Raw genomic sequence first — 55,315 nt, forward strand, 5'->3', positions numbered from 1 at the left:
ATATTTATCTTTTATTAAATTTCATTCACTATAAGGCGATTTTAGATAACGAATTTGTTTTATCTACTTGTGTCTTTCTCTGCCACAGGGCAAAGTGTGGTTAACAAGTCGCCGCCAGTCGCCCTTTATCGGGGCATAACACGGCGACAAACACCGCATAACATAAACAGAGAGGAAGATTATGTGTTCAATTTTTGGAGCGCTTGACATCAAAACCGACGCGCAACAATTGCGGGAAGTCGCGTTAAAAATGTCGAAGACCATGCGTCACCGTGGCCCAGACTGGTCAGGGATTTATTCGTCTGAAAAAGCGATTCTCGTCCATGAGCGCCTTGCGATTGTCGATCTTAACAGTGGGGCACAACCACTTTATAACCAAAACCAAACTCAAGCCCTCGCAGTCAACGGTGAGATCTACAATCACAAAGAGCTCCGCGCTGAGTTTGCCCCCGACTACCCGTTTCAAACCGAGTCTGACTGCGAAATTATTCTCGCCCTATATCAAGAGAAAGGCCCAGAGTTACTCGATTACCTCAACGGTATCTTTGCCTTTATTTTGTATGATGAGGAGCAAGATGCGTATTTAATTGGTCGTGATCATATTGGCATTATCCCGCTTTATCATGGCCACGATGAGCACGGCAACTATTACGTCGCGTCTGAGATGAAGGCGCTAGCCCCTATTTGTAAAACCATTAGTGAGTTCCCTCCGGGTCACTTTTTATGGAGCAAGCAAGGCGAGCCCGTCCGCTATTACAAACGCGCATGGATGGAATACGATGGCGTAAAAAACAGCACCACGGATAAGGCGGCACTCAAAGAAGCCCTAGAGAAAGCAGTTCATCGCCAATTGATGACGGATGTGCCTTATGGTGTATTGCTATCCGGCGGGTTGGACTCATCGGTGATTTCCGCAGTGACCAAGCAGTATGCCGCCAACCGCATCGAGGATGACGACCAAAGCCAAGCATGGTGGCCACGTTTGCACTCGTTTGCTATCGGCCTGGAAGGGGCGCCGGATTTGAAGGCCGCCAAAGAGGTCGCTGACCACCTTGGCACCGTTCACCACGAGTTTACCTATAGTATCCAAGAAGGCTTGGATGCCATCCGCGACGTGGTGTATCACATCGAGACCTATGATGTGACCACTATCCGAGCATCAACGCCTATGTATCTGATGTCACGTAAAATCCGTGCGATGGGGATTAAAATGGTGCTCTCAGGAGAAGGCGCCGATGAGGTGTTTGGCGGCTACTTATATTTCCACAAAGCGCCCAACGCTCAAGAATTTCACGAGGAAACCGTTCGCAAACTGCTTGCGCTCAACATGTTTGATTGCGCCCGCGCAAACAAATCGATGGCCGCCTGGGGCGTTGAAGCGCGTGTGCCCTTCTTGGATAAAGAGTTTTTGGAAGTGGCGATGCAAATCAAGCCAGACGATAAAATGTGCGGTGACGGCAAAATGGAAAAACACATTATTCGTGAGTGCTTCGGGGATCTGTTACCAGAGTCGGTGGCATGGCGTCAAAAAGAGCAGTTTAGCGATGGGGTCGGTTACGGCTGGATTGACACCTTAAAAGCCATTGCCGATGAAAAAGTCAGCGATCAACAGTTAGCAACCGCCGCGTTCCGTTTCCCATACAACACGCCGACGACCAAAGAAGCGTATATGTATCGTGAAATTTTCGCCGAACTCTTCCCTCTGGAAGATGCCGCGAAGTGTGTTCCTGGTGGCCCGTCGATCGCCTGCTCCAGTGCCAAAGCGATTGAGTGGGATGAATCGTTCAAAAACCAAGCTGATCCATCAGGTCGTGCGGTCCGCAACGTACACGAAAAAGCGTATCAATAAGCCCCCTCACGACCAATAATAAAAAACCGCCAACAGCAATTGGCGGTTTTTTATCGTTTAAGGCAATGAGATTAACGTTCCCAGTAAGCCTCTTCCAAACTATCTTCGCGCTCCGGCAAGCCACGTGACAAACGCGGAGAGTGCTGCGCCAGCACCTCATAGCTAACACGGTTAGCGTATTTACACACCTGAGAAAACGAAGAGTAAGTCAAAAATGGGTACTGATGTTTGCTCGAATTAGGCACGTTATCACGGTGGTAACGATTCGCTGACATATCGTGCAGCAACGCCGACAGGGCGCCGTCACCCGCACCATTGGTGTTTTTGATCCGTTCTGGTCCACCCATGTATGGCGCAATGTGCGAATAAATTTTTATCGGGTTTTCGCAATCGGCTTTGATCATTGGGCGGCTGAACTCATACATATTGAACTCAGGAATCGCACCAGGTAGCAGCGGTAGCGACGTTTCACGTTTGGCTTTGTCTTCACTGTAGCCGGCCATGTATAGGCCAATCGGGCCGGCGGTGCAAAGCACCATATCCACCCATTGTAAGGCGGCGTCGGCCGCGAGCAGAGGGTCACTTTCCCCCGTGAGCGCTTCGCCCTCATCTTCGTTCATCGCCACCACACTGACGTGTTCAGCCAGAAAATCACGCCACCATTGTGGATTTTGCTCAATCACATACTTGGTACCCAGCGTCATCACCACGGGTACGTTATGCTTTTTGGCATACTCGATGGCACGCATGGTCGCGTCCGGCATCGGATCACCGTCTTTGCAGCGAACCAAATAAGCGGTCAAAACCAAGGCTGACGCGTGCTCAAAGATATGTTCCGGAATCGACTCAGGACGCAGCTGGTTCATCAAGCCTTCGTTGATAGCAAAGGTACGCTCACCGCAATCGCCAATCAGCGCGTAACAACGGCCAATCGGGCCTTGGACAGGTTGCAGATAGTTGAGATCCATGCGGCTGGATGTGTTGCATAAATAGCGATAAGAGTAGCTGCCAATGCGAATATCCTGACTCATCACGCCAAGCAGAATCGATTGGTCGTCCGCTAAAGCGGAGTAGTTGTGCAAGGTATTGCCAATGGTACCGCCCGCAAATTCATGCGTCACCAAGTTATTGTCTTTGAGCTCTTGATACAAGGCTTCAGCCCGTTCATCGTCAATCACTAACGAGTGGCCTTTGCTCAAACCATAGCGCTCCAGGAAGTCATCACTCACTTTTGCTTCTATATCCACCAAGGTTTGGTCAATGCCAATCACATGAGGGCGCTTAAAGCCACGCTCACTGGCAGGGTTAAGCAAAGGATCCCGGGCATGAACCGGAAAGTAGTGTTTAGACTTACGTTGTCCTGGAAATTTCATGGTTCGTGTAACTAGCTAATGGAAGGGAGGCGCGAATTCTACCACAGAATTTGCGCCTGCATAGCGTTGGAGAAACGAATTTTATCTGTCTACCACCCTTGGGTATGCTCTGCCACCAGCGTCGCCATTAACTCAATATGCGCCTCATCATCGTTTAAGCATGGGATAAAACGGAAGGCTTCGCCACCCGCTTCTAAAAAGATATCCCGACACTCACCGGCAATTTCTTCCAAGGTTTCCAAGCAGTCAGAGGAAAAGGCTGGCGTCATGATATCGAGGGTTTTAACCCCTTTCGCGGGCAGCGCTTCCAAGGTTTTATCCGTGTAAGGCTTAAGCCATTCTTCACGCCCAAAGCGCGATTGGTAGCTCATCATGATCGCTTGATCGGGTAGCCCGAGTTCCGCCTGCAACAATGCTGTGGTTTGTTCACAGTGTTGCGGGTACGGATCGCCGTTATCGGCAAAGCGTTGCGGGATCCCATGGTATGAACACAGTAAGAGATCGCCCTTGCCGTGTTTATCCCAGTGACGTCTCACGGAGTCTGCCAATGCGGATTGATACGCTGGATGATCGTGATAGTGATGCACAAAGCGAAGCTCAGGCAGCAAGGGGCGTCCTTTGAGGGATTTGGCAACTTTATCAAATACCGCGGCGGTGGTGGTCGCAGAGTATTGCGGATACAAGGGCAAAACCATGACCTTTTCACAGCCTTGTTGCTGCAGTTTCTCTATACCATCCGTAATCGACGGGGAACCATAGGTCATGCCTAGGGCAACGGGTAATCCCGACTTGTTGGCTAAGGCATCACGTTGGCGTGTGGCGTATACCATCAGCGGTGAGCCCTCGTCCATCCAAACACTTTGGTAGAGCTTCGCCACCTTGGGAGAGCGTACCGGGAGAATCACACCATGCAGCAGTGGGCACCACAACCAACGCGTTAAATCGACCACCCGATGATCATGCAGAAATTCAGATAAAAAGCGCTTTACAGAAGAAGAAGTAGGCGCATCTGGGGTTCCCAGGTTGACCAGAAGTACGCCAACTTGGTTATGCTTTTCGGTCATGTTTGTTGTCCTTGGCTTTGGCTCGGCCACGAGCCCAGTATTTTTGTTGTACCTTTCCAATTTAACGTATCTGATTAAATTGTTTGGAGAATGACGCATAGCTTGCCACAAAAAAACCGGAGCGACTAATCGTCAGCTCCGGTTTCTACTATTAGCAATACCGATGACAACCTGTGTCAGCACGTAAACGCGCGACACCTTAAGCCGGTTTAGCCGAGTACCTTTTGGATCTCTACGCTCACCTGCTCCACGGCTTGTGTACCATCGAAGGTCACAAACTGGGTGTTGCCAGCATCCGCTTCTTTTTTGTAGTAAGCAATCAGAGGTGCGGTTTGGTTATGATACACATTCAACCGTGCGCGCACTGTCTCTTCTTTATCGTCATCACGTACCACTAGCTCCTCGCCAGTCACGTCGTCTTTTCCTTCCACTTTYGGTGGGTTGTAAACAACGTGATAAGTACGGCCTGAAGCAAGGTGAGCACGGCGACCACTCATACGCTCAACAATTACGTCATCCGGAACGTCGAATTCGAGTACGTAATCGATCGCAACACCGATCTCTTTCAGTCCATCAGCTTGAGGAATGGTGCGTGGGAACCCATCTAGCAAGAAGCCGCTGGCACAATCATCTTGCGAGATACGCTCTTTAACCAAGCCAAGAATGATGTCATCAGACACCAATTCGCCAGCATCAATAACCGCTTTGGCTTTTAAACCAAGCTCAGTGCCCGCTTTAATCGCGGCGCGCAGCATGTCACCCGTAGAAATCTGCGGAATCCCGTATTTTTCCATGATGAACTGCGCTTGCGTCCCTTTACCCGCGCCCGGTGCACCCAACAGAATGATGCGCATAGTGATCCCCTTTATGATTATTTAGGTTTCGTTAAACTGCGTCTATATTCGCAAAGACACGAAACATACACGCTTAACTAAACGCTATCAAGCCCGGCAATCCGGCCGGGCTTGTTCGATAGTCATTCAGTATGTGGTCTCGACAATCGCCTGTCGATTATACCTTAGTCAGAAGCTGGTTGACCGAGGCCAAGAAGTCTGACGGATCGTCCATGCTGCCTTTCTCTGCCAGCATCGCTTGACCCAGCAGCATTTCTACCCAGGTACCGAATTTTTGCTCATCGCTCTCATCCGCCATGCGCTTAACCAGATCGTGCTCTGGGTTCAGTTCAAAGATGTACTTCACATCAGGCGCTTGCTGACCTGCCGCCTCAAGAAGCTTCGCCATTTGCGTGCCCATCTCAAACTGATCAGTCACCACCACCGCCGGCGTGTCTGAGAGTTTAAAGGTGGTACGTACATCTTTAACGCGCTCACCTAGGTGCGATTTTACTCGCTCAATCACAGACGCAAAGGCTTTTTCGGTTTCTTCACGCTCTGCTTTTGCTTCTTCATCATCGAATTGGCTCAGATCGAGGTCTGCCTTGGTGATTGCCTGGAACGACTTACCATCAAACTCGGTCAGGTAGCTCATCAACCACTCATCGATGCGGTCATACATCAAGATAACTTCGATGCCTTTGGCTTTAAACTGCTCCAAGTGCGGGCTGTGCTTGGCCGCATTGTAGCTATCCGCGGTGATATAGTAGATCTTGTCTTGCTCTTCTTTCATGCGCGACACGTAGTCGGCCAAGGAGACGGTCTGCTCAGCGCTGTCTTCATGCGTTGAGGCAAAGCGCAGCAAGCCAGCAATTTTTTCTTTATTGCTGAAATCTTCCGCTGGCCCTTCTTTCATCACCAAGCCAAATTCACGCCAAAACGTCTGATACTTCTCCGCATCGTTTTTAGCCAGTTTTTCTAGCATCGACAACACACGCTTGGTACATGCACCGCGCAGTGACTGCGTGATCTTGTTGTCTTGCAGAATTTCACGCGAGACGTTAAGTGGTAAATCGTTAGAATCAATCAAACCACGGACAAAGCGCAAGTAGCTTGGCATGAACTGTGACGCATCATCCATGATAAAGACGCGTTGTACATAGAGTTTCAGTCCATGTTTGTGCTCGCGGTTGTAAAGGTCCCATGGGGCTTTTGACGGGATATACAGCAAGCTGGTGTAGTCGTTTTTACCTTCGACGCGGTTATGGCTCCAGGTCAGCGGTTCGGCGAAGTCATGGGACACATGTTTATAGAACTCTTTGTATTCGTCTGCCGAGATATCTGACTTAGCACGGGTCCAAAGCGCTTGCGCTTTGTTGACTTGTTCCCACTTACCTTCGCCCGTCTCGTTACCTTCCTCGTCTTTCTCTTGCGTCCACATTTCTACCGGTATACCGATATGGTCGGAGTATTTACCGATCACCTCACGGAGACGCCAATCATTGAGGAATTCTTTCTCGTCGTCTTTAAGATGCAGCGTAATTTCAGTGCCACGCTCTGCTTTGCTGATAGGCTCTAGGGTATACTCACCTTCACCGGTTGACTCCCACTGCACTGCCTCGTCGGCCGCAAGACCCGCCGCGCGAGTGCGCACGGTTACCTTGTCAGCCACAATAAAGGCAGAGTAAAAGCCGACCCCGAATTGGCCAATCAGGTTCGAGTCTTTGCTTTGATCTTCGTTAAGCTGTTTAAGAAACTCTTCTGTGCCTGATTTTGCAATGGTACCGAGGTTAGCGATGACGTCATCACGACTCATACCAATACCATTGTCTGAGACAGTTAACGTACCGGCATCACTATCAAAGGAAAGACGAACGCGCAGGTCACCGTCGCTTTCATAAAGCTCTGGCGCGGACAATGCTTTAAAGCGCAGCTTGTCAGCAGCATCTGACGCGTTTGACACCAGCTCTCGCAGGAAAATCTCTTTGTTTGAGTAGAGAGAGTGGATCATCAACTGCAGCAATTTGGAAGTATCAGAACCAAACTGATGTTTTTCTGGGGTTTTCACGCTCATGTCAATCTACCTAACACTATGAGGATTAATGGCGACGTGGACTCGATGCCCACGTTTCAATGAATTCGTTACTCAGTCTCCTTGGATATAGGGATCCGGTACCACGCTTTCAAGGCCTAAGTGGTCAAATATAAGCCAGTTAGTGTTAAGGTGCCGACACTCGAGGTATATCACACAGGCTGAGGCTATAAACCATAGAAAAAGAAAAGCCTAACCAGAGGCTAGGCTTTGCAAGTCAGTAGCGTGATTGACATCGCTGCTTTGACGGTTGGTGTTGCCACATTGTCTTTCGGCCCCTCGCGGAGGAAGACAATGTCACAACCGGTAGGTGCGGTCTCTTGGGCACGGCAGGCGCGTCTAGCGATACTTCAACTGTTGGCGACCGATAATCGAATGAGACAGTGTCGTACCGTCGACCAGTTCAAGCTCGCCGCCCATGGGCACGCCATGTGCGATACGGCTGGCACCCACTTGGTGCTCTTGACAAAGCTCAGCGATGTATTGCGCCGTGGCCTCGCCTTCCACTGTTGGATTGGTCGCCAAAATAAGCTCTTGAATCGGTTCGTGCTGCAAACGCTTTTCTAGCACATCAAGGCCAATGTCTGCCGGACCAATGCCATCAAGCGGTGACAGATGCCCCATCAAGACAAAATACCGCCCAGCGTACTGCCCGGTCGCCTCGACGGCCGCAATGTCTGCTGGGCTTTCAACCACACAGATCAACCCGGTTTCTTGGCGTTTCGGGTTATCGCAAATCGCACACACGTCTTGCTCGGTAAAGGTTCGACATTGGCTGCAGTGGCCAATGTCTGTCATTGCCGTGCTCAGCGCTTGCGCGAGAGCCAGTCCACCTTGGCGATTTCGTTGCAATAGGTGGTAGGCCATCCGCTGCGCTGATTTAGGGCCCACCCCGGGCAAACAACGCAGCGAGTCCATCAGTTGTTCAAGTAACTGGCTGGTGCGCATAGATTAAAATGGCATTTTCATGCCTGGTGGTAACTGCATACCGCCTGTCACGTCCGCCATTTTCTCTTTTTGTTGCTCCTCAACACGACGGGCAGCATCGTTGAATGCGGCCGCGATCAAGTCTTCCAGCATGTCTTTATCATCTTCCATCAAGCTATCGTCGATGTCGACACGACGGATGCTGTGGCTGCCTGTCATGGTGACTTTCACCATGCCTGCGCCCGCTTCGCCTGTCACTTCCATGCTGGCAATTTCTTCTTGTACTTTCTGCATGCGCTCTTGCATTTGCTGCGCCTGCTTCATCATGTTACCCATACCGCCTTTACCAAACATAATTCTCTCTCTTGGTTAGGTGTCTTAAATTGGTCGAATGCTGTCTTCCTCTAACTCCGCCGCAAAGCGTTGAAGCATAAAAGTGACATTCGGATCATTATGCAGGCTGTGTGTCGCCTGCGCTAATTTTTGTTGATAGAGCTGCTCTCGCCGCTCTAACGGTGTGATTCCCGCTTCCCCGAGCTGCACCTCTAAGGTTATGGGGGCACCCAATGCCGTCGTCAAGGCCTGAGTTAATTGCTGCTGGGCTTTTTCGGTATTCAAGTGCGATTGATCCGGGCGCAATGTGAGCTGTACGCGCTCACCTTGCTGGGACATGGCCGCGTTGAGCGCCATTTGCTTGACCAATCGCTCCACCTCCAAGCTGTCTGCCAGTGCACACCAAGGATCTTGCGCATTGGTTTCCTCCACCAGTTTGTCACGCATGGCAGGCGTTTTTTCATGCTCTAGCGCCTGCTTTATCGACTTAGGGGTCAGGGTTGGTACGACCTCAGGCGATTGTGACACAGGCTGAGTAGGACGCCATTGATAAGGCTCTGACGATACCTTACTTCCATGCGATGTTTGCTGGGGGGCTGACGTCGAATTGCCCGTTTGATGCGCCGGGGCGGACACAGGCGATGCACTCTCTGCCGCCGTCGCTACGCGATCGAGCACAGATAACGCATCAGTCTTGGCCGGTGTCCGTCCCGTCTTTTTTACCCCATCTCCCGTTTTATCAGCTTGACGTTTCATACGACTACGCAGCTGATTACGCGCCTGAATAAGGCTAGAGGCAGGCGAAGAGGCAGATGGCTCACTCGCGGGCGCTGCATCCGGCACCGAGTCATCGACCACCGGTTGGCTTTGCTCGACGACACTCGCGTCACGCGCCTCACTGCCGGACGCATCTATGCTGGGCTCCTCCGCGCCAGTCTTTGCCATCGCCTGCTGAGGCGCTGGCGCGTGGGGAGCATTGGCGTTTTGGGGGCTTTCCGGCGTATCTCGGTCATTGCGCACCGGGGTACCGCCCATGGTTCGGCTCTGTTGTGCCTCATGCTCCTGAGGCGCATCGCTTGGTGGCGCTTGGTTTGGCGACGCCACACTGGCCGATGAGACCTGCGCTTTTAATGCATTCAACGCTTGCGAGGGATCTTTTTTTACCGGCGGCTGTGGCGCAGAAGCAGGATCGTGTGTCGGCACCGCTATAGTAGCCGGTTCATACGGCACGGTTTTGACCGGCTGAAACGCCAGCATACGCAGCAAGACCATTTCTAATCCCGCCCGCCCATCAGGGGCGTAAGGCAGGTCTTGCCGTCCTTGCAGTGCCATTTGGTAACACAGCTGCACATCTTGTGGCGCAAGTCGCGAGGCCAAGGCGTGGATCCGTGCTTGCTCACCACTGTCGTCATCATGCGTCTGAGGCAGTGCTTGAGCCAACGCCACATGGTGAAGCTGACTGGCTAACTCTTTGAGTAAGCCATCCCATTCCACCCCGACGTGCGCAATCTGCGCCAGCATGTTCATCAACTCGACCGCATCATGGTTCGCCAAGGCTTCAAGGAGTAAGAGTGCGTTATCGGTACTCAGTGTCCCTAGCATCTCTGCCACTGCTTGGGTGCTAATTTGGCCATTTCCCAGCGCAATCGCCTGATCGGTCAAGCTCAAGGCGTCGCGCATACTGCCTTCCGCCGCCCGTGACAATAGCATTAACGCACGTGACTCTGCCTCAACACCTTCTTGACCTAGAATATGCTCTAGCTGCGTTTGGATCTGACTGGCGTCAAAGTGCTTTAAATGAAACTGCAAGCAACGCGATAAAATGGTGACCGGTAGCTTTTGTGGATCCGTGGTCGCCAGCAGAAACTTCACGTATTCGGGCGGCTCTTCTAACGTTTTTAACAAGGCATTAAAGCTGTGGCGCGACAGCATGTGTACCTCATCGATTAGGTACACCTTATAACGGCCACGTGCAGGCTTGTACTGGACGTTATCGAGCAGCTCGCGCGTGTCTTCTACCTTGGTACGAGAAGCGGCATCAATCTCCAGCAAGTCAACGTACCGGCCCTCGTCGATCTCACGGCAGGTTGCGCACTGTCCACATGGCGATGACGACACGCCCTGCTCACAATTAAGCCCTTTGGCAAAAATACGCGCAATAGTGGTTTTACCCACACCGCGAGTACCACTAAACAAGTATGCGTGATGCAAGCGGTCATGATCCAACGCATTGGCCAAGGCCGTCAGCACATGACTTTGACCAGCCACAGACTCAAAATTATGGGGTCGCCACTTACGTGCGAGAACTTGGTAGCTCATGTCAATTCGCTTCCTGTATGCTTATGGCTAACGCGATACCCTGCACATAACCTGGCATTAATGACCGGCAAATTCGCACAAGCTATAAACCTTGATCCCAAGCGCGGCCAGTTTTTCTTCCCCGCCGATATCCGGCAAGCTTATCACAAAGCCAGCGTGTTCTACGGTGCCACCTAAACGGCGCACCAACTTCACGGTGGCTTCTATGGTGCCGCCTGTCGCCAGCAGATCGTCAATCACCAGTACTTTATCCCCCTCACCAATCGCATCACGATGGATTTCCAGGGTATCTTCACCGTATTCCAGCTGGTAGTTTTCGCTGATCACCGCGCGTGGCAATTTACCAGGTTTGCGAACTGGCACAAATGGCAGCCCTAGCGCAAGCGCCAGAGGCGCACCGAATAAAAAGCCACGTGACTCGGTACCAATCACCTTGGTAAATCCATGATCGCGATATTGTGCCACCAAGGCATCAATCGTCGCTTGGTAGGCAACAGGGTCTTCCATTAAGCTGGTGACATCGCGAAATAAGATGCCAGGTTTGGGGTAATCTGGGATGGTTTGAATACTTTGTTTGATGACATTCAAGCTGTCGGTGCTCATGGCCAATTCTCGCCGATAAAAAACGCAAACCGCCATGTTATGAATTTTCGGCCGAGCCAGCAACAGATTCCGTTTCAGGTAGGCGGAGAAACCAGCACAAGAGCACAATTAGGCAGGTAATCAGTAACGCTTTCAGCCACATCGCCCCGACGATATAAATGGAGAAACTGAAACTTGCCACAATCATGACGGTCGCGCGTCGTTTTACTTTGCGACTAATCGCGCGCTTTTGGTACCAATCGGTCAATATGGGTCCAAACGTGGGGTGGGCGTGAAGCCAGTTAGCGATACGAGGAGAGCCTCGCATAAAGCAGCCACTGGCGAGCAGCAAAAACGGCGTGGTCGGGAGTACCGGCAAAAAGGCGCCTGCCGCGCCCAGCGCGACCCATAACCAACCTAACCCATTCCATAACCAACGCCAAGGGGCTGTCGGTGCTTGCTGCATAATCTCTACTACCTCTCGATTCGCGATGGTTGCGCTTGTTCACTCACGCTAAGTGTAGTGGCAGAGACGATGGAGGTACAGGATGGCGAATAAGGAATACGGTGCGGTAAGTGAACAAGGCGGTGATTAGCCGCCAAAAACAATGCCAAGCCAGGTGAGACTGGCAGGTAAGGTCGGGATCAGTAGTACCAGCAGAAAGCCGATGAAGTACTTAACGTTATAGGGCTCTTTAAAATCGTGTTCCATTTTGTTACTTCACTCACAACAGCATAACAACGGTGAGCGGCTACTATAGCTCAGGTCAACAGCGCTAAAAACGGACTCTTTGTAAGGTTTTAGCTGATTCCTTGATTTACATCAGGGTAACAACTTGTGTGACTGCGTCATGATAAACGTCATTTTAGCCAATCAAGCGAACTGACCATGGATACAACAACCCTTGCTCAGCTGGGGCGTGAACTTAACCGCGAACGCACTGAGCTAGTAGCAACACTAACCACGCGATTGCGTGAAGACTGGGACAAGCATTGCGAAAACCTCACCATTTCGGATCTGATTAAAGAAAGCCAAGGGGTACCTGGTGCTATCCGATGCCTCGGTGAACGTTTAGAAAAAGTCGATGCGGCTTTATGTGCCATGGATTTGGAGATTTATGGCTTGTGTGCCGATTGTGAAAGTGACATTCCACTGGATGATTTAATCAATGATGCCGCCGAGCAGCGCTGCCCACAGTGTCGCGCGTCCAATTATTATCATCACGATCCAGCCACTCGCCGAGCCACTGCGGGAGCACGTAAAACCGTGTGATCGCGAGGTCGACTTTCGCTTGTCTCACCGTGGCTTAAACGGAACGCGCCCAGCATCAGCTGGGCGCGTTTTTTATTGACTGTCTAAAGCTGTCAAGTGGGTGATACTGACTACCACGCCTCCCTCGAACACGCGCTTAATCTTGATCAATGATCCAACGACGGAACGACTTACGCTCTTGGTCACTGGCTTTGGTATACCAAAGCTTAAGCTGCGACAAGGCATCACCCTTAATTGAGGCTTGGCCTTGATCGTCCACCTCGACTAATACGTCGTTAAGGTTTTTGCTTTCACCTTGGTCGATAATAATACCGTTTTCGCGGTTGTACTCCGCCACCAGCGCTTCCATATCGGCATAGGCGCCAAACCCATCACCTTTAAGCTCGACCGCCTCTAACGGCATTACCTCGCCGTTATCAAACTCAGCCTGCCATTGTGGGTTATCATCAAAATAGCTGGTCGCTTGGGTTTTCACTCTTAGGTTGGTATCAATGTTAATGGTGGCATCGCGGCCATCAACGTCTAGCTCAAACAGATACGGACGCGAGGTAAAAATCACCTCTTTACTGCCTCGCTTTACTTCGCCATCAAAGCGCATCACCAACTGGTGGGTGCCATTAGCAAGCTCAATGGTCTGCTGCGGCGCCCAGTTTTCAAAACTGATTTCCTTACCATCAACCACCACAAACTCAATATTGGGCGCGGAGGTAATTTCCGCCGCACTAGTCACACTCGCTGCTAAGAGAGTGCTGAGCACCAAGCCCATACCTACTACTTTTTTCATCTCTACTCCAAATCGTGATAATAAAAAAGCCGCCCTAAGGCGGCTTTTGTAACCAGTGCTACATGTAGCAATAATGGTTTAAGCTCAATTAGAACTTAACTTCCATACCTGCTACGTAGCCGAAGTCTTCTTCATCACCGTCGCTGTCGCCAACTTCTGCATACACGTGTGCGTTGCTGTGCAGTGCATAAGTCACGTTGGCATAGTAACCGTTCACGTCTGAAGCGTTGTCTTCTACGTCTTTGTTGTCGTAACCAACCGCAAAGGTGGTTTTACCCATAGTGTAGTCAGCAGCGATTGACATATAATCAGTGTCTAAATCATTAGAGCCATTGTCTGTAGAGACACGCCCGACTGATGCTGCTAGACCAACATTTTCAATGCCAGCATACTCAATTTCAAAGTTGTATGCGTCAATTTCTTTATCATCAGTACGGTCTACGTTATCAGCTTTCTGATAATAAACACGCGCGTCAACGTCAGCTACACGGTAGCCTAGGCGTGCTTCATAGATGCGAGTGTCGTCGCCAGCGAGGTAGCCTTTGTCATCAACATCGTTATCGCCTAAAGAGCCATCATCAAAGCCGTCGCTCTTGTCAGTGTAGGTTGCAGCACCGTAGAAAGTACCGTTGTCGTAAACGTACTTGCCTACTTGTTGTGCATGAGTGTTGTAACCGTCACCGAAAGCATTTTCAGCAAGCTCGTAATCTTTGGTGATACCAGCGTCATCCATCAGCAACAGCTGACGACCTGCGGTGAACTGACCCCAGTCACCTTTCAAACCAACGTAAAGGACGTTGTTTTCGACGTTACCGTTACTACCAGTGATATCGCGAGTTTGTTCTTTACCGCCGTTATCAATGTCTGTAACGCTATCTGCGCTTTCGAATTCAAAATCTACTGCCGCGATTGCACTAAGAGAGTCAGATACAGCAACTTCAGTATCAAACTGAACATCACCGTCGTCTAGACGCCATTTCGCATCTTGGTTGTTACCGATTTCTTGCATATACTGAACTTCAGCGGAACCCGACGCGTCTACTTTAACGCCGTTTGCGTCATACAGGTTGATGCTTGCTGATGCTGAGCCTGCAGCCAGCAGAGCTGGTACTGCCATTGCTAGAATAGTCTTTTTCATGGTTAATCCACTGCCTTTTCTATTTAGTCATTATGAGTTCCTTCTTGGAACTCTGTTTTATGGTGACTGTCACTCTATTACCAGCAGCAAACGCTGCGAAGCACAAAATGCCAGTTCACTGAAACTTCGTGGCTAATCGTGCAGAACATTTGTAGTTCTGTCAACTCGCCGGAAGCGCATTACAATCTAGACAAAAAACGCTTAAAAACAACGATATAGTGACATTTGTTGAACTGAGATCACAGTTTAATTAACTCAACACCCGCCTTTTGATGAAAATAAACAACAAACATTAACAACATAAAACACCAAAAATTACAGAATTAGTTGCTTACATTAGAATAAAAAACTAATCAATAGCTTAAATCAGGCGTTTTGTTAATCAAACGGCAGATCAGCAAGATAGCGAAGAATGGTTCAAATTAAATTCGTGACCAAGATCTCATATCTGTAAGGAAATCTTGCAGTTCGCGATCGTTTTCACGTTTTTGCTCCGTGTTATACTGGCCGCCAACCTTTGCAACTCGGACCTGTTGATGCWCAGCCCTGCCGTAAAATCAGACATTCGCGCGTGCTACCAAACGCTACAAGACCAACTTCCCCACTTTATTCCACGCAAAGCTCAGAACTATTTGGTGGCAGAGCTCGCGAAAACCTTGGCGGGTGATTATGAGCCCAAGCGTCGGCTGCTGGTGGCCGAGGCCGGCACTGGGGTCGGTAAGTCGATGGCCTATCTGATGGGGGCGATCCCATTTGCACTCAACAACAATAAAAAAGTGGTCATTTCCACCGCGACGGTAGCGTTGCAAGAACAGCTTGCCAATAAAGATATCCCGTTTTTTCATCGCATCTGCCCCAAACCGTTTGATTTTATATTGGCCAAAGGGCGCCAACGCTATTGCTGTGCACATAAGCTAAGTGCAGTGGCAGATACCGAGAGCATTCAAGGCGCGCTCTTTACCCAAAAACCCAAGCGCAGCGAACAATTGTTGCTGAATGATCTTTACGAAGCGCTAAGTCGGGGCAAGTGGGATGGTGACAGAGACAGTTGGCCAAAACCCATTGCTGATCATCTTTGGCAAGCCATCGCCTCTGATAAGCACACTTGTCATGCCGGTTTGCCCGCCCACCGTGGTTGCCCGTTTGCTAAAGCACGTGAAGCGATGGATAAAGCGGATGTGGTGGTGGTCAATCATAGCTTGCTGCTCGCCGATCTCGAACTCGGCGGCGGGGTGATCTTGCCCGAGCCAGAGCAGTGCCTGTATATGATTGACGAGGCGCACCACCTTCCCACGGTGGCGCGTGACTTTTCAGCCGCCAGTGCCAGCCTGTTGGGTGTGATCAGCTGGCTGGAAAAGCTCAATCAAGCGACGACTAAGTTGGGAAATACCGCGGATATGACGCGCGCACACCGCTTTGTTGATAGCTTACTCGAGGCGATACAAACCCTGATCCCAGGGCTGCGCGAGGCAAAAAACATGCTCAGTCAACTGTCGCTCAACGACGACGGTTGTTATCGCTTTGCCGACGGTGAACTGCCCGAAGCCCTGATTGCGCCCAGTGAGCAGCTTAAAACCGCGAGCAAAAAAGCTCATCAAGCATTGGGAAAAATTCATGATTTGATCAATGAGCGTCTGAAAGAAAATGACATTTCGGCAAAACTGGCTGATCCGGCGCTCGCGGAAACCGCGTTTTTCCTGCAACGGTTAGAAAACCTAGAAAAGGTGTGGACCTTGATGGCTCAACCTAATTCGGAGAAAGGCGCTCCCTTGGCACGTTGGGTGCAAGCGTGTCGCGAGCGCGAAGGCGATCTTTGGGTGCATGTTTCTCCTTTGGAAGTCGGTTGGCGCCTAGATCAAATGCTCTGGTCTCGCGCCGCTGGCGTGGGCCTTTTTTCCGCCACTTTGCGTGCTCTAAATCGGTTTAGCTATTTCTGCCGTCAGGTTGGTTTGAGCGAAACCGACGGCTCGCGTTATTTAGCCTTGCCCTCACCCTTTGATTACGCCAATAAAGCGCGCCTAGTGATCCCGACGATGCCTTGTGAGCCGCAAGCCAGTGCCTTTACAGAGGCATTAAACGATAAAATACTTGAGCACCTAGAAGGTGAACGTGCCTCTTTGGTGCTCTTTGCCTCCTATTGGCAAATGAAGCAAGTGACACAAGCGATTGAACGTACCTGCAAGCAACGGGGCTGGCAGCTGCTTTGCCAAGGGAGCCAGTCGCGTACCGCGTTACTCAAAGCGCATCAACAAGCCGTTAATAATGATAAAACCAGTATCATTTTTGGCACCGGCAGTTTTTCCGAAGGTTTAGATTTACCCGGTAACTTATTGACCAACCTTATTATTACTAAAATCCCCTTTGCCGTGCCGACGTCGCCGGTTGAAGAAGCACACGCTGAATATATCGAGCGCTGTGGTGGCAATCCGTTTTTACAAATTGCCGTACCAGAAGCCAGTAAAAAGCTGGTGCAATCCGTGGGGCGACTACTGCGCAAAGAAGAGGACTCTGGTAAAGTAGTGCTCCTTGACCGGCGCATTATCACCCGCAGATATGGCCAATCTTTACTCGACTCGCTGCCGCCCTTTAAGCGCGTGATCGAATCTTAAACTGATGAGTTAACATGCTGGAACTGATTGACCTCTCTACTTTAGTTATTCTGGGGCTGACTGCGTTTGTCGCTGGATTTATTGATGCGGTGGCTGGCGGCGGCGGCATGCTCACTGTGCCTGCCCTGTTATCGCTAGGCCTGCCGCCGCATGTTGCGTTAGGCACCAATAAGCTGGCCGCGACCTTTGCTTCAAGCACCGCTGCCTTCACTTATTATAAAAAGCGCCTATTTTCTCCCTCGTTTTGGCAACATGCTTTTTGGGGCACTTTAATTGGCGCCACGGCCGGCACCCTGCTGGTGGACGTGTTAAGCACCGAGTGGCTCGAAAAAGCCATACCAATCGTGGTATTGGTGGCCGCGGTGTATACCATTTGGCACCCACACCCAAAGGGTGATAACAACCAGCTACCCGCACCTTGTCCGAAGTTGCCAATCAAACAATGGAGTCAAGGTTTATCACTTGGCTTTTACGACGGGGTAGCCGGCCCGGGAACCGGCGCGTTTTGGACGGTTTCCACCATGTCGCTCTATCGGATGAATATATTGCTATCCTCTGGGTTGGCAAAAGCGATGAACTTTACCAGCAACTTCACCTCACTGGTGGCGTTCGCACTATTAGGCCATGTGAGCTGGGCACTGGGCTTAACCATGGGTGCGTGTCTTATGCTGGGTGCCTTTATTGGCGCACACTCGGCCATCCGCTTTGGTAGCCGTTTTATTCGCCCTATTTTTATCACCGCGGTAGTTATTCTAGCGGGCAAACTTGCCGTTGATGCGTGGTTTTAGCCCTCAATAAAAGAGAACGACACCATGAAAGCGCAAATCGATGCCATGGCTCAGCATTTAGACCAACTCGCTGTTCAAGCGGCAGAGGTCGATCGGCGTCGCGGCGAAGCCAAAGCCCCTTTATTTGCCACGCCACTTTTTCACTGCAAAGGCAAGCTGTTAACGCCTTGTGTTAATGAAGCCCAAGGCTTATTGGCGGTGATGCGCCGCGACCATCAACAAGGCATGCTAACGGATGCGCGCGCGACCCATATTTGCGACACCTTGTTATCGCAAATCACCGCACTGCAACGTGAGCTTGCCACCCAACCTTTACGTAAGCAAGAACAAGCGCGGCGTGGGCCACGGCGACAGTCAATCGGTGAACTTTATCAAGACTTGGCCAAACACCAAGACTGGGAAAGGCGTCTCGCCGACAAACTCCGTGATGCCAACGCCAGTGTTGAGATGGCTTCCAGTCCGGCTATACGGCAACAGCATCAAAAGCAAGTTCTCGCGCTCGAGCAGCGTCTAGCACGATGCACCAAAGCCCGAGAGCGTATTGAAACCACCATTACTTACCGGGAAAAGCGATAACGTAAGGAGCGAATGTGCTACCACTGATATACCATCCCATTTACTCTGATTTCCCGCTTCCCGAGGGTCACCGTTATCCTCTGCAAAAGTACCGGCTGCTCTTTGAGCGCTTGCAAGCGCTTGCCTTGCCGGTTGCGTTTTATCAGCCCACCGCCGCGCAAAGAGAGATCATTGACGCGGTCCACGATCCCGCCTATGTAAGCCAATTACTCGAGGGCAACTTGCCTTTGGTTAAAATGCGTCGTATTGGGTTTCCTTGGAGTGCGTCGCTCATAAAACGCAGTTTAACCTCTCTGGGTGGCACCACCTTAACGGTGGATCAGGCATTGCGCACAGGCCTGGCGATTCACCTTACTGGCGGCTATCATCACGCCCACTATGATTTTGGCAGTGGCTTTTGCTTATTTAACGATCTAATGATTGCCGCGCGTCATGCTCTCACACAGCCGGGCATAGAGACAGTGATGATCGTCGATTGCGATGTTCACCACGGTGACGGCACGGCCGCACTGGCCTCCTCACATCCAGATATTGTGACCTTTTCCGTCCACTGTGAAAAAAATTTTCCCTCGCGCAAGCCAGCATCAACGCTTGATTTACCCCTCCCGATTGGCACCCAGGATAGCGACTACCTTGATGCCTTGTTACCTTTACTCGACCTTGCTCTGGCTCAGCATCGCCCCGACATGGTGATCTATGACGCTGGCGTCGACGTGCATAAAGACGATGCGTTGGGGTATTTGTCACTTACCACTGAGGGCATTTTTCAACGCGACACAGGCGTACTATCACGGTGTGCCGCCCACCAGATCCCGGTCGCTGCGGTCATTGGAGGAGGTTATCATGACACCCATGAGCAGCTGATCCCGCTGCACGAACAACTCATCCAAGCCGCTATCACTCACTTTCCCGACTTTTCCGCCAGCCTGGAGGCATCATGACTGACTCACATTCTTCCTCGTCAAAAGCACTCGAAGAGGCGCCCGACGACGTCAAGCTCGCGGTCGATCTTATTTACTTGCTTGAAAGCCATGCGATTGATACCGACACAGCGCTCTCCGCGATCGATATGGTTAAGCATGATTTGCTGACTAAAAAAGCCGCGTCATCCAGTGATTAAGTCATCTTTATCTATCCGTTCGGGCAGCGTAGAAGTAGATTCAGTGCGATGACTCAATGGCAACATGAGGCATTGATCACATTTCGTTCAGCGCGCATGCAACCAATATTGAGTCAAAAAAATACCGGATAATATGCGAAGGCGTTGAGATGACTGCTTTAACATCAAGTAATTAGCGTCAATTCCATTACATTTTGATTACAATTTTTAGGACTGTTATTGACACCTAGCACCGCTCAAAAAACCAACATCTCAACAAACATCTAGTGTTTTGTCTCACAAATATCGGTATTATCCGGCGTGCTCCACCTAGTGTATTGCTGTGCTAAGACATCAATATCGCGGTTAACGGTGCACTCTGGCAACAGCCGAGCATGGATTCAAAATGCTGTTGCAGATCCAACATCACGCGTCATAGCAGCCAGACATTTTGGTGCTACTGCGCGTTTCGTTGCTCACCTGCATGGACGGCAGAGATCTCACATGGACAGTGGTTGTCGACCCTCGCTCTCTCACCATGAACAATAGGTTCTCGTCGCGAAAGAGCAAGGCGTCTCCCAACAGACAAAACAGAGTTTAATGATGGAACAACTTAAAAATCTATTTGTGTCCATAGTCGATACAGGTAACGGCCTCCTTTGGGGCAGCGTACTCATTTATCTTTTGATTGGCTTAGGTTTGTACTTCACCGTGCGATCTGGCTTTATTCAATTCCGTAACTTTGGCCACATGTTCAAACTGATGGCCAACAGCCGCGATGGCGCGTCAGGTGGTATCTCTTCTTTCCAAGCCTTTAGTACCAGTTTGGCGGCGCGCGTCGGTACCGGAAACATGGCCGGTGTGGCCGTGGCGCTCTATCTGGGTGGCCCTGGTGCGATATTCTGGATGTGGCTGACGGCATTGGTCGGTATGGCAACTAGCTTTGTCGAATCTACTTTGGCGCAAGCGTACAAAGTGAATCACAACGACAAGACCTTTCGCGGTGGCCCTGCTTACTATATCGAAAAAGGCTTAGGTCAGCGCTGGTTAGGCATTGCGTTTGCTATCTGCCTGATTATCGCCTTTGGTCTGGCGTTTAACGGTGTCCAGTCCAACTCGATTGCCGCAGCAATGAATACCGCGTTTGGCTTTGATGCCTTAGCGGTTGGCATCGGCCTTGCCTTAGTGACCGCACCTGTGATTTTTGGCGGTATGCGTTCGGTTGCGCGTGTGGCCGAGCTGATCGTACCGTTCATGGCACTGGCGTATTTGCTGGTCGCGCTTATCGTGGTCGGTATGAATATCGAACAACTGCCTGCGGTAATCTCAACCATTGTTAAAAGCGCGCTCGGGCTTGAACAAGCGGCTGGTGGTGCAATGGGTTATGCTATCGCGCAAGCGATGATGCACGGTATCAAGCGTGGTTTGTTCTCCAACGAAGCAGGTATGGGTTCGGCACCGAATGCGGCCGCTACCGCAACCACTAAACCCAATCACCCAGCGGCGCAAGGCTATGTGCAGATGCTGGGGGTTTTTGTCGACACCATCGTTATCTGTACCGCGACGGCATCGATCATCTTGATCTCCGGTATGCTTGAGCCAAATAGCGGTCTCACGGGTATTGCGCTTACCCAAGAAGCATTAGTTAGCCAAGTGGGTGACTGGGGCGCGGCCTTTATTGCCATTGCGATTCTGCTGTTTGCCTTTACCTCGATCATTGCCAACTATTCTTATGGTGAGTCAAACATCGAGTATATATTCAAGTGCCGGAAAGCCATTTTACTCTACCGTATCGCCGTGCTCGCGATGGTATTAATCGGCGCGGTGATGGATCTGCCACTGATTTGGAGCTTTGCGGACTTGTCGATGGGCATGATGGCGGTGATCAACTTGGTGGCTATCGCGCTCTTGTCGGGTGTTGCGTTTGCGCTGATGAAAGACTATGAAGATCAGCGCCGTGCGGGCAAAAAACCCACCTTTGATCGCACTAAGTTCCCGAAATTGGATAAACAAATCGATAAAGACGTTTGGTAATTCCTTGCGGGGTATACGAAAAAACCACCGAGTCATCGGTGGTTTTTTGTTACTCACTGAATGAAATCTAGATTCTCACCCATAGACGCTGCGGCGTTACACACTCAACCAATAACCAATCAGCAGGGTGAAGACAAAACACGCGCCCGAATAAAAACCTAATTCAATCTTACGCGCCGTCATGTCCTCTGCCTCTTCTGGCTTTAAGGTGATCCCCCAATACGCAAAGCCAATGGACGATGACAGCAATAGCACACCGAGACCGAACGCCAACCCTTCAACCGCATGGATCAATGTCATTTTTCCTCTCACTTTCGTCACTGACTTGTAGCACGTTGATTATACGCCCTGAGAGCCACTACGAAAACCATCAGCGAAGGGTTCATTGTCTCGCCACGAGAGCCTCTACTTTAGTCGCGAGGACCGTTCCCATGGTTAGCGCCATAGTTCACTGATGGGCGTGTCCGGTGAAAAGTCATGAGCAATTTGCGCTTGCAGCAATTCAGCGGTGGCCATCGCATCCGTCAGCGCATGGTGGCTTTGGTAAAAGGGCAAGTGATAACGATGACGACTGTCGGCTAAACGAATCGACTCAGGCGGGCGGCGTGCAATCCAATCCATGAAACTGCGTTTACCACTTCGGTGTTTGCGCGCTTCTAACTCCATGGTATCGACCATTGGGAAAATAATCCCCTCCCCCAAACGCTGTTTGAACGCGCGGTCGAGAAACTCCCGCTCAATACGGCGGTAGTGAACGACGACGACGGAGCCGGCCAACGCACTCAGTAAGGGCTCAATCACATGCGAAAAGTCAGGGGCATTGACGATATCCGAGTGGGTGATGCCATGAATCACAATCGACGACTCTGCCAACGGCCGATTAGGGTTAACAATCCAATGTTGCGCATGCTGACAACGAATACGATTCAGGGTAAAGGGCACCAAGCCAATACTAACAATCGCATCTTGTTGGCTATCAAGTCCTGTGGTTTCAAAGTCTAACGCCACAAAAGACACCTGAGAGACAGGGGTATCAGGCGATACCCAGCCTTGCTGATAAAACGCTTGCAAGGTCTCGTGCTGAACCGTCTCCCGTTTGGTTTCTAACATGGCACGCCAGTCAACGTGGTCGGCATCCTCTTTTTTTCTCAAATCGAAATGAAGCATACCCTCCCCTTAAGACCGATTCGGCTGATAACGGAATTTCAAGAATTTCTGTGCGTTGCTTAAGATCTGAAACGCATCTTTTAAGTTTCGACGTTCAAAATCAGACAGGTTCTCTGGCTCAATATTGTTATCCGGCTCACGCCCAGCCTCAATATCCAGTGCTTGATGACGAATGCGCACCATAGAAATAAACTCCATGGCATCACGTAAGTCTGGCCCGCGACCTTTCGGCAAGATCCCAGACTCGATAATATCGTCCAAGCGCTCAAAAGAGTTTTGCGAGCGTGAGTCGATCGCCAATGAATGCACCCGAATCAGATCGGCCAAAGGTGCGGTGCCACGACGTTTTAAGTTAATGGAATTGTTATGACGCCCGTCTTGCTCCATCACAAAGTCTTTGAAAAAGCCCAGTGGCGGTGTGCGATTGAGCGCATTGCGTGCCATCGCCGCCAAGAAGCGGTTGTTGCGACGAGCCCGACGACCAATAAAAGCTTTGAGTTGCTCTGCCCAGTTAGTACGGCCATGGACGCCATCAAGGTCAAAAAAGATATTGCTGTCAAGCAGCGAGCGCGGGCTGGGGTTATCAATCCAATCAGCAAAGCATTGCTCCCACTCTTTGAGCGTTTTTCGCCATTCAGGGTTGGTCGCCATAATATTGCCAGTGCAATAGGTATACCCGCAGGCATTAAGGCCATCAGAGACACGTTTAGACAAGGCTTCAAAATAGGCATTGTGCTCACTGTGCTCATAACTATCGTCCAAAATAATGGCGTTATCTTGGTCGGTAACAATCAGTTGTTCGTCGCGCGCCATCGAACCCATGGCTAAAAAGCAATACGGTACGGGTGGCTCACCGAGCTCTTCCTCGGCAAGCTCAAGCAAACGTTGCTTGAAACTACGGCCAATCACCGACAGCGCAGAGCCTATCATGTGTGAATTCGCGTCTTCGTTGACCATACGGACAAAGCAATCTTTCACCTGTTGAGACAGGATCACCAAATCATCCACAGATTGCTGGCGGAAAATACTCGCCACCAAAAACAAGCTGTTTTGCGACTCATAGCGCGCAATATCAGACAGGGCAACCACGCCAATCGGCTTACCGTGTTGGAGCACGGGCACATGATGAAGGTTTGAGCGCAAGATGGTCAGCATTGCCTCAAAGATATACGCATTGTGGTCAAGCGTGATCAGCTGTGGTGACATAATTTCTTGCACTGGCGTCTCATAAGGCAAGCCTTCCGCTAACACCCGATTACGTAGGTCACGGTCAGTAATGATCCCTAATACAGGCTTGAACCCCGTGTCAGGGTCAGGCTCATCGCCCATCACCAGAATAGAGGAAACTGTCTCTTGGGACATCACCTGAGCGGCATGCTGAACCGAGTCGGTACTTGAAATCATTACCGGATCGCGAATAATCAGTTTTTTGACCTTGGAGGTGGTCAAGTCGTTGGCTTCATTATGACTCGATACCGCTTGGCGTAACCGAGTTCGGTCTTCTACCTCAACAAAGTCAGCGAAATGCTCAAAGTCGTCAAACAAACGGTTAAACATCGCTTCAGGGATGAAATAGATCAGCGTATCTTCGATCGCTTTGGCAGGCATCCGGACGCGGTTATTCATCAAAAGGCCCATTTGACCAAAGATATCGCCTTCTGAAATACGGTTGTATAAGGTGCCATTACGGCGAAATAGCTCAACGGCACCGCTACGCAAAATGGCCAAATCGTGAATTTCATCACCGTAAGCAAAAATATCGGTACCTGCGCGGTAATAACTGATTTCAATGCTGGTTGCCACCTCAGCCACCACCTCTTCCGGCATCGCGTCAAACGGCGCGTACTGCGCAAGAAATGTCGCGATTTCAATCTGTTCAGCTTCCATAATGCTCACCTAAACCTGCATTTTATTGAAGGACGCCCAGATCGGGACGTCCGTTCTTTCGCGAGCGGCACAGCTCAAGCGCTCGCCGGATAATAAAAAAGGCAGCCCCGACGGCCTGCCTTTCCTATCTTAGCTAACAATCAAACAGTTAGCACACCTCTTTATTTTGCGCGTGGCTCCGAAGCCAAGCCTTTAAACAAAGAGACAGTCGCAACCAGCAGCACCACCGCGAATGGGAAGCCTGTTGAGACGGCCATCGCTTGCAACGCTACCAAGCCGCCGCCAAGGATCAGCGCCACCGCAACCAAGCCCTCGAATGATGCCCAGAATACCCGTTGTGAGACGGGTACATCCATTTTTCCGCCCGCCGAAATCGTATCAAGCACCAAAGAGCCTGAGTCGGATGACGTGACGAAGAAGACAATGACCAGAATAATACCAATGAACGAGGTAATCGTCGCGAGCGGCAGGCCTTCAAGCATTGCAAACAGCGTTAAAGAAAGCTCGGCATCGACAACGGCGGTGTATCCTTCGTTAACAAACTGGTCAATTGCCGTCCCCCCAAATGACGTCATCCAAAGTACACTGGCCGCGGATGGGATCAACAACACACAGGTAATGAATTCACGCACGGTTCGGCCACGCGACACCCGYGCGATAAACATCCCGACAAATGGTGACCAAGAGATCCACCATGCCCAATAGAAGGATGTCCAACCTTGAGTAAAGTTGGCATCTTCACGGCCAAATGGCATCGCCAATGCTGGCAAGTTTTCTAAATAGGCACCAAGATTGCCAAAGAAGCCGGTCAGAATCGCGAGCGTTGGGCCAACCGCAATCACAAACAGCAGCAATAAGAACGCCAGGATAAGGTTAAGCTCGGATAGGCGCTTTACCCCTTTGTCGACGCCGGCGACCACTGAGAAAATCGCCATTGCGGTGATCAACACGACCAAGATGACTTCAGTCGTTGCCCCTAACGGCGTATCAAACAAATAATGCAATCCACCCGAAGCCTGTGACGCGCCGATACCTAAAGAGGTCGCGAGGCCAAACAAGGTCGCAACAATCGCGAGCACATCAATCACATGCCCCGTCCAACCCCAAACGCGTTCACCGAACAAGGGATAGAATACCGAGCGGATAGTCAGCGGCAACCCTTTGTTATACGCAAACAGGGCAAGGCCAAGCGCCAGCACCGCGTAGATCGCCCAAGGATGCAGTCCCCAGTGAAAAATAGTCGCTGACATCCCTAAGCGACGAGCCGCGTCTGTATCCCCCGCGGCACCGCCTAACGGTGCCCAGTCAGTCCGGATACCATGGGCATTTGTCGACGTGCCATCGAGCGCGGTTTGAAAATGTGTCAGCGGCTCTGACACACCATAGAACATGAGACCAATGCCCATACCCGCGGCGAACAGCATCGCGAACCAGCCACCATAGCCAAAATCCGGCTTGGCTTCTGTGCCACCCAGCCTCACTTTACCTAACGGCGAGACAATCAATATTAAGCAAGCAATGACGAAAACATTACCTGTCGAGAGGAAAAACCAATCGAGATTTGCCGTTAACCAAGCACGTAAATCACCAAAAATCGGCCCCATTTTGTCTTGAAAGGCCAAGGTCACAAAGACAAAGGCCATGATCGCCAGCCCTGAGACCATAAATACACGGTTATGAATATCAAAACCAAACGGGCCCACTTTTAGAGCGACGTTATCCTGACCCACTTGGTAGTCAGTATCGATCGGATTCACCTGACCGTCTGGCGTCATCATATCTTCATGGCTTTTATCGCTCACACGTAAACTCCTTACTCCGTCTACTCGGCAACCTGCCATTGTTGCTGAACGCTGTCTGGGTGACACTCGATATCGAGGTAAACGTCAGCCCACAAAAAGACACAATGACAGAAAAGTCAGCAAGAATATCACACAAGCTAAATAGGTGAATAAAGGCTTGGCGAGCTTGGTCAAGGATTAACCACATCACGACTCTTCATACCAGGGGAATAGACATTAGCGGCAGAAAAGGTCTGAWAAGAAAGAGAGGAATAAAAAAGAGGCAGCGCGTAGTGCGCTGCCTCTTTCGTCATCGACGAGATTACCGATGTTTTGCTAATTAAGCACGCGGCTCTGAGGCCAAACCTTTAAACAGAGACACGGTAGCAATCAGCAACACAATGGTGAATGGGAAGCCTGTCGAGACCGCCATCGCTTGCAGGGCAACCAAGCCCCCACCAAGGATCAGCGCAACGGCGACTAAGCCCTCGAAAGATGCCCAGAACACACGCTGTGGTACAGGCACGTTCACTTTACCACCGGCAGAAATGGTGTCGATAACCAATGACCCTGAGTCAGACGAGGTGATAAAGAACACCATGACCAGGACAATACCGATAAACGACGTGATCGCTGCCAGTGGCAGATCATCTAGCATCGCAAACAGTTTCAGTGACAGCTCTGCATCTACAACGGCTGTGTAGCCTTCATTGACGAACTGACCAATTGCGGTGCCGCCAAAGGCCGTCATCCACAACACACATGCAGCTGATGGGATAATCAACACACAAGTGATGAATTCACGCACGGTACGGCCACGCGATACGCGCGCAATAAACATACCGACGAATGGGGACCAAGAAATCCACCACGCCCAATAGAAGGATGTCCAGCCTTGGGTAAAGTTGGCATCTTCACGGCCAAATGGCATTGACAGCGCAGGCAAGTTTTGCAGATACGCGCCCAAGTTACCAAAGAAGCCTGTCAGGATAGCGATGGTTGGACCTACGGCAATCACGAAGATCAGCAGCAATAGCGCAAGCATCATGTTGATTTCAGACAGGCGCTTGACCCCTTTATCAACACCAGCAACAACCGAAAGAATCGCTGCCCCTGTGATACCCATTACCAATAACACTTCTGTGGTATCACCTAGCGGTGTATCAAACAGATAGTGAAGACCCGCTGATGCCTGTGAGGCCCCTAAGCCGAGCGATGTCGCAAGACCAAACAAGGTCGCGATGATTGCCAAAATGTCAATCACGTGGCCCGTCCAGCCCCAAACACGTTCACCGAACAGTGGGTAGAACACAGAACGCATGGTCAAAGGCAAGCCTTTGTTATACGCAAACAGTGCCAGGCCTAACGCCAATACCGCGTAAATCGCCCATGGGTGCAAGCCCCAGTGGAAAATAGTCGCAGACATACCTAAGCGGCGCGCCGCCTCTGTATCGCCGGCAGCAGCCCCTAAAGGCGCCCAGTCAGTGCGAAGGCCTTCAGCCCCCACGGATGTCCCACCTAGCGCCGTTTGGAAATGCGTCAATGGCTCTGATACCCCGTAGAACATCAGACCAATACCCATACCAGCAGCGAAAAGCATCGCAAACCAGCCGCCGTAGCCGTAGTCAGGCTTCGCTTCGGTACCACCGAGCCTCACTTTACCCAGTGGAGACGCAATCAGAACTAGACAGGCAATGACAAAAATGTTTCCTGCTGAAAGGAAGAACCAGTCTAGGTTTGAGGTTAGCCATCCACGGAGGTCCCCAAAAACAGGACCAATTTGGTTTTGAAAGGCCAGGGTGACAAAAATGAAGGCCAAAATAGCCAGCCCTGAGACCATAAATACTCGGTTGTGAATATCAAAACCAAACGGGCCGAGTTTCAGTGCCACGTTATCCTGACCGACCTGATAGTCAGTATCGATCGGGTTAACCTTCCCGTCTGGTGTCATCATATCTTCATGGCTTTTATCGCTCACGAGTTAACTCCTTAGTCCGTTTATTCGGAAGCCTGTGAGTGTTGGTGGTGCGCCCATTATTTATTGCCGTTCAAGCCATCTTTATCAGCAATAAAAGACCAGCTGTCACCACACAATCCGCTACATTACCACATCTGAGAAAAAATTTAATTAGGCCCCTAACCAAATGCTTACTTTCTGACCACCCACCTAATTCTAACTTCCCTCCATGTCCCGATTTTACTGGCCTTCCCAGTTATTTGAACTCTTTATTTCAGAACAATAAACAATTTAGTTAATAGGCTTGAGAATCCCTAAGACCCTTTTAAAATCATAGTGGTATTTTCCACCATTGCGAAGTAAATATGCGAAGCAAATATCGCGAGCATGACAGTCTTCACGCTTGGTCATCGCGCTTTCTCATATCAAATCCCCCTTCATTGCAACAAAATGCAAACACAACTCAAACAAAGTGACTCTTGTCACATCTATAAAACCACGTACAATACCGCCGCAATCGTTTTCCATCCTAAGTTTAACGTTTGCGGAGCAACATCATGCAGTTTGGCATTGGCCTTTTGGGGATTAGCGTCCTCTTTCTTGTCGCGATGGTTTTTTCTGAAAATCGCGCCGCGATTAACTGGCGCACCGTTGGCGGTGCATTCCTAATACAAATCGTCTTTGCTGGCTTTATCATCTCGGTTCCCCTAGGCCAGCGTATTTTAGCCAATGCATCTGAAACCGTCTCTGCGATCATCAGCTTTGGTGACATTGGTGCCGAATTCCTCTTTGGCGATCTCGCGACATTCAAACTCGGTTTTATATTTGCCTTTAATGTATTACCCACCATCGTTTTTTTCTCTGCCCTGATCGCCGTGCTGTACCACATTGGTGTCATGACATGGATCATTCGCCTGATTGGTGGATTACTACGACGTGTACTCGGCACATCGCGTACAGAATCTATGTCTGCTACCGCCAATATTTTTGTTGGCTCTGTTGAAGCGCCGCTGGTCGTTCGTCCTTTTCTTGCAGCCATGACACGCTCAGAGCTGTTTGCTGTCATGGTGGGCGGGCTCGCCTCAGTGGCTGGCGGCACTATGGTCGGCTATGCCGGGCTCGGTGTGGAAATGAAGTATCTCATTGCAGCGGCGTTTATGTCGGCACCGGCAGGACTCATGATGGCTAAAATCATGGTGCCACAAACCGAAACGCCGATGAGTCAAGCGCAACATCAATCAGTAGAAGACGCACAGGATAAGCCAGTCAACCTGATTGATGCCGGCACGCAAGGCGCATTAAGTGGCTTACAAATCGCCATGGCGGTGGGTGCCAGCTTATTGGCCGTGATCAGCATGATTGCGCTTATCAATGGTGGCTTAGGTAAGCTTGGTCCGATGGTACACGTGCCTCAGCTAAGCCTTGAGTGGTTATTTGGCTACCTGTTCGCGCCCGTCGCTTGGTTAATTGGTATCCCTTGGCAAGAAGCCATGACCGCAGGCACCTTGATTGGTAAAAAAATCGCCGTGAACGAGTTTGTTGCGTTTGCTGATTTTATGAACCTAAAAGGCCAGTTATCCGCCCACAGTCAAGCTATCGTGACATTTGCACTGTGTGGTTTTGCCAACTTGACCTCCATTGCCATGTTGATGGGCGGCCTAGGCGGTATCGTACCCGAACGCCGTGGCGACATTGCTAAACTCGGTATGCGAGCCATTCTCGCGGCGACGCTAGCCAACCTGATGAGTGCGACGCTCGCTGGCCTCTATCTTTCCCTGTAACGGCACAGCGTATTCGCTCGCGACCTGGCACACTGTTTCTCACCATGGACGGTGAGTAAAAAATAGACTCGAAAACCGCACTGGCACTCTGTTACACTTAGTTAACTTTACGTAAAGAGATGTAATGACATGCGATACCCATGGGTTTTATTCGATGCCGACGAGACCTTGTTTCACTTTGATGCCTTCTCTGGCCTACAACGTCTATTCTCACATTATGATGTCGATTTTGATCATCAGGCGTTTGCCGAGTACTCCGCACGCAATAAGCCACTGTGGGTACAGTATCAAAATGGCGAAATTGACGCCCAGACTCTACAGACAGAACGCTTTACTTGCTGGGGAAAGCGCTTAAACGTCGCCCCTTCCACCTTAAACCAAGGCTTTTTAGATGCCATGGCAGACATCTGTGAACCATTACCAGGGGCACGGGAACTGATCGACGCTATTTCCCCACATGCCCATATTGGCATCATCACTAACGGATTTACGGCTTTGCAAGATATTCGTTTAGAAAAAACAGGGTTGAAGGATGCGATTTCTACGTTGGTTATTTCCGAACAGGTCGGTATCGCTAAGCCTGATCCACGTATTTTTGAACATGCGTTTGAAAAAATGGGCCGCCCGCCGAAAGAAAAAATATTGATGGTGGGTGATAACCCACATTCCGACGTCCTTGGCGGGATGCAAGCGGGCATTGATACATGCTGGCTAAACGCTGATAACACGCCCGTCCCTGAAGATATTGCGCCGACACACCAAGTTAGCTCCTTGCATCAATTAAAGAACTGGCTACTGCCGACCTAAACATGGATCCAAAAAAAAGAGAGCAATCATGCTCTCTTTTATCAGCGCCGCCATTGTCCATAGCGGCCTAAACGCCATCGCGCGTCTCTTAGCTGTGGTCGCCTTTGATGAATGCAGCTTGCTCTGCGCGCTCACCTTGGTCGGTGCTGGCGACAAAGTTGATTGAGCGGCTGTTTTGGTTTTGGGCATGGATAAATACACGACCAGACTCATCCGTTACCTTCGCATCCAGACCCGATTCGCTGGCGACTTTAGCGCCTTTTACCGCTTGACCTTGTTCAGTGACCGTTACCCAAGCGCCCCCTTCTGCAGGGTCTACATTGAGGTTCAGACCACCCGCCATCACAGACGTTGAAGCGAACGCTAGGGCAAAGATTGCAGCCAATTTTTTCATGGTTTGTTTCCTCTTTCGTAATGGGTTGACGGCTATTAAACGCAAATTATGCCGGCGATTTGTCACCTCAATGTCTCCATTTCCAAAACCTGGTTTCAGAGAGTCATTAAGGTGCTAGCACGGTTCAATATCGCCGTTGCGTTATTGCCTTGGAACGAGAGTGAGATTACGCCTGAAATACCGTGACGACAATCACAATAATATGAATAACTCATTCGAAAAATTTCACAAGACGGCGGCAGTTATTCGGCGTAGAAAAGGGAAGATGGGGAATATTTTTCTGTCCAGTGATCGACTTCATTCCCATCCTCGTTTTCACCCTTGCAACAAAGTGATCCTTCCCAAGTCGTCACCAAGAGTTGCAATAAGGCAACTTATTGGGTGGGGAAACGAACGCAAAAGGGAGAACAATGATGTTAACACGCACGATCTCGACATTAGCTATCACTGCGACATTGCTGGTTGGAATGGGAAGCGCCGTTGCTGCCCACCATAAAGGCGAGCATGACATTGTTGATACGGCGATGAAAAATGACGACTTTTCAACCTTGGTGGCAGCCGTAAAGGCAGCGGATCTGGTTGATACTTTGAAAGGAGAAGGCCCATTTACCGTCTTTGCCCCCACTAACGCAGCCTTTAACAAGTTACCTGACGGCACGGTAGAATCGTTACTCAAGCCGGAAAACAAAGGCAAGCTCACCGATATCCTGACCTACCATGTCGTTCCAGGAAAAGTAACGGCTGAGCAAGTAATGGGAATGTCTTCCGCGACCACAGTGCAAGGCAGCGACGTGATGATTAAAACATCATACGGGGATGTAAAAGTCGATAACGCCACCGTCATCAAGCCCGATATCATGACCACTAACGGCGTTATCCATGTGATTGATACCGTAATAATGCCCTAGCACCTTATTCGTCTCGCGTTCAAAGGGCGCTTGTGAAGCAATATGGGCGAGACAGCAAGGATAGATAAGGACGTAAAAAAACAGCCTATTCCGCGAGTAGGCTGTTTTATTCATCCGTCTAGTGACGACGCATGCAGCGGATTTTACGCCGCTTTATCCGTGCACTTTTGTTGAAACTTACCCAACAGCGCGTGGTAGAAGTCATGGTCAGATAAGGTGCCAACCAGTTTTCCTTCTTCGATGAGTAACACCGGTTTAACAGTGTGGTAGCGAATTTCAATCGCATCACGCATTTCAATGTCAGGCGAGGCAACCACTATGGTGTCGTCTCCAACTTGTGACAGATCTTGAACGTCTTTTTGCCATTCAACGACACGCAAGGGTTGTGAGCCAGCCGCAGCTGACAAGCGACCACCCTGCTCTGCGGTAACCCAAATATCACGCTGCTCACACACTTTCCAACGGTTGTCGACATGTGGTAGGTCGTCAACAGACTTCATCATCGACCGCCCTTTCAACACATTTAGTGGATTGGTATGAGCCACAAAGTCACGCACGTAATCGGTCTCGGGACGCAGCACAATGTCTTCAGGCTTACCATGTTGAATAAGCTGGCCCGATTCCATAATGGCAATGTTGTTACCAATTTTTAGTGCCTCGTCCAAGTCATGGCTCACAAACAAAATCGTTTTATTGAGCTTTTTCTGCAGCTCTAGCAACTCGTCTTGCAGCTGCGCACGGATCAGTGGATCCAATGCCGAGAAAGGTTCATCCATCAGCAGAATATCACTGTCCATCGCGAACGCACGAGCCAAGCCAACGCGCTGCTGCATACCACCCGACAGCTCATGCGGGTATTGATAAGCCCAATCGTCCAACCCGACCATTTCTAGTTTTTCCAGCGCTTGTCTACGACGCTCTTTCTTGCTGATACCTTTCATTTCCAGGCCAAAGGCGACGTTATCAACCACTGTCAGCCAAGGCATAAGCGCAAACTTTTGGAACACCATAGACGCACGGTTAGTGCGAAGGTGGCGAAGGGTTTGCGAATCAACCGTTGCCATGTCGACCATTCTGTTGTCATCACGGAGTTCAAGGCTACCGCGGCTGATGGGATTCAATCCATTCACCGCGCGCAGTAGACTCGATTTACCTGAGCCCGATAGGCCCATCAAGACGCAGATTTCACCTTCTTTCACATTGAGTGAAACATTGTCCACGCCCACGACTTGACCGGTTTTCTCGATGATCTCTGAGCGGCTTAATCCGTTATCAAGCAGGTCCAGTGCTGGCTTAATATTGTCGCCAAACACCACGTCTAAATTTTTAATTGCGATTGCGTCCATGGTTTCCCCCTTATTCGTTGCCTTGATTTGGTGCTTTACACAGGCGGTCAAGAATGATGGCTACCAATACAATCGCCAGACCCGCTTCAAAACCTTGAGAAATGTTGACAGTGTTCAGTGCACGAACCACTGGCTTGCCGAGGCCGTCAGCCCCCACTAGTGCGGCGATAACTACCATCGACAGTGACAACATAATGCACTGAGTCACGCCCGTCATAATGCTAGGCAGTGCCGCAGGCAACTCTACTTTAAACAGTAGTTTCATACGGTTAGCACCAAAGGCGCGTCCCGCCTCTACCAACTCTTCCGGTACGCGGGTGATGCCAAGATACGTCAAACGAATCGGCGCCGCGATGGCAAAAATGATGGTAGAAATAAGACCTGGGACAATGCCCAAACCGAACAGCACCAAAGTTGGGATCAAATACACAAATGGTGGCACCGTCTGCATCAAGTCCAATAAGGGCCGCATAATGGTGTACACCAAGGGCCGATGCGCGGCCATTATCCCAAGCGGTATGCCAATTAATACGGAAATCGTTGTCGCGGCAAATACCAGAACAAAGGTTTCCAGCATCTCTTGCCAGTAGCCCAGGTTGAGGATCAACAAGAGCGCACTCACAACAAAGATCACGATGGAAATTCGACGCTGCAGGTACCATGCTAAGGCGGCTGTCATGAGGATCGGCCCTGCCGCTGGCATCCATTTAAAAATGTCGACTAATAGTGTGATGGTCGTATCTAAGCCAATTGAGATCGCATCAAAAAAGCCGGCGGCGTTCATGGTTAGCCAGTCAACGCCATTTTCCATCCATTGACCGAGTGGGATCTTGTTATCTGTAATAATATTCACAATAAAACCTTAGGGGCGGCGTTAACACCGCCCTCTCCTTCTACACTTTTTTATTTACGCTTCAGTCTTGTTTAGATATTCAGTGACTGCTTCAACCGCGTTCTCACCATCAACGGTAGTCACGCCATTCAGCCACTTGTTCAACACACTTGGGTTGTTACGCAACCATTCGCGTGCTGCAGCCTGAGGCTTTTCACCGTCATTGAGGATTTTGCCCATCATTTCGTTTTCCATCTTGAGGCTGAACTCAAGTTGTTCGAGCATTTGACCGACGTTGGAGCACTGCTCTACATAGCCGCTACGTACGTTGGTATGCACCGTGGCACCGCCATAGTTCGGACCAAAGTACTCGTCCGCACCCGATAGGTATTTCATATCAAAGTTGCTGTTCATTGGGTGCGGGGCCCAGCCTAGGAAGGCAACCCACTTGTCACGACGCACGGCACGAGACACCTGAGACACCATGCCCGCTTCACTGGATTCGATGAGACGGAAATCACCCAGATTGAAATCATCGGTATCGATCATTTTTTGAATCTGGCGGTTACCATCGTTACCTGGTTCAATGCCATAAATGCGTGAGTCGAACTTGTCAGCGTATTTCGCGATATCTGCGACGCTAGTAACACCTGCATCGTAAACATACTTAGGCACGGCGAGCGTATATTTGGCACCTTTTAAGTTGGCGCGAACGCTGTCGATCGAGCCATCGTCAAGATACTTTTTGATATCGCCTGTTTGCGTAGGCATCCAGTTACCGAGGAATACGTCGATGTCGCCCGACGCAAGTGATGAGAAGGTTACCGGCAAAGACAATAGATCGGTTTGTGTCTCGTAACCCATGCCTTTCAGCACTTCAGTAGTGATGGCAGTCGTTGAGGTCACGTCTGTCCAACCGATATCCGAAAAACGGACTGTCTCACACTGATTAGCCGCGGCGCTAAAGGCGACCATTGAGCTCAAACCCACTGCGGTCATCAGAGTTTTGCTGGTTTTACGTTTATTCATTGACATCTTAGTTTCCTTGTAATGCTTACTGATTAGTTTCTAGTGTGTGCTCACCGACGGTGGCATCATCACTCTGCGCGTTTTGATTGCGTTGCTTGTGCTGCCACTCAGCCGCAATCCATACTGGCACCTGCTCGGCAGGCAAGAGTGGCTTTTCAAGGATCATGTCAGCGGCGCGCTCCGCTACCATGATGGTTGGGGCATTCAGGTTGCCGTTAGGGATGGTTGGGAAGACAGACGAGTCCACCACACGCAGCCCTTGAATTCCGCGTACACGGCACTGCTCATCAAGCACGGCAAGTGCGTCATCATCGGCGCCCATCTTGCAAGTACACGAGGGGTGATACGCGCTTTCCACGTTATCTTTCACCCAACGGTCAATCGCTTCATCAGACTGAACATCATTGCCTGGCTGAATTTCATCGCCGCGGAATGCATCCATCGCGTTTTGCGCCATGATTTCACGGGTCAAACGAATGGTGTCACGCCAGTCTTGGCGATCTTGGTCGGTGGTAATGTAGTTAAATAAGATTGACGGCTTATCGTGCGGATCAGCGGATTTGATCCTTACATGGCCGCGGCTCTCTGGTTTGTTCGGGCCGACGTGCACCTGGAAACCATGGCCAGCAAACGCGGCTTTGCCGTCATAACGCATTGCAGCTGGCAAGAAGTGATACTGGACGTTCGGCCACTTCAACCCTTCGCGAGAACGAATAAAGGCACATGACTCAAAGTGGTTGGTCGCCCCCAAGCCTTTACGCGTCAAAATCCACTCGGTACCAATCTTGCCTTTGCTGATAAGACCTAACTTGCTGTTAAGCGTAATAGGCTGCTGACAGTGGAACTGAAAGTAGACTTCGAGGTGATCTTGCAGGTTTTCGCCTACACCCGGCAGCTCATACTTGACGTCTACGCCGGCTTTCTCGAGCACATCTCGCGAACCAATCCCTGATAGCTGTAGTAGCTGTGGGGAGCCCACTGAACCCGCACTGGAAATGACTTCTTTGTCGGCCATCACATGCTCGATGTTGCCGCCTTTTTCAAATTCCACGCCCACCGCGCGCTTGCCTTCCAACAGGATGCGGCGTGTGACCACGCCTTTTTTCAAGGTCAGGTTGCTACGCTTCAGTGCGCGGCGCAGATAAGCGTTTGACGTAGACGCACGCACGCCTTTATCGACGGTCATGTGCATAGGGCCAAAGCCCTCTTGCTGATAACCGTTATAATCTTTGGTTTCTGGGTAGCCCGCTTCGACACCCGCATCAATAAACGCTTGATACAGCGGGTTTAATTTCATGTCGTTACCGTTACATGTGCCCACCGGGCCATGACCGCCACGATAGGTATCGGCTCCGCCAGACCAGGTTTCCGCGCGCTTAAAGTACGGCAAACAACTTGCGTAATCCCACCCATTAGCACCGTGCTCAACCCACTCTTCAAAGTCACATGCGTGACCACGGACATACACCATGCCATTAATCGATGAGCTTCCACCCAGCACCTTGCCACGCGGGCAATGTAGTTGGCGGCCATCAAGGCCTGGCTCAGGCAAGGATTCAAACTGCCAAGCATAGCGCTTGGTATTCATCGGAATCGATAGCGCCGTTGGCATCTGAATAAAAATGCTCTTATCGGTACCGCCGGCTTCCAGCAATAACACTTGATGTTGGCCTGACTCGGTCAGCCGATCAGCCAATGCACAGCCGGCCGAACCCGCGCCGACGATAATATAATCGTAGCGTTGTGACATATTGGTCGCTCCGTTAGAAATTAGGCGTAAGGGCTGGCGAAGTCGCCAAGCTCGATTAACACACTCTTGGTTTGGGTATAATGCGTGAGGGTTTCGACACCGTTTTCACGCCCTACCCCTGAGTGCTTATAACCACCGACAGGCATCTCGGCGGGTGAGTCGCCCCAAGTATTGACCCAACAAATACCCGCTTCGAGTTGATGAATAATGCGATGCGCACGCGATAGGTTTTGGGTGAAGACACCAGCCGCCAGGCCGTAGTGCGTGTTGTTAGCACGGGCTACTACTTCTTCCTCGTCAGAGAAACGCAGCACCGACATCACAGGACCAAAGATCTCGTCACGAACATGCGCCATGCTGTCGTCACAGTCAGTGAAAATGGTGGGGGCCACAAAGTTACCTTTATCGAGGCCGTTCTCAGTGACGCGGTAACCACCGGTCAGCAAGGTCGCGCCGCTTTGTTTCGCGGTCTCAATCGCCGTCATCACTTTATTAAGGTGTTCGGTCGAGATCAGCGCACCGACCTGGGTGTTCATATCGGTTGGGTCACCGATAACGAGCTTTTCTGTACGCGCTTTCAGTTGCTCAACAAAGGCGTCGTAAATGCTGTCGTGAACAAATACACGGGTGCCGTGTGTACACACTTCGCCTTGGGTATAGAAGTTCGCGACCATGGCTGCGGATACCGCGTTATCCAGATCGGCATCATCAAACACGATACATGGCGATTTACCGCCTAGCTCCATAGTGACTGATTTCAGGGTCTTCGCGGCATCGCCCATCACGGTTTTGCCCGTGCCCACTTCACCGGTGAAAGAGACTTTGGCAATCTCAGGATGTGCCGTCAGCATTTGACCCACACGATAATCACCTTGCACCACATTAAATACGCCGGCAGGCATACCCGCTTCGGCAAAGATCTCTGCCAGTTTCAGTGCGGTCAGCGGCGTTTCTTCAGACGGTTTGAAAACCATGGCATTACCGGCGGCCAAGGCAGGTGCTGACTTCCACATGGCAATTTGAATCGGATAGTTCCATGCACCAATGCCTGCACATACGCCAAGTGGCTCACGACGGGTGTAGAAAAATTGGTTGTCAGAAAGCGGCTGCTGCTCACCCTGCATTGATGGTACCAAGTTAGCGAAATATTCAATCGCATCCGCACCCGTCACCACGTCAACTTCTACCGCTTCTTGTATCGGTTTGCCGGTATCCAGTACTTCCAGTTTGGCTAGCTCATCATTACGCTCACGTAACAACGCAACCGCTTTAAGCAAAATACGGCTACGCTCCATAGCTGTCATGCGTGACCAGACCGCAAAACCTTGCTTAGCCGCATCAACCGCCGCTTGCACATCATCTGCCGAGGCTTGATCGATTTGCGCCAGTGTCTCGCCCGTTGCTGGGTTTACCGTTGCAAACTGTTCGCCGCTTGTTGCGGAAGTAAGCTGACCATTAATAAAAAGCGTTTTCGCATTCATGATTAATCCTGAATTCTTTTCTGTTCGAGTGTGCATGTAAGGTGCTACCTAGGCTTAGCCCTGAGGACGACCATAAAAGGTCAGTTGCTTATCCAAGTAGTCATTGATGATGGTTCGCGCGTTGTTGGCATCAATACCTTTAGGGTTCAATGCACCACGCAACCAAATACCATCAATCAATGCTGCAATCCCCTGAGCCACCATCGCCGCCTGCTCTTCTGGCAATAGTGCGCGAAGTTCAATGCGCAAATGCGACAGCAAGCGCTTCTCGTTCACACGTTGTAAACGGTGTAACTCATTGTCATGCATGGCATAAGACCAGAACGCCAACCAGGTTTTAACCACATCAGATTTGGCCTGAAAACCTTCAAAGTTGGCATTGATAATCGCGTTAATACGCGCCTGGTGGTGATGACGCGGAATTTCTCTCAATGCGTCGATCACAGTCGCTGAAAGCTCACGCAATACCACGCGCATCGTCTCTTCCAGCAAGCCATGCTTACCACCGAAATAGTGGTTGATAATGCCTGTCGATACGCCGGCTTCCTTACTAATCAGAGAAATACTTGCCGCATGCAGCCCCACTCGACCAATCACCGTCATGGTGGCTTTAACAAGCTGCGGTTTTCTTACTTCCGGCATCCCTACCTTAGGCATTTCGTCTCCCATTCGTTTTTAATTGAACGATTAGTTAAAGATAATCTTACACGCTAATCTTTAGATCTCAAACATTATTTTTAACCAATTTGCTACACTCACCCTCACCCAAAAACAGCAAGATAAAGACAAAACAATGATTTAGGTCAATTTTGTCCTGACTGATTACACACCTAATACTTTGTGCTGATAGCACTATTTGTGAGCAATTTGCGCAAAAATTCGCCTTCGCCGACAGTAAGTGTTGGCTTTAATAAGGGGTATAAAGAAGAAAAGTAACTCATTACCTCGACCACAGCCGGTCATTGATCAAGCCACATCGCGAACAATGTTCGCTTAAAAACGTACATTTGCGCCAAATGGCTGCAAATTAGCGACATTAGACAAAAAAAGACAATGGCCATAGTCGATGACCAAAAGAAGAAGCCCAAACCAAACGCACCACAAACAAACGAGATGTAATGGTTAACTCGGTAAATGTTTAGGGTGACAATGTTTGTAGCCGCACAGAGTGATGGATAAAACGATAACGGGCAATCTTAGCACCGCTTAATAAAGCGCATTTTAGACTTGCAATCAGGAAGGAATAAAAAAGCGCTCAGGCCTGTCAAAAAGCCTGAGCGCCTCGTTTGCTATTTAGGGTCGGTTACTCGTAGTTTAGCTCAGTCGCTTTCCCAGAGAAGACACGATACACAAACAGGGTATATAAAAAGATCATCGGCAAGACAAACATGGCACCATAGCCCACAATCAACAAGGTCCCCGGCGCGCTGGCCGCTTCTTTCGCTGTCATTACCCCGGGAATGATATCGGGGAAAAAGCTATACGCGAGACCAAAGAAACTCAATGCGAATAGGAAAATCGCACCAATGAACGGGAACTGGTATCCCACATCGTTTTCGACCGGTACGTGGCGTAGGTAGCGATCAACAAGCAGCATGATGGCAAGACAAACCAATGGAACGGGCGCGAGTAATAAAATTTCCGGGAAGCCAAACCAACGCTCCGCCACTGTCTCACTGACTAAAGGGTTAACGACACTGATGGCTAACACCCCCAATGCCGCCAGCCAGCCGCCACGACGTGACCATTTCGCCGCCCGTTTTTGTAAATCGCCCTCGGTTTTCATTACCAGCCAGGTACCGCCAATATAGATGTACGCCGCGGTCACACAAAGGCCGCTTAATAGCGCAAACAAATATGATCCTGTGCTCTCATCAAAGGCCAACACATAACGACCAATCATGTAGCCTTGCGTCATCGACGCAATAAAGGAGCCCGCTTTAAAGCAGCGGTCCCAGAGGTCTTTACGCTCTGGCCTCACCTTGGCACGAAAATCAAATGAGACACCACGCAAGATAAGCCCCGCCAACATCACGGAAGTAGGCAAATATAACTCGGTCAAAATCATGCTATGTGCCGCGGGGAAGGCAATCAACAGCAAGCCTACCGCCAACACCAGCCAGGTTTCGTTGGCATCCCAAAAAGGGCCAATCGACGCAATCATACGGTCACGCTGTGCCTGATTGCAGCGCGGTAACAGCATACCGACGCCGAGGTCATAGCCGTCAAGCACGGCATACATAAAGACCGAAAAACCAAATAGCAATAGATAAATTTCAGGTAAATACGGCGTTATACTCATGCGGATACCTCTTTCTCAGGCTGAGCGTGATTGTCTGATTGGTATTCAGGCAGGCGTTTTTTCGCCAAAAAGAACAAGGTGCGGATATACGCCACCATTAGCACCGCGTAGAGCGTCAGGTAAATGGTTAAGCTAATACCCACATTCGAGCTGGCGACTGGCGTGACGGCATCGGCGGTTTTAAGCACACCCTGTACCAACCAAGGCTGACGACCAATCTCCGTCACATACCAGCCAGAAAGCGTAGCGACCCAGCCTGAGAAGGTCATCGCCACCAAGCCGATTAAGTGCCATTTGGGCATGGGCTGGTTACGCCACACGCGATACGCGGTGAACCAGCTAACCGCCAACATCAGCACACCGACGCCGACCATGACTCGGAAACCAAAGAACAACGGCTTCACCGGCGGATGATAGTCAAAGCTTTCCAACCCTTTAATCTCGCCGTCGAGTTGGTGGGTCAAAATCAAGCTCGCTAGATTCGGGATCCCAACTTCAAAGTCGTTGGAACGGGTTTCTTCATTGGGTACCGCAAACAGCAGCAAAGGCGCACCTTGCTCGGTTTCCCAGACCCCTTCCATGGCCGCAATTTTCTGTGGCTGATGCTCAAGGGTATTGAGGCCGTGCATATCACCGACAAAAATTTGCAACGGAATAAGGATGGCGGCAGCCGTGATCCCCACTTTTAATGGTTTATCTGCCACACCTGATTTAGGCGACTTCAACTTCTGGTAGGCGGAAATACCGGCGATCAAGAAAGAAGCCGTCAGGCCAGACGCCAGCAACATATGGCTTAAACGATACGGCATCGACGGATTAAAAATCACCTCGAACCAACTGGTTGGATGCACCACACCATCGATAATTTCAAAACCGGTTGGCGTATGCATCCAGCTGTTCAGCACCAAAATCCAGAACGCAGAAATAGTGGTACCAATCGCCACCAGCAGCGTCGCTAATGTGTGCACCCAGTTCGGGACACGATTTTTACCAAACAGCATAATGCCAAGGAAGGTCGCCTCCATAAAAAAGGCGGTCATCACCTCATAGCCCAACAGTGGACCGGCAATATTACCGACCTTTTCCATAAAGCCAGGCCAATTGGTGCCGAACTGGAAACTCATGGTGATCCCAGACACCACCCCTAGCGCAAACGTGAGCGCGAACACTTTTACCCAGAAGTAGTAGGTATCCAACCAGATTTGCTCACCGGTACGGTTGTGCCGGAACTTGAAAAACACCAGCATCCACCCAAGCGCGATTGTGATGGTGGGAAACAGGATGTGAAAGCTGATGTTGGCCGCAAATTGGATCCGCGACAACATTAATGTATCTAACATGACATTACCCTCAGGAGGTTAACTACCCGATTCTTCGTTGGACTTGCTGTGAAACAGCTTGCCGGATAGCTCAAGAAGCTTGCCGACACTGCTACCCAGCTTCATCAAGTTTTTTAGATGTTCAGGTTTCATTTGCTGCACATCGTCAAACCAGTGGTTAAACAGCTCTAGGAGATCGTGGATTTCGTGCAACTGTTTAACCGAGTGACTCTCTGCGTCGTCTTCACTCCGCATAAAGTGTGAGCGCAGCATAGATAAGGTAGGGTCGACTTCTCGCTTCTTCCTTTCGGCGAGAACTTGCTGCGCCAATTCCCAGATAGTGCCATTCGGCACAAAGTAGTCCTTTCTATCTCCAGGGGTGCGCTGCGAACGGATCAAGTGCCAGCCTTGCAGCTCTTTGGTTGCCATACTGACATTGCCACGAGAAATGTTGAGTGCCGACACAATGTCGTCTGCGCTCAGTGGATGCTCACTCAAAACAATCAGTGCCAGCATTTCGCCCACCGAACGGTTAAAGCCCCAACGACTTCCCATTTCACCAAAGTGCATCACCACATTACGTAGTTCTTGTGACAGCTCCATCTTGATCTCCCTCGCAGTGCCTTTGAGAAATAATACGGAGTTTCTTTGCGGGGGATCAATGAAAATTTGGAAATTTCAGAAATTATTGAAAATAGAAAAGCGAAGTTGTAAGCAAACGTAAGGAGAGGTTATGGATACGTTACAGTCGGCTATGATTAAACATGATCGAAGTCACACAGATTACGTATTCACAGACGGAAAAGAAAGGGAAACACACAAACAGATACACAATTGAGAGGTTTATAAACATCGAGTCTCTCAACAGAAATGGTTTTTTATACTGGAAACCACGATATATTTGGGGACAATGTCACATGCGAGACATCGCTAGGCGCTATACTCCTCAGCGTGCGCGAACTTATAACGATTCGACATGGCGCACCAATAATTAATACCTGAACAAAAGGAAGTTTGCTGTCATGTTCAAAAAGACGCAGCGAGAGCTGGACACCTGCCGAGCAGAAAAAGCCGCGCTCCAAGCAGAGCTCAATGCTATCAAAGCACATATTGCCACAATCACCTTTACACCTGATGGCATTATTACCGATGTGAATGACAAGCTGCTCAATATTATCGGCTACACCGCCGATCAAGTCATCGGCCAACATCACCGTGTGGTGTGCTTTGACGAGACCAGTCAAGCCCCAAGTTACCAGCAGTTTTGGCAATCGCTCTTACAAGGAAAGGCACAAAAAGGGGTGTTTCGTCGGCGACATCAATCCGGCGCCGAGATTTGGATGGAAGCGACCTATGTCCCCATTAAAGATGCCAACGGCAAAGTGATTAGCATTCGCAAAGTAGCCACTGATGTGACGCAACAGTATCAAGACGCCCGCCGACAAGAGGCTATATTAGCAGCGATTAACCGCTCATTGGCGGTGATTGAATTCGAGCCCGATGGCACCATAATTCGTGCCAACGATAACTTTCTCGCTGCAGTGGGCTATCAAGACCACGAGATCAAAGGCCAACATCACCGTATGTTCTGTGATCAGGACTTTTACGATGAGAACCCTGATTTTTGGGCGAATTTAGCACGCGGACAATTCACTTCTGGGCAATATTTGCGCCGCGATAAGTATGGTAACGAAGTCTGGTTAGAAGCCACCTATAATCCCGTTTTTGATGCGGAGGGAAACGTGCGTCGCGTGATCAAGTTCGCCACCGCCATCACCGATACGGTGAAACGAAATCAAGCGGTCAATCAGGCGGCAGAACTCGCGCAAGCCTCTTCCGAACAAACACTCCGCCACAGTGAAAACGGCAGTGCCTTGTTACAAGAGGCCGTCAAGCTGTCGCAGAGTGTGAACGATCAGGCCGTCGAGGCCACCAATCAAGTCGCACAATTGAGTGAGCACGCACAAAGTATCGAAAACATCGTCACCACCATTAAGCAAATCGCAGAGCAAACGAACCTTCTAGCGCTAAATGCGGCAATAGAAGCCGCACGCGCGGGCGACCAAGGGCGAGGCTTTGCCGTGGTCGCCGATGAAGTACGCGGCCTGTCGCAACGCACTAGTCACTCGACCACCGAAATTGCCGATGTTGTCGATGAAAACCAACAACTGATCAAAGGCGTGAGTGAGGCAATGGAAAGAGTGACCGAGCAATCGACCATAGGACAAGAAAAAGTCACCGCTGCCGACACTGTGATGAGTGACATTCATGCCGGCGCGGAAGAAGTGTCCGCTACCGTTCGCCGGCTGACACAATAACCGTCGATCTCATTGCCATTCGGTCGCGATGAGTACAAAGGATAAGGAAATACGATGCACACCCAGGCCAGCAGCGCGACACAGTTGCAATTATCGGAGCTTATTCTGGCGTTAAGTACCGCGTTGGATATGACGGAGGGGCAACCTCCCGAACATTGTATGCGCTGCACGTGGTTAGGAATGAAACTCGCTGACGCCTTAGCGCTCGATGATCAACAACGTCATGATCTTTTCTATACTCTGCTGCTAAAAGATGCGGGCTGCAGCAGCAATGCGGCACGGATCTGTGAGCTTTACCTCACCAATGATTTAGCGTTTAAACAAAGCTACAAGGTAGTGGACGGTAGCTTGTCCAGCGTACTTAACTTTGTGTTAAAAAATACTGGGGTCAAACGCGGCTTCATGCAAAAACTCTCGACCACACTCGATATCATCCGCAACGGTGACATGTATGCGCAAGAGCTGATCGAAACGCGATGTACCCGTGGTGCCGATGTCGCACGCGATTTACGTTTTAGTGAAACCGTTGCTCAAGCCATCTATGCGCTGGATGAACACTATGATGGTGGTGGGCGTCCTGATCAGTTAAAGGCCGATCAGATCCCCTTGTTTTCGCGCATCGCATTGATGACGCAAGTCATTGATGTCTTTCGAACCGAGTCCGGTGTCGACGCCGCACTTCGCGAGCTAAAAAACCGCCGCGGCACCTGGTTTGATCCAACGCTGGTCGATACCTTTTTACAGATAGCGCGCGAGCCGCAGTTTTGGCAGCAACTGGACAGCCCCGCGTTAAAAAAAGACGTGCTGTCGATGACGCCGGCTGACACAAGTATTCCGGTCGATGATGACTACTTGGATGACATTGCAGCGGCTTTCGGGCGCATTGTTGATGCCAAAAGCCCTTTCACCTCCGGTCACAGCGAGCGCGTGGCCGTTTACGCCAGCTTAATTGCTGATGAGCTTGGTATCAGTGAACAGGAAAAAAAATGGCTAAAGCGTGGCGCATTACTGCACGATATTGGCAAGCTCGGCGTAAGCAATGATGTGCTTGATAAACCGAGAAAATTGGATGACGAGGAATGGGAGCATGTTAAACGCCATGCCGCACTGAGTAAAACCATTCTGGCTAACATTCACCAATTTGAACACCTTGCCAACTTCGCCAGTGCCCATCACGAAAAACTTGACGGTACTGGGTACCCAGAGGGGATCAAAAGCGATGAGATCTCTTTGCTCACTCGCATTATTACCACCGCTGATATTTTCGATGCCATCACTGCCGAGCGCCCCTATCGTGGCCCGATTCCGATGAACAAAGCCCTCTCTATCATGAAAGAAGAGACAGGCACAGCCATCGACGCGCAATGTTTACAAGCGCTAATGGCTGGCCTCGAGCGCCTGCCGGAGCATTTTATTGTTCATGACGATACCTCGATCACATCATAGGTCACACCTATCGTGTATATAGGTTAACTCCATTTTCTTTCTTTATATCGGGTAGTTACTCTATCCACATCGTTTGGAACGAACCGTTTCCAGTGCTTGGCACTCGCGATAAAGCGAAGGGTCGAACACATTGATTTGCCACTAAGGAGGCATTAAATGAGTAAGCAAGCAGCATTGATTGGACTAGACAGCAGCAAAGCCGAAGATCTAGGCGCGCGTTTGGATACGCTATTAGCGAACTACCAAGTGCTATACACCAATGTGCGTGGTTTTCACTGGAACATCAAAGGCAACGACTTTTTCGAGTTGCATACCAAATTTGAAGAGATTTATACCGATCTTCAAACCAAGATTGATGAAGTCGCTGAGCGCATTCTCACCATCGGTGGCACCGCCGAGCATCGCTTCAGCGAGTACCTGAAGGTCAGTGAAATTAAAGAGCATGCACCCGAAGCAAATGGTCAAGCTGGTGTCCGTGCGCTGGTTGAAGGCTTTAGCGTTCTGATTGGCCTTCAGCGCGACATCATGAATCTTGCCGGAGATGCGGGTGACGAAGGGACATCTGCACTGATGAGCGATTACATCCGCGAACAAGAAAAACTGATGTGGATGCTTAACGCTTACCTCAACTGATCACCTGTTCGATAACGTAAAAATAGCCCGCTTTGTCGGGCTATTTTTATGCCTAAACAACCTACAATCTCATTCAATGAGTGAGTAATACGGACGTAAAAGCCCTAACCAAGGCGGCACCATATATTGCTCGAGAAGCATGAGTTGTAACGAGAAATTGAATTTTAGGGGAGCAGAAAGGGCGGAGACCTCCCCAGCTACATCCCGGCACACACGTCCCAAGCGCGGGCTGCTTCCTTCCGGACCTGACCCAGTACACAAGATAGTGTTGCGGGAGAACCAAGGAGGCCTCCATCGATATGTCGTTAAGCTTGCTTAACTGCGGGGCATTATGTGGCAAGGCTGGATGCAATGCAAGGAGGATTCATGACCTCATTCGTTAACTGTTTATCTTCTAGGCAATTTTCTATTGATCGTCCGGCTCTTCCAATAGCAAATACTCACCAACCCAAATCGCCGCAAGCATGGTGGCCCACGCGACCAATAGCGACAGCGTGAGTTGTCCAGGAGTAAGCCACGTAATCACCAAAAACGGCATACTCGGGATAAGATGCAAGGCAAGGTGACGAGAACGAGCAAATTGCGGTGTGAACCCCACCCAATGTAACAACCAAACAACCATCACCACAGCCGCAGTCCATAGCGCCGCAGGCCAGCCACTCACCGCCACTAATATAGGCAGTAACAACCAGGCCCCGCGATGAGGCGGCTGGTAACCTGGCCAATATCTGATCGCTAGCCATAACCCCATGAGTGCTAGCGTTTGCAGCGCGAGCGTAGTCGGTGAGCCACCCAATTTCGCTTCAGATTGCAAAGCCATCATCCCCGCAAACATGGCTACCATCACCGCACCGAGTAATAGCTTGACGTGTGGGTGTCGGTCGGGATTGAACCAGAGAGACAAAGCCGGCAAAAGCAATAGCGTGCTCGCGGCTAACAGCGCAGGGAGATGTGGCAAGGTAAAGGCAAAAATCGCCATCGCTAGCGCTAGGCACCAACTCGCGACTTTATCTGGATAGAAAAAGAATAAAGCAGACGCGGCAATCGCTAGACTATTCAGGGAAAACGTGGCGCTAATCCCCGCGACAGCGATAACCGTCAGCACCAACACGGGCCAGAGAAACAGTGAGATTCGCATGCACACTCCTTGTGCGGGTATCTCTTATCAGTGTAGCGATCAATGCCCCGCGCGCACCAGTGTTAGCGTTGGATCATAGGTGTGATTCGTATCCGTGATCACTTTATTGACCGTATTGGTAATAAATAGAGGCCGATCACTCACATCGATCTGGGCGGTGATCACATAATCGTGCGTCGCCGTGATTTGGCCCGGATCGTAGTTGAGGGAAAAATGCAAAGGCGTTTGCTGCCCTTCTGTCACAAAAGACTGGCGACTGATTACTTTGCCTGGGGCATCCATATTTTTGATTTCTACCAGCCGCACCGTCACACTGGCATTTTCCGGCAACGCAAGGCGTTCGCGATACACCAAACTGCCAGAAACAGTCGCTAAATCATTAGGTTGGCTATTTCCAGAACAAGCAGTAAACACCAAAGCAGTGAATAAGGCGAACAATAGAAACGTTAGTTTCTTCATTAAAGAATCCTCACTGAAGCACGTTCAAATGCGGCAAAAACACTAAGGTTATGATAGCTTGAACAATAACAATGGAAGCATAGCATGAATCAAGGACTTATGAGCCAACCACTAAAAGAACTCTTACAACTGCTGCAGCTTGAGCGATTAGACACCGGCCTTTACCGCGGCCAGAGTGAAAACCTTGGACTGCCCCAAGTGTATGGCGGGCAAGTGATTGGACAAGCGTTGTCTGCCGCGAAAACCTCCGTAGAGCCCGATCGCTTTTTGCATTCATTCCACAGTTATTTTCTGCGCCCAGGCGACCCTGAGCAGCCGATCATCTACGATGTTGAGATACTTAGAGACGGAAAAAGTTTCAGTACCCGGCGAATAAAAGCCGTCCAGTACGGAAAACCGATTTTCTATCTCACTGCCTCTTATCAAGAGGAGGAAGAAAGCTTTGAGCATCAAAACACCATGCCAGCAGACGTGCCAGCGCCCGAGACCTTGCGCTCTGAGCAATCGCTTGTCAATGATATTGCCCACAAGCTACCGCCAAATGTGGTAAAAGCGTTTGGGGGCGACAAGCCGATTGAAGTGCGACCAGCCACGGTGATCAACCCACTCAAGCCCCACGCCGCGCCCGCTAAGCAATATCTGTGGATCCGCGCCAATGGCGAAGTGGGGGACGATTTTCATGTCCATCAGTATTTACTCGGCTATGCCGCCGATTGGGGCTTTTTGGTCACGGCGCTGCAGCCTCATGCAGTGACGCTGCTTACGCCGGGCATGAAAGTGGCCACCATTGATCACTCTATGTGGTTCCACCGCCCGTTTAGAATGGATGAGTGGCTGTTGTTTGCGATTGAAAGCCCCTCCGCCAGTGGCGCGCGTGGCTTTGTACGCGGCGAACTTTTCAATCAGCAAGGCGATCTTATCGCCTCAGCCACCCAAGAAGGCTTGATGCGTAAACTCTCCTAACCATCAACGTCTCGAGCGTGAGCGAGTCTGAGCAGCACAAAAAAAGGGCTTTAAAAAGGGGCATTGCGCCCCTTTTTGATTGCTTCACTCATGACTGAGCCGCTACACCTGCGCCTCTTCCTCTAATGCAGCTAAATGCGCGCTGGCTTGCTGGAGTTGATACATCTGCCAGTAGCGGCCTTGCTGACGCAGCAGGCTTTGATGACGCCCTTGCTCAATCACGCGGCCACGATGCAAGACGAGGATGTTATCGGCCTCGGCAATGGTCGATAAGCGGTGCGCAATCACCACCACTGTCATCTGTTGGCGTAACCTGTTCAGCGCTTGTTGCACAAGCTCTTCGGTGCCGGAATCAATATTGGCGGTGGCTTCATCAAGGATCAGAATTTTAGGCTGACGCACCAACACCCGCGCCAGAGCTAACAGCTGGCGCTGACCGGCAGAAAAGGTCATTCCGCCCTCACCAAGTAAGGTATCCAGCCCCGCTGGCAATCCTTTCACGTAATCTGCCAACGCCACTTGCTCGAGTGCATGCCAAATTTTTTCATCGTCCAGCGTCTGTCCCAGCGCGATGTTTTCTCGCAAACTCCCCGTCAACATGTGTGGGTCTTGTTGCACCATGGCAACGCCCTCACGCAAGCTTTGATGACTCAAGCTTTCGATCGGTAACCCTCCCAGCGTCAGCGTTCCCTCGCCTGCGCGATAAAACCCCATCAGTAGCGACGCCAAGGTTGATTTACCGCTGCCTGTATGGCCCACCAGTGCCAGAAATCCGCCAGCAGGTACATTGACATTCACCTCTGACAATACCGGCGTTTCGCCATCATAAGAGAAGGATATATCACGCAGTGCAATGGCACCGTCAGGAATCGGTGTACTGTCATGACCATATTGCTCAGGCGGCGTATCCATCATTTCGAAAAGCCGCTCACCGGCCGAGATAGCCTGCTGAAGCAGTGACAGTTGCTGCATCATTTCAATCAATGGCTCGGTGATCCGCCCCAAGTAGCTTAAAAAGGCGTACAGCACCCCAACCCCAATCACTGCCGTGCCGCTAAAACCGAAGATAGCCACCAAAGACAGCAACGCGGCCCCTGCCAATAAATCAATCAAAGGACGGAGATAGATCCCGTTAAGGCGCTGAATGGTGACCATGGCATCCAAGTGATCCGCGGTCATATCACTGAATCGCGAGGAGAACGCCCGCTCTTGCTGCATTAGCTGGATCAAATTCATGCCAAGCACAGATTCGTTCATCACCCCGTTGATGTCTGCTAGCCGATCTCGCGCTCGACGATACGCAGGCGCTGAGCGTTTTTGATAGCGCGCCATCACCAACACCACACACGGCAGTAATACCAGCACCACCATTGTCAGTTGCACACTGAGCATTAGCATCGCCACCAGCATCACCCCAATCAGTGCGATGTTGCGCAAAAAGGTTGAAAGCACCGACACATACAGCTCTTTCAACGACTCGGTGTCATTGGTCAAACGCGATACAATCCGCCCCATTGGCACATAATCAAACGCTGACAGAGGCTGTTTAATCACGTTGGCGAACACCGCTTTACGAATGCGTTGAATGATGGCCACCGCCATGGTGTTAAAACGCAGCTCGTACTGATACTGAAAGCTGGCGGAGACAATGGTCGATACGATATAACCGACTGCCAGTGCCCACATGATCACCGCCGGATAATGGTCTTTGGCGACATAGTTATCGAGAAAGATTTGCACCAAATAAGGGCCAGTGACTTCCGCCACCGCCGCCACCAGCAAGAAAACCGTGGCAATCACAAATTGACGCCTGTCGCGGCGCATGTAGCCTAGCAATCGAAATAAGATCTCTCGCTTAGTCATGGCGCGGCTCCTCATCGGCTTCCAATGCCGCTTCCAGCTGCTGATATTGGTGCATTTCTTGATACCATCCTGGCTGTTGAATCAATTGGCGATGTTGGCCACGCTCTCGGATTTGCCCATGACTGAGCACCACAATTTCATCGGCGTTTTCGAGTGCCGATAAGCGGTGGGCTATCACAATCGTGGTACGGGTATGCTGATGCTGTTGCAGGTTCTGCAAAATGCGGTGCTCGGTGTCACCATCAACCGCCGACAAGGCATCATCCAAAATCAAACACTCCGCTTCCACCAACAAGGCGCGGGCAATGGAAATACGCTGCTTTTGACCGCCAGATAGAGTGATCCCTTTTTCACCCACCGCAGTTTCATACCCGTGCGGCAGCTGACGGATGTCTTCGTCGATGCAGGCAAGTGTCGCCGCCTGTTCGATTTCCGCTTGGGTTGCATCCGGACGGCCCAGGGCGATGTTTTCCGCAATCGAGCGAGAAAACAAAAACGGCGTTTGCGTCATCACCGCGAAACGTTGTCGCCATGACGACAAATCAGCCTCCGCTATCGACACATCACCATAGCGAATATCGCCCTTTTCAAGCTGGGTCAGATGAAGCAGCAATTGCAATAAGGTTGATTTGCCACTGCCGACTGGGCCGGCAATCCCCAACATGGCTCCAGGCGGAAGCGTCACATGGATATCTTTAAGGGCAAAACTGTCGTCCGGTTGCCACTGAAACTGCTCAATCGCCAGCGTCAACGGCTGCATGGTGTCTGGCAGCGGCGTGTCACCACCAACAATGTCTGGCTGCTCTTGCAGCAACGCATCAATCCGCGTCCAAGCCGCACGCCCACGCTCAATGATATTAAACAGCCACGCCACCGCGAGCATCGGCCAAATCATCAAGCCTTGATACAAGGTAAATGCGGTAAGATCCCCAAGCGAAATATCACCAGTGGCGACCATGTAGCCGCCGCCAGACACGGTTAGGAAAAACGAAGCGCCAATGGTGCCTTGGATCACCGGCGAAAACAGCGCATCAACCCGTGCCACCGCGAGGTTTTTCTCCCCGGTACGATCGGCAACTTGATTAAACTGATTCATCTGGTGCTGCTCTAAGCCGAATGCACGTACCATACGCACCGCCGACAGTGAGGACTGACTCACCTCTGACAGCTCAGAAAACGCCGCTTGCGATTCAGTAAAGGTATGGTGCAAACGGCGACCAAAGCGATTAACCAGTACTGCCATTACCGGCATCGGTAACAGGGCTAAGAGTGTGAGCTGCCAGCTAATTTGGCTCACCATCACAATGAGCACGGCGACGCCTGTGATAATAGAATCCCCAGCGGTCAGAACCCCTTCACCGGCCGTCATCACCACCGCTTTCACATCATTGGTAGAACGCGCCATGATATCGCCACTCGGATAGCGACGGAAAAAATGTGGGGATTGGCGAGTAAAATGATCATAAAGCCGGTTGCGCAGCACAGTACCCAGCTCAGCCGCGGCACCAAATAGCCACACTCGCCACACAATGCGTAGCAGATATACCACTACCCAAATGGCCAGCATGCCTGCCAGTAGCCACATCAGTAGCTCAGTGGAAATCTCGCCCGCGACCACGCCATCAACCACATGGCCCACGGCCATCGGCGGGATCAGCTCGAAGACAGAGACAAATACCAAAATAATCATGGCGCCGAGATAACGACGCCATTCACGTTTAAAAAACCAGCCTAACTGCCAAAACACCTTCATGAGGTCTCCTTTTTATCCCCGCCTTTTTATCATCACAACGACCTATCGGATCGGTAAGGCGGTGGTGTACTTAAGCGCTTCCATGGCGAATGTTGATGTCACATTATTCAGACTCGGCACAGAATTGACCAGCTTTTTATAAAAATGATCAAATCGAGTCATATCAGCCACCTGCACCTTCATCATGTAATCATACTCGCCTGCCATGCGGTAGAATTCCATCACCTCAGGGAACTCGGTTACCACTTCCGTAAAGGTTTTGTACCACTGCTCACTGTGATCATTGGTTTTGATGTGGACGAAGGCGGTAAAGGCTAGGCCAACCGTTTCGGGGTCAAGCAATGCCACCCGCCCGCGGATCACCCCTTGTGATTCCAGCCGTTTCAGCCGCTTCCAACAGGGGGTGGTGGTTAAATTTACCCGTTCGGCCAGCGCGGACACAGACCAGTTGGCATCTTCCTGCAGCGCCGCGAGTAAAGTGCGATCTATCTCATCTAAAGTGATAGTCATGAAAAATTATTTCCATTAATCATTACTTGGGAGTTTATTTTTCTCTTATGTAGGCATTATAGAGCAAAAATAGCAAGGTTTTTATCCCATGCTTTGCGTAAACTGGTGCTAATTACGCATTCGGAGACGCATGATGACAACCCCACATCCTTGCCATACTTGGGTCGGTAACGCGATTCGCCTGATTGAAGCCGACTTTAAACGCTCTGCAGATACCCATTTAATTAAGCTCGATCTCCCTAGCTTTACAGACATTGATATCTATCTGAAAGACGAGAGCACCCACCCGACCGGTAGCTTGAAGCACCGCTTGGCGCGTTCTTTGTTTTTGTACGGCTTATGTAATGGTTGGATTGATGAGCACACCACCATTATTGAGAGCTCATCAGGCAGTACTGCCATTTCTGAAGCGTATTTTGCCCGTCTGCTTGGTTTACGTTTTATTGCCGTAGTGCCCAAAAACACCGCGTGTAAGAAGATTGAGCAAATCCGTTTTTATGGCGGTGAAGCGCACTTTGTCGAGCGGTCAGACCAGATCTATGCCGAGTCTCGCCGCCTTGCTAAGGAGCTCAATGGCCATTACATGGACCAATTTACCTATGCCGAGCGCGCGACCGACTGGCGTAGCAATAACAACATCGCCAACCGCATATTTGATCAAATGCAGTACGAGCGCTTCCCGATCCCTCGCTGGATTGTGATGAGCCCAGGCACTGGCGGCACCTCAGCGACCATTGGCCGCTACATTCGTTATCGTTGCCAACCGACTCAGCTGATGGTGGCCGATGCTGAGCACTCGGTGTTTCACGATTACTTCCTCACCGGCGATAAAAACTTAACGACGGATGAGAGCAGTCGGATTGAAGGGATTGGACGGCCACGTGTCGAGCCCAGCTTTATTCCCGGCGTGATTGATAGAATGACCACAGTGCCGGACACTCACAGTATCGCCACCATTCACTGGCTAGAAAGCCAGCTTGGCCGCAAAGCCGGTGCGTCCACGGGTACTAACCTGTACGGCGTCTTGATGCTGGCGAATGAAATGCGCGCCAACGGTGAGAAAGGCTCTATTGTCACCTTACTATGTGACAGCGGCGAGCGCTACCTAGACACCTATTACAACCCTGATTGGGTACGCGAGCACATTGGGGATCTCGACCAAGCGACCCATGATTTGCAGACGGTGTTGGGGTAACGCGCCATCGTCTATACAGACGTTGGATAAACAGGCGCGTTAATATATAGATCAGGCGTAGATCGGCATAAGCGCCAGCACAATGCCAATCATTATCACGATATGGGCCGCGCGCCATCCGACATTGGTGGTAAATTTGGCACCGATTGTGACAGGCGCCCGTTGGCAATTTGCACGTATCCATCATGGTGCTGGGGCTTGTGTCATCGTCGCCAATGGCACCATCAATGTATAAATTTTGTCATTGTATGCATTCCCACGCAGGAGCGTGGGAACGAGCAATCGTCGCCGATGGCACCACCGATATAGAAACCAGGCGTAGGTCGGTATAAGCGCCAGCACAATGCCAATCATTATCACGATATGGGCCGCGTGCCATCCGACATCGGGGGTCAAAATTGGCGCCAATCGTAACAGGCGCAGTGCAACTGGCGCCCGTTGACAATGTGCACATACCCATCATCGTGCTGGAGCTTGTGTCACCTACGCCAATGGCACCATCAATGTATAAATTTTGTCATTGTATGCATTCCCACGCAGGAGCGTGGGAACGAGCAATCGTCGCCGATGGCACCACCGATATAGAAACCAGGCGTAGGTCGGTATAAGCGCCAGCACAATGC

47 protein-coding genes, 1 other RNA gene and 2 pseudogenes are annotated in these 55,315 nt (G+C 50.6%); 18 read left to right on the forward strand and 32 right to left on the reverse strand.

Translation table 11 applies throughout. The features are described 5' to 3' along the window. Positions 1–181 precede the first annotated feature (181 nt). Positions 182–1,849: an asparagine synthase B gene (asnB, locus tag BZG13_RS10460; RefSeq protein ID WP_077486582.1), complete on the forward strand. Its 1,668-nt coding sequence runs from the start codon at positions 182–184 to the stop codon at positions 1,847–1,849. A 71-nt stretch (positions 1,850–1,920) separates the two neighbouring features. Here asnB and BZG13_RS10465 read toward each other — a convergent pair whose 3' ends face one another. The 9 genes from BZG13_RS10465 to BZG13_RS10505 all read right to left on the reverse strand — a co-directional run bounded on the left by BZG13_RS10465 (position 1,921) and on the right by BZG13_RS10505 (position 11,838). After that, positions 1,921–3,222 carry an inosine/guanosine kinase gene (locus BZG13_RS10465; RefSeq protein ID WP_069361394.1) on the reverse strand — a complete coding sequence of 434 codons (1,302 nt, stop codon included), beginning with the start codon at positions 3,220–3,222 and terminating at the stop codon, positions 1,921–1,923. Positions 3,223–3,311: 89 nt separating this feature from the next. After that, entirely contained in the window at positions 3,312–4,286 is a 975-nt protein-coding gene (gene hemH / locus BZG13_RS10470) for a ferrochelatase (RefSeq protein ID WP_077486583.1), read from the reverse strand. Positions 4,287–4,495: 209 nt separating this feature from the next. Next, complete coding sequence (gene adk, locus BZG13_RS10475; RefSeq protein ID WP_077486584.1) at positions 4,496–5,140, reverse strand: adenylate kinase; 645 nt, start codon at positions 5,138–5,140, stop codon at positions 4,496–4,498. A gap of 157 nt (positions 5,141–5,297) precedes the next feature. After that, a complete protein-coding gene (gene htpG / locus BZG13_RS10480; RefSeq protein ID WP_077486585.1) occupies positions 5,298–7,193 on the reverse strand; it encodes a molecular chaperone HtpG in 1,896 nt (631 codons plus the stop codon). Positions 7,194–7,550: 357 nt separating this feature from the next. After that, complete coding sequence (recR, locus tag BZG13_RS10485; RefSeq protein WP_077456620.1) at positions 7,551–8,159, reverse strand: recombination mediator RecR; 609 nt, start codon at positions 8,157–8,159, stop codon at positions 7,551–7,553. A gap of 3 nt (positions 8,160–8,162) precedes the next feature. Beyond that, positions 8,163–8,492 carry a YbaB/EbfC family nucleoid-associated protein gene (locus BZG13_RS10490; RefSeq protein ID WP_021022483.1) on the reverse strand — a complete coding sequence of 110 codons (330 nt, stop codon included), beginning with the start codon at positions 8,490–8,492 and terminating at the stop codon, positions 8,163–8,165. Between the two features lie 24 nt (positions 8,493–8,516). Then, positions 8,517–10,790: a DNA polymerase III subunit gamma/tau gene (gene dnaX / locus BZG13_RS10495; RefSeq protein ID WP_077486586.1), complete on the reverse strand. Its 2,274-nt coding sequence runs from the start codon at positions 10,788–10,790 to the stop codon at positions 8,517–8,519. Between the two features lie 57 nt (positions 10,791–10,847). Beyond that, positions 10,848–11,393 carry an adenine phosphoribosyltransferase gene (apt, locus tag BZG13_RS10500; protein ID WP_077486609.1) on the reverse strand — a complete coding sequence of 182 codons (546 nt, stop codon included), beginning with the start codon at positions 11,391–11,393 and terminating at the stop codon, positions 10,848–10,850. 37 nt (positions 11,394–11,430) lie between these two features. Beyond that, positions 11,431–11,838 (reverse strand): YbaN family protein, encoded by a 408-nt coding sequence (locus BZG13_RS10505; protein ID WP_077486587.1) that lies wholly within the window; start codon positions 11,836–11,838, stop codon positions 11,431–11,433. A gap of 423 nt (positions 11,839–12,261) precedes the next feature. Between BZG13_RS10505 and BZG13_RS10510 the strand changes: the two genes are divergently transcribed. After that, positions 12,262–12,645: a hypothetical protein gene (locus tag BZG13_RS10510; protein ID WP_077486588.1), complete on the forward strand. Its 384-nt coding sequence runs from the start codon at positions 12,262–12,264 to the stop codon at positions 12,643–12,645. Positions 12,646–12,781: 136 nt separating this feature from the next. On the opposite strand, the gene BZG13_RS10515 is transcribed toward BZG13_RS10510, so the two are convergent. Beyond that, a complete protein-coding gene (locus BZG13_RS10515) occupies positions 12,782–13,429 on the reverse strand; it encodes a YccT family protein (protein ID WP_077486589.1) in 648 nt (215 codons plus the stop codon). 88 nt (positions 13,430–13,517) lie between these two features. Continuing rightward, positions 13,518–14,567: a porin gene (locus tag BZG13_RS10520; protein ID WP_077486590.1), complete on the reverse strand. Its 1,050-nt coding sequence runs from the start codon at positions 14,565–14,567 to the stop codon at positions 13,518–13,520. 536 nt (positions 14,568–15,103) lie between these two features. Between BZG13_RS10520 and dinG the strand changes: the two genes are divergently transcribed. The 6 genes from dinG to BZG13_RS10550 all read left to right on the forward strand — a co-directional run bounded on the left by dinG (position 15,104) and on the right by BZG13_RS10550 (position 21,673). Continuing rightward, on the forward strand, positions 15,104–17,176 hold the full coding sequence (dinG, locus tag BZG13_RS10525; protein WP_077486610.1) for an ATP-dependent DNA helicase DinG: 2,073 nt from the start codon (positions 15,104–15,106) through the stop codon (positions 17,174–17,176). 14 nt (positions 17,177–17,190) lie between these two features. After that, positions 17,191–17,964: a sulfite exporter TauE/SafE family protein gene (locus BZG13_RS10530; RefSeq protein WP_077486591.1), complete on the forward strand. Its 774-nt coding sequence runs from the start codon at positions 17,191–17,193 to the stop codon at positions 17,962–17,964. Positions 17,965–17,988: 24 nt separating this feature from the next. Next, positions 17,989–18,540: a primosomal replication protein gene (locus BZG13_RS10535; RefSeq protein ID WP_241824661.1), complete on the forward strand. Its 552-nt coding sequence runs from the start codon at positions 17,989–17,991 to the stop codon at positions 18,538–18,540. A 14-nt stretch (positions 18,541–18,554) separates the two neighbouring features. Then, positions 18,555–19,481 (forward strand): histone deacetylase family protein, encoded by a 927-nt coding sequence (locus tag BZG13_RS10540; protein WP_077486592.1) that lies wholly within the window; start codon positions 18,555–18,557, stop codon positions 19,479–19,481. After that, positions 19,478–19,660, forward strand: a complete 183-nt coding sequence (locus tag BZG13_RS10545; RefSeq protein ID WP_077486593.1) for a DUF2496 domain-containing protein — start codon at positions 19,478–19,480, stop codon at positions 19,658–19,660. The genes BZG13_RS10540 and BZG13_RS10545 overlap by 4 nt, the downstream gene beginning before the upstream one ends. A 582-nt stretch (positions 19,661–20,242) precedes the next feature. Next, on the forward strand, positions 20,243–21,673 hold the full coding sequence (locus tag BZG13_RS10550; protein WP_069361494.1) for an alanine/glycine:cation symporter family protein: 1,431 nt from the start codon (positions 20,243–20,245) through the stop codon (positions 21,671–21,673). Positions 21,674–21,769: 96 nt separating this feature from the next. Here the strand turns inward: BZG13_RS10550 and BZG13_RS10555 are convergent, their stop codons facing one another. The 5 genes from BZG13_RS10555 to BZG13_RS10575 form a co-directional block, all read right to left on the reverse strand. Continuing rightward, positions 21,770–21,973 (reverse strand): hypothetical protein, encoded by a 204-nt coding sequence (locus BZG13_RS10555; protein ID WP_077486594.1) that lies wholly within the window; start codon positions 21,971–21,973, stop codon positions 21,770–21,772. A gap of 135 nt (positions 21,974–22,108) precedes the next feature. After that, positions 22,109–22,840, reverse strand: a complete 732-nt coding sequence (locus tag BZG13_RS10560) for a 3'-5' exonuclease (RefSeq protein ID WP_077486595.1) — start codon at positions 22,838–22,840, stop codon at positions 22,109–22,111. A gap of 9 nt (positions 22,841–22,849) precedes the next feature. Beyond that, positions 22,850–24,727 carry a DUF294 nucleotidyltransferase-like domain-containing protein gene (locus BZG13_RS10565; protein ID WP_069361379.1) on the reverse strand — a complete coding sequence of 626 codons (1,878 nt, stop codon included), beginning with the start codon at positions 24,725–24,727 and terminating at the stop codon, positions 22,850–22,852. A 161-nt stretch (positions 24,728–24,888) separates the two neighbouring features. Continuing rightward, the gene (locus BZG13_RS10570) at positions 24,889–26,505 is read right to left on the reverse strand and encodes a BCCT family transporter (protein WP_235614232.1); all 1,617 of its coding nucleotides are present in this window, start codon (positions 26,503–26,505) and stop codon (positions 24,889–24,891) included. 343 nt (positions 26,506–26,848) lie between these two features. Then, a complete protein-coding gene (locus BZG13_RS10575) occupies positions 26,849–28,462 on the reverse strand; it encodes a BCCT family transporter (RefSeq protein WP_198935519.1) in 1,614 nt (537 codons plus the stop codon). Positions 28,463–29,022: 560 nt separating this feature from the next. Here BZG13_RS10575 and BZG13_RS10580 point away from each other — a divergent pair. Beyond that, positions 29,023–30,246: a NupC/NupG family nucleoside CNT transporter gene (locus BZG13_RS10580; RefSeq protein ID WP_069361376.1), complete on the forward strand. Its 1,224-nt coding sequence runs from the start codon at positions 29,023–29,025 to the stop codon at positions 30,244–30,246. Between the two features lie 129 nt (positions 30,247–30,375). Then, a complete protein-coding gene (gene yjjG / locus BZG13_RS10585; RefSeq protein ID WP_077486598.1) occupies positions 30,376–31,053 on the forward strand; it encodes a pyrimidine 5'-nucleotidase in 678 nt (225 codons plus the stop codon). Positions 31,054–31,141: 88 nt separating this feature from the next. Here yjjG and BZG13_RS10590 read toward each other — a convergent pair whose 3' ends face one another. Further along, a complete protein-coding gene (locus BZG13_RS10590) occupies positions 31,142–31,447 on the reverse strand; it encodes a hypothetical protein (RefSeq protein WP_069361374.1) in 306 nt (101 codons plus the stop codon). Positions 31,448–31,860: 413 nt separating this feature from the next. On the opposite strand from BZG13_RS10590, the gene BZG13_RS10595 reads away from it, so the two are divergent. Next, a complete protein-coding gene (locus BZG13_RS10595; RefSeq protein WP_069361373.1) occupies positions 31,861–32,355 on the forward strand; it encodes a fasciclin domain-containing protein in 495 nt (164 codons plus the stop codon). A 143-nt stretch (positions 32,356–32,498) separates the two neighbouring features. Here BZG13_RS10595 and choV read toward each other — a convergent pair whose 3' ends face one another. The 9 genes from choV to BZG13_RS10640 all read right to left on the reverse strand — a co-directional run bounded on the left by choV (position 32,499) and on the right by BZG13_RS10640 (position 43,017). Beyond that, the gene (gene choV / locus BZG13_RS10600) at positions 32,499–33,701 is read right to left on the reverse strand and encodes a choline ABC transporter ATP-binding protein (protein ID WP_077486599.1); all 1,203 of its coding nucleotides are present in this window, start codon (positions 33,699–33,701) and stop codon (positions 32,499–32,501) included. A 10-nt stretch (positions 33,702–33,711) separates the two neighbouring features. After that, a complete protein-coding gene (gene choW, locus BZG13_RS10605) occupies positions 33,712–34,554 on the reverse strand; it encodes a choline ABC transporter permease subunit (RefSeq protein ID WP_069361371.1) in 843 nt (280 codons plus the stop codon). Between the two features lie 54 nt (positions 34,555–34,608). Next, positions 34,609–35,568, reverse strand: coding sequence for a choline ABC transporter substrate-binding protein (locus BZG13_RS10610; RefSeq protein WP_077486600.1), 960 nt, complete (start codon positions 35,566–35,568; stop codon positions 34,609–34,611). A 19-nt stretch (positions 35,569–35,587) separates the two neighbouring features. Continuing rightward, positions 35,588–37,312, reverse strand: a complete 1,725-nt coding sequence (gene betA, locus BZG13_RS10615) for a choline dehydrogenase (protein ID WP_077486601.1) — start codon at positions 37,310–37,312, stop codon at positions 35,588–35,590. A 20-nt stretch (positions 37,313–37,332) separates the two neighbouring features. Next, on the reverse strand, positions 37,333–38,793 hold the full coding sequence (gene betB / locus BZG13_RS10620) for a betaine-aldehyde dehydrogenase (protein ID WP_069361368.1): 1,461 nt from the start codon (positions 38,791–38,793) through the stop codon (positions 37,333–37,335). A gap of 54 nt (positions 38,794–38,847) precedes the next feature. After that, positions 38,848–39,450 (reverse strand): transcriptional regulator BetI, encoded by a 603-nt coding sequence (gene betI / locus BZG13_RS10625; protein ID WP_069361367.1) that lies wholly within the window; start codon positions 39,448–39,450, stop codon positions 38,848–38,850. Between the two features lie 646 nt (positions 39,451–40,096). Continuing rightward, positions 40,097–41,095: a cytochrome d ubiquinol oxidase subunit II gene (gene cydB / locus BZG13_RS10630; RefSeq protein WP_069361366.1), complete on the reverse strand. Its 999-nt coding sequence runs from the start codon at positions 41,093–41,095 to the stop codon at positions 40,097–40,099. Then, on the reverse strand, positions 41,092–42,435 hold the full coding sequence (locus BZG13_RS10635) for a cytochrome ubiquinol oxidase subunit I (RefSeq protein WP_077456641.1): 1,344 nt from the start codon (positions 42,433–42,435) through the stop codon (positions 41,092–41,094). The genes cydB and BZG13_RS10635 overlap by 4 nt, the downstream gene beginning before the upstream one ends. 18 nt (positions 42,436–42,453) lie before the next feature. Next, positions 42,454–43,017, reverse strand: a complete 564-nt coding sequence (locus tag BZG13_RS10640) for a GbsR/MarR family transcriptional regulator (RefSeq protein ID WP_046073610.1) — start codon at positions 43,015–43,017, stop codon at positions 42,454–42,456. A gap of 419 nt (positions 43,018–43,436) precedes the next feature. Between BZG13_RS10640 and BZG13_RS15650 the strand changes: the two are divergent. From BZG13_RS15650 to BZG13_RS10655, 4 genes and pseudogenes are all read left to right on the forward strand, one after another. Further along, a pseudogene (locus BZG13_RS15650) lies at positions 43,437–44,204 on the forward strand (PAS domain-containing protein); the annotation flags it as partial. Positions 44,205–44,360: 156 nt separating this feature from the next. Then, positions 44,361–44,732: pseudogene (locus BZG13_RS15655) on the forward strand (methyl-accepting chemotaxis protein); the annotation flags it as partial. Positions 44,733–44,786: 54 nt separating this feature from the next. After that, the gene (locus BZG13_RS10650) at positions 44,787–46,178 is read left to right on the forward strand and encodes an HD-GYP domain-containing protein (RefSeq protein ID WP_077486603.1); all 1,392 of its coding nucleotides are present in this window, start codon (positions 44,787–44,789) and stop codon (positions 46,176–46,178) included. 156 nt (positions 46,179–46,334) lie between these two features. Next, the gene (locus BZG13_RS10655; protein ID WP_077486604.1) at positions 46,335–46,811 is read left to right on the forward strand and encodes a Dps family protein; all 477 of its coding nucleotides are present in this window, start codon (positions 46,335–46,337) and stop codon (positions 46,809–46,811) included. Positions 46,812–46,999: 188 nt separating this feature from the next. Here the strand turns inward: BZG13_RS10655 and ffs are convergent. The 3 genes from ffs to BZG13_RS10670 all read right to left on the reverse strand — a co-directional run bounded on the left by ffs (position 47,000) and on the right by BZG13_RS10670 (position 48,408). Continuing rightward, positions 47,000–47,096: signal recognition particle sRNA small type (gene ffs / locus BZG13_RS10660), an RNA gene on the reverse strand. Positions 47,097–47,217: 121 nt separating this feature from the next. Continuing rightward, complete coding sequence (locus BZG13_RS10665; protein WP_077486605.1) at positions 47,218–47,949, reverse strand: hypothetical protein; 732 nt, start codon at positions 47,947–47,949, stop codon at positions 47,218–47,220. A gap of 39 nt (positions 47,950–47,988) precedes the next feature. Then, entirely contained in the window at positions 47,989–48,408 is a 420-nt protein-coding gene (locus BZG13_RS10670) for a YbaY family lipoprotein (RefSeq protein WP_069361358.1), read from the reverse strand. 99 nt (positions 48,409–48,507) lie between these two features. On the opposite strand from BZG13_RS10670, the gene tesB reads away from it, so the two are divergent. Further along, positions 48,508–49,371: an acyl-CoA thioesterase II gene (gene tesB / locus BZG13_RS10675; RefSeq protein ID WP_077456739.1), complete on the forward strand. Its 864-nt coding sequence runs from the start codon at positions 48,508–48,510 to the stop codon at positions 49,369–49,371. Positions 49,372–49,473: 102 nt separating this feature from the next. On the opposite strand, the gene BZG13_RS10680 is transcribed toward tesB, so the two are convergent. Genes BZG13_RS10680 through BZG13_RS10690 form a run of 3 tightly spaced genes read right to left on the reverse strand, consistent with a single transcriptional unit; the run spans position 49,474 to position 53,497 of the window. Next, positions 49,474–51,234 carry an ABC transporter transmembrane domain-containing protein gene (locus tag BZG13_RS10680; RefSeq protein WP_077486606.1) on the reverse strand — a complete coding sequence of 587 codons (1,761 nt, stop codon included), beginning with the start codon at positions 51,232–51,234 and terminating at the stop codon, positions 49,474–49,476. Further along, positions 51,227–52,987 carry an ABC transporter transmembrane domain-containing protein gene (locus BZG13_RS10685; RefSeq protein ID WP_077486607.1) on the reverse strand — a complete coding sequence of 587 codons (1,761 nt, stop codon included), beginning with the start codon at positions 52,985–52,987 and terminating at the stop codon, positions 51,227–51,229. The genes BZG13_RS10680 and BZG13_RS10685 overlap by 8 nt, the downstream gene beginning before the upstream one ends. A 42-nt stretch (positions 52,988–53,029) precedes the next feature. Further along, positions 53,030–53,497 carry an Lrp/AsnC family transcriptional regulator gene (locus tag BZG13_RS10690; protein ID WP_069361355.1) on the reverse strand — a complete coding sequence of 156 codons (468 nt, stop codon included), beginning with the start codon at positions 53,495–53,497 and terminating at the stop codon, positions 53,030–53,032. 130 nt (positions 53,498–53,627) lie between these two features. Between BZG13_RS10690 and BZG13_RS10695 the strand changes: the two genes are divergently transcribed. Together BZG13_RS10695 and BZG13_RS15305 are read left to right on the forward strand one after the other, a co-directional pair. Next, entirely contained in the window at positions 53,628–54,692 is a 1,065-nt protein-coding gene (locus BZG13_RS10695) for a PLP-dependent cysteine synthase family protein (RefSeq protein WP_108743886.1), read from the forward strand. A gap of 82 nt (positions 54,693–54,774) precedes the next feature. Continuing rightward, positions 54,775–54,927, forward strand: a complete 153-nt coding sequence (locus BZG13_RS15305; protein WP_158074888.1) for a hypothetical protein — start codon at positions 54,775–54,777, stop codon at positions 54,925–54,927. Positions 54,928–55,315: the final 388 nt, after the last annotated feature.

It is taken from the genome of Salinivibrio sp. ML323, from assembly GCF_001995745.1.
Taxonomy (GTDB): domain Bacteria; phylum Pseudomonadota; class Gammaproteobacteria; order Enterobacterales; family Vibrionaceae; genus Salinivibrio; species Salinivibrio kushneri.

Bases quoted from the DNA above. Each gene is read 5' to 3' on its own strand.
- BZG13_RS10655 (WP_077486604.1), top strand. From the start codon at position 46,335: ATGAGTAAGCAAGCAGCATTGATTGGACTAGACAGCAGCAAAGCCGAA.
- betB (WP_069361368.1), bottom strand. From the start codon at position 38,793: ATGAATGCGAAAACGCTTTTTATTAATGGTCAGCTTACTTCCGCAACA.
- cydB (WP_069361366.1), bottom strand. From the start codon at position 41,095: ATGAGTATAACGCCGTATTTACCTGAAATTTATCTATTGCTATTTGGT.
- BZG13_RS10650 (WP_077486603.1), top strand. From the start codon at position 44,787: ATGCACACCCAGGCCAGCAGCGCGACACAGTTGCAATTATCGGAGCTT.
- BZG13_RS10515 (WP_077486589.1), bottom strand. From the start codon at position 13,429: ATGAAAAAAGTAGTAGGTATGGGCTTGGTGCTCAGCACTCTCTTAGCA.
- BZG13_RS10465 (WP_069361394.1), bottom strand. From the start codon at position 3,222: ATGAAATTTCCAGGACAACGTAAGTCTAAACACTACTTTCCGGTTCAT.
- BZG13_RS10520 (WP_077486590.1), bottom strand. From the start codon at position 14,567: ATGAAAAAGACTATTCTAGCAATGGCAGTACCAGCTCTGCTGGCTGCA.
- betI (WP_069361367.1), bottom strand. From the start codon at position 39,450: ATGCCTAAGGTAGGGATGCCGGAAGTAAGAAAACCGCAGCTTGTTAAA.
- choV (WP_077486599.1), bottom strand. From the start codon at position 33,701: ATGGACGCAATCGCAATTAAAAATTTAGACGTGGTGTTTGGCGACAAT.
- BZG13_RS10680 (WP_077486606.1), bottom strand. From the start codon at position 51,234: ATGACTAAGCGAGAGATCTTATTTCGATTGCTAGGCTACATGCGCCGC.
- BZG13_RS10580 (WP_069361376.1), top strand. From the start codon at position 29,023: ATGCAGTTTGGCATTGGCCTTTTGGGGATTAGCGTCCTCTTTCTTGTC.
- BZG13_RS10560 (WP_077486595.1), bottom strand. From the start codon at position 22,840: ATGCTTCATTTCGATTTGAGAAAAAAAGAGGATGCCGACCACGTTGAC.
- BZG13_RS10595 (WP_069361373.1), top strand. From the start codon at position 31,861: ATGTTAACACGCACGATCTCGACATTAGCTATCACTGCGACATTGCTG.
- BZG13_RS10640 (WP_046073610.1), bottom strand. From the start codon at position 43,017: ATGGAGCTGTCACAAGAACTACGTAATGTGGTGATGCACTTTGGTGAA.
- BZG13_RS10545 (WP_077486593.1), top strand. From the start codon at position 19,478: ATGACTGACTCACATTCTTCCTCGTCAAAAGCACTCGAAGAGGCGCCC.
- asnB (WP_077486582.1), top strand. From the start codon at position 182: ATGTGTTCAATTTTTGGAGCGCTTGACATCAAAACCGACGCGCAACAA.
- BZG13_RS10665 (WP_077486605.1), bottom strand. From the start codon at position 47,949: ATGCGAATCTCACTGTTTCTCTGGCCCGTGTTGGTGCTGACGGTTATC.
- BZG13_RS10690 (WP_069361355.1), bottom strand. From the start codon at position 53,497: ATGACTATCACTTTAGATGAGATAGATCGCACTTTACTCGCGGCGCTG.
- betA (WP_077486601.1), bottom strand. From the start codon at position 37,312: ATGTCACAACGCTACGATTATATTATCGTCGGCGCGGGTTCGGCCGGC.
- yjjG (WP_077486598.1), top strand. From the start codon at position 30,376: ATGCGATACCCATGGGTTTTATTCGATGCCGACGAGACCTTGTTTCAC.
- recR (WP_077456620.1), bottom strand. From the start codon at position 8,159: ATGCGCACCAGCCAGTTACTTGAACAACTGATGGACTCGCTGCGTTGT.
- BZG13_RS10610 (WP_077486600.1), bottom strand. From the start codon at position 35,568: ATGTCAATGAATAAACGTAAAACCAGCAAAACTCTGATGACCGCAGTG.
- apt (WP_077486609.1), bottom strand. From the start codon at position 11,393: ATGAGCACCGACAGCTTGAATGTCATCAAACAAAGTATTCAAACCATC.
- BZG13_RS10490 (WP_021022483.1), bottom strand. From the start codon at position 8,492: ATGTTTGGTAAAGGCGGTATGGGTAACATGATGAAGCAGGCGCAGCAA.
- BZG13_RS10685 (WP_077486607.1), bottom strand. From the start codon at position 52,987: ATGAAGGTGTTTTGGCAGTTAGGCTGGTTTTTTAAACGTGAATGGCGT.
- htpG (WP_077486585.1), bottom strand. From the start codon at position 7,193: ATGAGCGTGAAAACCCCAGAAAAACATCAGTTTGGTTCTGATACTTCC.
- dnaX (WP_077486586.1), bottom strand. From the start codon at position 10,790: ATGAGCTACCAAGTTCTCGCACGTAAGTGGCGACCCCATAATTTTGAG.
- BZG13_RS10555 (WP_077486594.1), bottom strand. From the start codon at position 21,973: ATGACATTGATCCATGCGGTTGAAGGGTTGGCGTTCGGTCTCGGTGTG.
- BZG13_RS10510 (WP_077486588.1), top strand. From the start codon at position 12,262: ATGGATACAACAACCCTTGCTCAGCTGGGGCGTGAACTTAACCGCGAA.
- BZG13_RS10635 (WP_077456641.1), bottom strand. From the start codon at position 42,435: ATGTTAGATACATTAATGTTGTCGCGGATCCAATTTGCGGCCAACATC.
- BZG13_RS10575 (WP_198935519.1), bottom strand. From the start codon at position 28,462: ATGATGACACCAGACGGGAAGGTTAACCCGATCGATACTGACTATCAG.
- tesB (WP_077456739.1), top strand. From the start codon at position 48,508: ATGAGCCAACCACTAAAAGAACTCTTACAACTGCTGCAGCTTGAGCGA.
- BZG13_RS10590 (WP_069361374.1), bottom strand. From the start codon at position 31,447: ATGAAAAAATTGGCTGCAATCTTTGCCCTAGCGTTCGCTTCAACGTCT.
- BZG13_RS10670 (WP_069361358.1), bottom strand. From the start codon at position 48,408: ATGAAGAAACTAACGTTTCTATTGTTCGCCTTATTCACTGCTTTGGTG.
- BZG13_RS10530 (WP_077486591.1), top strand. From the start codon at position 17,191: ATGCTGGAACTGATTGACCTCTCTACTTTAGTTATTCTGGGGCTGACT.
- BZG13_RS15305 (WP_158074888.1), top strand. From the start codon at position 54,775: ATGCCAATCATTATCACGATATGGGCCGCGCGCCATCCGACATTGGTG.
- hemH (WP_077486583.1), bottom strand. From the start codon at position 4,286: ATGACCGAAAAGCATAACCAAGTTGGCGTACTTCTGGTCAACCTGGGA.
- BZG13_RS10505 (WP_077486587.1), bottom strand. From the start codon at position 11,838: ATGCAGCAAGCACCGACAGCCCCTTGGCGTTGGTTATGGAATGGGTTA.
- BZG13_RS10550 (WP_069361494.1), top strand. From the start codon at position 20,243: ATGGAACAACTTAAAAATCTATTTGTGTCCATAGTCGATACAGGTAAC.
- BZG13_RS10565 (WP_069361379.1), bottom strand. From the start codon at position 24,727: ATGGAAGCTGAACAGATTGAAATCGCGACATTTCTTGCGCAGTACGCG.
- BZG13_RS10695 (WP_108743886.1), top strand. From the start codon at position 53,628: ATGATGACAACCCCACATCCTTGCCATACTTGGGTCGGTAACGCGATT.
- BZG13_RS10535 (WP_241824661.1), top strand. From the start codon at position 17,989: ATGAAAGCGCAAATCGATGCCATGGCTCAGCATTTAGACCAACTCGCT.